48 protein-coding genes, 2 tRNA genes and 1 pseudogene (1 of these 51 running past the window's edge) are annotated in these 57,671 nt (G+C 57.8%); 17 read left to right on the top strand and 34 right to left on the bottom strand.

Annotated features, from left to right (window positions below; genetic code table 11):
* The 15 genes from D0N36_RS15035 to D0N36_RS14965 form a co-directional block, all read right to left on the bottom strand.
* Window positions 1-551 carry part of the coding region annotated (locus tag D0N36_RS15035; protein ID WP_147320929.1) for an oligosaccharide flippase family protein on the bottom strand (this coding region is incomplete at its 3' end). Its footprint begins 490 nt before the window's first position, so 551 of the 1,041 annotated nt are shown.
* A gap of 498 nt (window positions 552-1,049) precedes the next feature.
* Complete coding sequence (locus D0N36_RS15030; protein WP_199798357.1) at window positions 1,050-1,673, bottom strand: acyltransferase; 624 nt, start codon at window positions 1,671-1,673, stop codon at window positions 1,050-1,052.
* Window positions 1,636-2,064 (bottom strand): sugar 3,4-ketoisomerase, encoded by a 429-nt coding sequence (locus D0N36_RS15025; RefSeq protein WP_199798356.1) that lies wholly within the window; start codon window positions 2,062-2,064, stop codon window positions 1,636-1,638. The genes D0N36_RS15030 and D0N36_RS15025 overlap by 38 nt, the downstream gene beginning before the upstream one ends.
* The gene (locus D0N36_RS15020; RefSeq protein WP_116942672.1) at window positions 2,057-3,160 is read right to left on the bottom strand and encodes a DegT/DnrJ/EryC1/StrS family aminotransferase; all 1,104 of its coding nucleotides are present in this window, start codon (window positions 3,158-3,160) and stop codon (window positions 2,057-2,059) included. The genes D0N36_RS15025 and D0N36_RS15020 overlap by 8 nt, the downstream gene beginning before the upstream one ends.
* Window positions 3,161-3,228: 68 nt before the next feature.
* Entirely contained in the window at window positions 3,229-4,338 is a 1,110-nt protein-coding gene (locus tag D0N36_RS15015; protein ID WP_190242698.1) for a glycosyltransferase family 4 protein, read from the bottom strand.
* Window positions 4,339-4,413: 75 nt separating this feature from the next.
* On the bottom strand, window positions 4,414-5,397 hold the full coding sequence (locus D0N36_RS15010) for an NAD-dependent epimerase/dehydratase family protein (protein ID WP_116942664.1): 984 nt from the start codon (window positions 5,395-5,397) through the stop codon (window positions 4,414-4,416).
* Between the two features lie 96 nt (window positions 5,398-5,493).
* Window positions 5,494-6,717 carry a glycosyltransferase family 4 protein gene (locus D0N36_RS15005; protein ID WP_116942663.1) on the bottom strand — a complete coding sequence of 408 codons (1,224 nt, stop codon included), beginning with the start codon at window positions 6,715-6,717 and terminating at the stop codon, window positions 5,494-5,496.
* The gene (locus D0N36_RS15000) at window positions 6,675-7,373 is read right to left on the bottom strand and encodes a glycosyltransferase family protein (RefSeq protein ID WP_262895327.1); all 699 of its coding nucleotides are present in this window, start codon (window positions 7,371-7,373) and stop codon (window positions 6,675-6,677) included. Before D0N36_RS15000 ends, D0N36_RS15005 begins: the two co-directional genes overlap by 43 nt.
* A 190-nt stretch (window positions 7,374-7,563) precedes the next feature.
* Window positions 7,564-8,763, bottom strand: a complete 1,200-nt coding sequence (locus D0N36_RS14995) for a glycosyltransferase family 4 protein (RefSeq protein ID WP_116942661.1) — start codon at window positions 8,761-8,763, stop codon at window positions 7,564-7,566.
* A 79-nt stretch (window positions 8,764-8,842) separates the two neighbouring features.
* A complete protein-coding gene (locus D0N36_RS14990) occupies window positions 8,843-9,964 on the bottom strand; it encodes a glycosyltransferase family 4 protein (protein WP_116942660.1) in 1,122 nt (373 codons plus the stop codon).
* A gap of 294 nt (window positions 9,965-10,258) precedes the next feature.
* Window positions 10,259-11,404, bottom strand: coding sequence for a glycosyltransferase family 4 protein (locus D0N36_RS14985; RefSeq protein ID WP_116942659.1), 1,146 nt, complete (start codon window positions 11,402-11,404; stop codon window positions 10,259-10,261).
* Between the two features lie 72 nt (window positions 11,405-11,476).
* The gene (locus tag D0N36_RS14980; protein WP_116942658.1) at window positions 11,477-13,024 is read right to left on the bottom strand and encodes a glycosyltransferase family protein; all 1,548 of its coding nucleotides are present in this window, start codon (window positions 13,022-13,024) and stop codon (window positions 11,477-11,479) included.
* Complete coding sequence (locus D0N36_RS14975; RefSeq protein ID WP_116942670.1) at window positions 13,021-14,301, bottom strand: ABC transporter ATP-binding protein; 1,281 nt, start codon at window positions 14,299-14,301, stop codon at window positions 13,021-13,023. Before D0N36_RS14975 ends, D0N36_RS14980 begins: the two co-directional genes overlap by 4 nt.
* A 32-nt stretch (window positions 14,302-14,333) precedes the next feature.
* Window positions 14,334-15,242, bottom strand: coding sequence for an ABC transporter permease (locus D0N36_RS14970; protein WP_317191483.1), 909 nt, complete (start codon window positions 15,240-15,242; stop codon window positions 14,334-14,336).
* A gap of 587 nt (window positions 15,243-15,829) precedes the next feature.
* A complete protein-coding gene (locus tag D0N36_RS14965; RefSeq protein WP_116942657.1) occupies window positions 15,830-16,804 on the bottom strand; it encodes a glycosyltransferase family 2 protein in 975 nt (324 codons plus the stop codon).
* 419 nt (window positions 16,805-17,223) lie between these two features.
* Between D0N36_RS14965 and D0N36_RS14960 the strand changes: the two genes are divergently transcribed.
* On the top strand, window positions 17,224-18,747 hold the full coding sequence (locus tag D0N36_RS14960) for a hypothetical protein (protein ID WP_116942656.1): 1,524 nt from the start codon (window positions 17,224-17,226) through the stop codon (window positions 18,745-18,747).
* A gap of 16 nt (window positions 18,748-18,763) precedes the next feature.
* Here D0N36_RS14960 and D0N36_RS14955 read toward each other — a convergent pair whose 3' ends face one another.
* Window positions 18,764-19,486, bottom strand: coding sequence for an IS3 family transposase (locus D0N36_RS14955; protein ID WP_116942655.1), 723 nt, complete (start codon window positions 19,484-19,486; stop codon window positions 18,764-18,766).
* Between the two features lie 169 nt (window positions 19,487-19,655).
* The gene (locus D0N36_RS14950) at window positions 19,656-19,964 is read right to left on the bottom strand and encodes a transposase (protein WP_116942654.1); all 309 of its coding nucleotides are present in this window, start codon (window positions 19,962-19,964) and stop codon (window positions 19,656-19,658) included.
* Window positions 19,965-20,397: 433 nt separating this feature from the next.
* On the opposite strand from D0N36_RS14950, the gene D0N36_RS14945 reads away from it, so the two are divergent.
* On the top strand, window positions 20,398-21,291 hold the full coding sequence (locus tag D0N36_RS14945) for an acyltransferase family protein (RefSeq protein WP_116942652.1): 894 nt from the start codon (window positions 20,398-20,400) through the stop codon (window positions 21,289-21,291).
* A gap of 552 nt (window positions 21,292-21,843) precedes the next feature.
* Here D0N36_RS14945 and D0N36_RS14940 read toward each other — a convergent pair.
* From D0N36_RS14940 to asnB, 5 genes and pseudogenes are all read right to left on the bottom strand, one after another.
* On the bottom strand, window positions 21,844-23,331 hold the full coding sequence (locus tag D0N36_RS14940; RefSeq protein ID WP_242478940.1) for a DUF6056 family protein: 1,488 nt from the start codon (window positions 23,329-23,331) through the stop codon (window positions 21,844-21,846).
* Between the two features lie 107 nt (window positions 23,332-23,438).
* Window positions 23,439-23,879 (bottom strand): sugar 3,4-ketoisomerase, encoded by a 441-nt coding sequence (locus tag D0N36_RS14935; RefSeq protein ID WP_116942650.1) that lies wholly within the window; start codon window positions 23,877-23,879, stop codon window positions 23,439-23,441.
* 18 nt (window positions 23,880-23,897) lie between these two features.
* Window positions 23,898-24,883 (bottom strand): annotated as a pseudogene (locus tag D0N36_RS14930) (UDP-glucuronic acid decarboxylase family protein).
* Between the two features lie 53 nt (window positions 24,884-24,936).
* Entirely contained in the window at window positions 24,937-26,274 is a 1,338-nt protein-coding gene (locus tag D0N36_RS14925; protein ID WP_116942649.1) for a UDP-glucose dehydrogenase family protein, read from the bottom strand.
* A gap of 215 nt (window positions 26,275-26,489) precedes the next feature.
* Window positions 26,490-28,394 (bottom strand): asparagine synthase (glutamine-hydrolyzing), encoded by a 1,905-nt coding sequence (gene asnB / locus D0N36_RS14920; protein ID WP_116942648.1) that lies wholly within the window; start codon window positions 28,392-28,394, stop codon window positions 26,490-26,492.
* Between the two features lie 187 nt (window positions 28,395-28,581).
* Here asnB and D0N36_RS14915 point away from each other — a divergent pair, with 187 nt between their 5' ends.
* Window positions 28,582-29,049 carry an acyl-CoA-binding protein gene (locus D0N36_RS14915; protein ID WP_116942647.1) on the top strand — a complete coding sequence of 156 codons (468 nt, stop codon included), beginning with the start codon at window positions 28,582-28,584 and terminating at the stop codon, window positions 29,047-29,049.
* Between the two features lie 125 nt (window positions 29,050-29,174).
* Here the strand turns inward: D0N36_RS14915 and D0N36_RS14910 are convergent, their stop codons facing one another.
* Window positions 29,175-30,593, bottom strand: coding sequence for an FAD-binding oxidoreductase (locus tag D0N36_RS14910; RefSeq protein ID WP_116942646.1), 1,419 nt, complete (start codon window positions 30,591-30,593; stop codon window positions 29,175-29,177).
* Window positions 30,594-30,636: 43 nt separating this feature from the next.
* Between D0N36_RS14910 and D0N36_RS14905 the strand changes: the two genes are divergently transcribed.
* The 5 genes from D0N36_RS14905 to D0N36_RS14885 all read left to right on the top strand — a co-directional run bounded on the left by D0N36_RS14905 (window position 30,637) and on the right by D0N36_RS14885 (window position 35,219).
* Window positions 30,637-31,317 (top strand): C40 family peptidase, encoded by a 681-nt coding sequence (locus D0N36_RS14905; protein ID WP_242478939.1) that lies wholly within the window; start codon window positions 30,637-30,639, stop codon window positions 31,315-31,317.
* Between the two features lie 271 nt (window positions 31,318-31,588).
* Window positions 31,589-32,875 (top strand): TonB-dependent receptor, encoded by a 1,287-nt coding sequence (locus D0N36_RS14900; RefSeq protein ID WP_190242696.1) that lies wholly within the window; start codon window positions 31,589-31,591, stop codon window positions 32,873-32,875.
* On the top strand, window positions 32,793-34,895 hold the full coding sequence (locus D0N36_RS14895; RefSeq protein ID WP_147320927.1) for a TonB-dependent receptor domain-containing protein: 2,103 nt from the start codon (window positions 32,793-32,795) through the stop codon (window positions 34,893-34,895). Before D0N36_RS14900 ends, D0N36_RS14895 begins: the two co-directional genes overlap by 83 nt.
* 138 nt (window positions 34,896-35,033) lie before the next feature.
* Window positions 35,034-35,107, top strand: a tRNA-Ala gene (locus tag D0N36_RS14890).
* A gap of 38 nt (window positions 35,108-35,145) precedes the next feature.
* Window positions 35,146-35,219, top strand: a tRNA-Ala gene (locus D0N36_RS14885).
* A gap of 161 nt (window positions 35,220-35,380) precedes the next feature.
* Here D0N36_RS14885 and cysK read toward each other — a convergent pair.
* A complete protein-coding gene (gene cysK, locus D0N36_RS14880; protein WP_116942643.1) occupies window positions 35,381-36,301 on the bottom strand; it encodes a cysteine synthase A in 921 nt (306 codons plus the stop codon).
* A gap of 153 nt (window positions 36,302-36,454) precedes the next feature.
* Complete coding sequence (locus tag D0N36_RS14875; protein WP_116942642.1) at window positions 36,455-37,294, bottom strand: serine O-acetyltransferase; 840 nt, start codon at window positions 37,292-37,294, stop codon at window positions 36,455-36,457.
* Window positions 37,295-37,476: 182 nt separating this feature from the next.
* Between D0N36_RS14875 and D0N36_RS14870 the strand changes: the two genes are divergently transcribed.
* Window positions 37,477-37,821, top strand: coding sequence for a cupin domain-containing protein (locus D0N36_RS14870; RefSeq protein WP_116942641.1), 345 nt, complete (start codon window positions 37,477-37,479; stop codon window positions 37,819-37,821).
* Between the two features lie 106 nt (window positions 37,822-37,927).
* Here the strand turns inward: D0N36_RS14870 and D0N36_RS14865 are convergent, their stop codons facing one another.
* Window positions 37,928-39,919 carry a peptidylprolyl isomerase gene (locus D0N36_RS14865; RefSeq protein ID WP_116942640.1) on the bottom strand — a complete coding sequence of 664 codons (1,992 nt, stop codon included), beginning with the start codon at window positions 39,917-39,919 and terminating at the stop codon, window positions 37,928-37,930.
* A 386-nt stretch (window positions 39,920-40,305) separates the two neighbouring features.
* Between D0N36_RS14865 and D0N36_RS14860 the strand changes: the two genes are divergently transcribed.
* The 4 genes from D0N36_RS14860 to D0N36_RS14845 all read left to right on the top strand — a co-directional run bounded on the left by D0N36_RS14860 (window position 40,306) and on the right by D0N36_RS14845 (window position 43,703).
* Window positions 40,306-40,587 (top strand): hypothetical protein, encoded by a 282-nt coding sequence (locus D0N36_RS14860; protein WP_116942639.1) that lies wholly within the window; start codon window positions 40,306-40,308, stop codon window positions 40,585-40,587.
* 23 nt (window positions 40,588-40,610) lie between these two features.
* Complete coding sequence (locus D0N36_RS14855; RefSeq protein WP_116942638.1) at window positions 40,611-42,158, top strand: sensor histidine kinase; 1,548 nt, start codon at window positions 40,611-40,613, stop codon at window positions 42,156-42,158.
* 92 nt (window positions 42,159-42,250) lie between these two features.
* Complete coding sequence (locus D0N36_RS14850; RefSeq protein ID WP_116942637.1) at window positions 42,251-42,682, top strand: response regulator; 432 nt, start codon at window positions 42,251-42,253, stop codon at window positions 42,680-42,682.
* On the top strand, window positions 42,657-43,703 hold the full coding sequence (locus D0N36_RS14845; protein WP_116942636.1) for an adenylate/guanylate cyclase domain-containing protein: 1,047 nt from the start codon (window positions 42,657-42,659) through the stop codon (window positions 43,701-43,703). Before D0N36_RS14850 ends, D0N36_RS14845 begins: the two co-directional genes overlap by 26 nt.
* A gap of 254 nt (window positions 43,704-43,957) precedes the next feature.
* On the opposite strand, the gene D0N36_RS14840 is transcribed toward D0N36_RS14845, so the two are convergent.
* Window positions 43,958-46,570, bottom strand: a complete 2,613-nt coding sequence (locus D0N36_RS14840) for a cyclic nucleotide-binding domain-containing protein (protein WP_242478938.1) — start codon at window positions 46,568-46,570, stop codon at window positions 43,958-43,960.
* A 199-nt stretch (window positions 46,571-46,769) separates the two neighbouring features.
* Here D0N36_RS14840 and D0N36_RS19760 point away from each other — a divergent pair, with 199 nt between their 5' ends.
* Window positions 46,770-46,970 (top strand): hypothetical protein, encoded by a 201-nt coding sequence (locus tag D0N36_RS19760; RefSeq protein ID WP_242478937.1) that lies wholly within the window; start codon window positions 46,770-46,772, stop codon window positions 46,968-46,970.
* A 104-nt stretch (window positions 46,971-47,074) separates the two neighbouring features.
* The gene (locus D0N36_RS19755; RefSeq protein ID WP_242478936.1) at window positions 47,075-47,377 is read left to right on the top strand and encodes a hypothetical protein; all 303 of its coding nucleotides are present in this window, start codon (window positions 47,075-47,077) and stop codon (window positions 47,375-47,377) included.
* Between the two features lie 104 nt (window positions 47,378-47,481).
* Here D0N36_RS19755 and D0N36_RS14830 read toward each other — a convergent pair whose 3' ends face one another.
* The 7 genes from D0N36_RS14830 to D0N36_RS14800 all read right to left on the bottom strand — a co-directional run bounded on the left by D0N36_RS14830 (window position 47,482) and on the right by D0N36_RS14800 (window position 55,110).
* Window positions 47,482-48,546 (bottom strand): glycosyltransferase family protein, encoded by a 1,065-nt coding sequence (locus tag D0N36_RS14830; protein ID WP_116942635.1) that lies wholly within the window; start codon window positions 48,544-48,546, stop codon window positions 47,482-47,484.
* A gap of 106 nt (window positions 48,547-48,652) precedes the next feature.
* Complete coding sequence (locus D0N36_RS14825) at window positions 48,653-49,606, bottom strand: hypothetical protein (RefSeq protein ID WP_116942634.1); 954 nt, start codon at window positions 49,604-49,606, stop codon at window positions 48,653-48,655.
* 118 nt (window positions 49,607-49,724) lie between these two features.
* Window positions 49,725-50,849, bottom strand: a complete 1,125-nt coding sequence (locus D0N36_RS14820) for a fatty acid desaturase family protein (protein WP_116942633.1) — start codon at window positions 50,847-50,849, stop codon at window positions 49,725-49,727.
* A gap of 224 nt (window positions 50,850-51,073) precedes the next feature.
* On the bottom strand, window positions 51,074-51,679 hold the full coding sequence (locus D0N36_RS14815; RefSeq protein ID WP_116942632.1) for a DUF4136 domain-containing protein: 606 nt from the start codon (window positions 51,677-51,679) through the stop codon (window positions 51,074-51,076).
* 161 nt (window positions 51,680-51,840) lie between these two features.
* Window positions 51,841-52,347: a nucleoside deaminase gene (locus tag D0N36_RS14810; protein WP_116942631.1), complete on the bottom strand. Its 507-nt coding sequence runs from the start codon at window positions 52,345-52,347 to the stop codon at window positions 51,841-51,843.
* A gap of 172 nt (window positions 52,348-52,519) precedes the next feature.
* On the bottom strand, window positions 52,520-53,122 hold the full coding sequence (locus D0N36_RS14805) for a hypothetical protein (protein ID WP_147320926.1): 603 nt from the start codon (window positions 53,120-53,122) through the stop codon (window positions 52,520-52,522).
* 122 nt (window positions 53,123-53,244) lie between these two features.
* Window positions 53,245-55,110 (bottom strand): ABC transporter ATP-binding protein, encoded by a 1,866-nt coding sequence (locus D0N36_RS14800; RefSeq protein ID WP_116942667.1) that lies wholly within the window; start codon window positions 55,108-55,110, stop codon window positions 53,245-53,247.
* A gap of 136 nt (window positions 55,111-55,246) precedes the next feature.
* Between D0N36_RS14800 and D0N36_RS14795 the strand changes: the two genes are divergently transcribed.
* Window positions 55,247-56,434 (top strand): thioredoxin family protein, encoded by a 1,188-nt coding sequence (locus D0N36_RS14795; RefSeq protein WP_116942629.1) that lies wholly within the window; start codon window positions 55,247-55,249, stop codon window positions 56,432-56,434.
* A gap of 98 nt (window positions 56,435-56,532) precedes the next feature.
* Window positions 56,533-57,671: hypothetical protein (locus tag D0N36_RS14790; RefSeq protein ID WP_199798355.1), on the top strand; the 1,139-nt coding region annotated here is incomplete at its 3' end.

The following is a 57,671-nucleotide window of genomic DNA, read 5'->3' as shown; positions in this document are numbered from 1 at the left end:
CCCCGCGACAGCAAGAGTAGCGTCAGCCCAGTGGTTAGCAGGTTGACCACAAAAATAGGGGTAGCAATCAGGGTTTGCCGATGATGAGCGAAGAAAATGCCGCCCAGCCCACGTTGCATGAATTGCCCGCCGACCAACAAACTGAGGGTAATAACAATCGGAACAGCGGGGGCCGCCAGTTCCGGACTTAGGTCGTACGCTTTGGGCAGTAACGGGGCCAGCCCAATACCGGCCCCAGCCACTAGTATACCGAAACCGGCTGCTATCAGCACCCCGGTCGACATAATCCGATTAACCATCAGCCGGTTGGCCTCATCATCACCCCGGTGTAGGGCCAGATTGCGGATAACGGCCGACGAGAGACCAAAGTCGAACAGCGCCAGGTAATTCACTATCTGAAAAAAGATAATAGACAAGCCATAGGCGTCCTTATCCAGATATTTCACCATCAGGGGCGTACTGACGATAGACACCAACATGGAAATAATGGTGAATGCCTGCGTCGAGATAGTGCCCCAGAAGGCGGATTTTGTGCGCGAAATTTCAGACATGACAACGGGTAACAACCGGACCTACGTCCGTACTAATGACGCACTAGGCACCGCAGAGCGGGAGACCAATTCCCAACTGCGCATGAGTTAGGAAAGCCCATTTTAAGTGGGTATTTTTTGGCACCTCTTACCTGAAATAAGCTACAGCTTACGGCTACTGTTTAGCGTAGCAATGCTACGCTAAACAGTAGCCGTTCTTCCAGTCCTTTAAAGTACGGCTTGTAATCAGGTAATACGTTTTATTCAATGGCTGGATGCGTAACGTCCCGCATATCCGATTACATTTCTAGGTATAGCGATTTCGGGAACAGTGGGCCTCGTCGTAGAGACGCAACAGTTGGAGTCTCGTCGTTGCTGATGTTGACCGTCAATTACTGTCGTTCAACTACGAGACTCCAACTGTTGCGTCTCTACGACGAGGTATACCGTTTGCGAAACCGCTATAATCTGCATTGTTATTAGGAGCCAATACCAATACTAATGGTGGGATAGTGCATTTTAAACAGATTCCGGAACCAAGCCGTGCGAAGCCTCCCGGTACCGCCGGCCAGTAGTGGCTGACACCCAATACCCCGGTTCCGGAGCTGCTTCCAGCTTCTGGCCCTGTTCATCTATCCAGCCATGCTGCCGAGCCGGATTACCATAAACAAGGGCATAATCCTTGACGTCACGGGTAACGACGGAGGCTATTCCCGTAAGCGCATAACGGCCTATCGTAACGCCAGCTAGAATAGTAGAATTGGCACCCAGTGAGCAGCCATGCTTGAGTAAGGTATACACTATGGGTGCCAACCTATCTTTGCTACGCGGCCTGACATTGTTAGTAAAGACCACGTTGGGCCCAATGAATACGTTGTTTTCTGCCGTGATACCCGTCCACAGATACACACCGCACTTGAGCGTGACATTGTCGCCCAAGATCACCCCATTTTCGACGAAGCAATGGTCACAGATATTACAGTCTGCCCCGATACGCACATTATTCAGTACGTGGACAAAAGCCCAGATAGTGGTACCGTAGCCTATATCGGTAGTATCGACAATGGCACTGGGGTGAACGTAATAGGTAAGCGGGGTGCCGGTATTAAAAGTGGACATGTTGTAATATTTTAAATTCAGCATATTCACGGATATAATCCGCTTCCAGATATTCTTCCGAAGCTAGACACATCAGAACGGCATTCGTGGAAAACGTAATAGCCCCCCAATACAACCGGGGAATATACAGGCCCTGATCTGGTTGATTGAGTGTGAACGTGTATTTATCGCCCCTAATGCCTTCCAGAGTGAGGCCAATCTGGCCATTAACGGCAAATACCACTTGCTTCAGATCATGATGGGCGTGCCCGCCGCGCATAGTATCAGTAGGTACCTGATAAGTCCAGTAAACGCGACGAATGGTGAACGGTAGCTCAGAGTTCTGGGTTACCGTCAAATAGCCAATGGCTTGTGACCCGGTACGAGAAAAATCAAGTAAGCGGGGGATTTCTGAGAACATCAGGACCTCACGCAAAGAACGAATGAATTGCCTGCGCAACCGCGGCAATTTGCTCTTCCTGCATGCCGGGCCACATGGGTAAGCTCAAGCTAGTCGACGCCAGTTCTTCCGCAATTGGGTACTGACCAACAGGTATTTCCAGGGCAGCGTACGCCCCCTGCTGATGAGGAGGCACCGGATAGTGGATGAGGGTGCCAATACCGGCTGCCGTCAGGTGCTGCTGCAATGCGTCGCGCTCAGGGGTACGCACCACGTACAAGTGGTAGACGTGCGTACTACCCTCGGCCACTACGGGTAAGATTATATTGGTAATACCAGCTAATAGCTGATCATATCGGGCCGCAATTTGCTGACGCTGGCGGGTCCAATCTGATAAACGCGGAAGTTTCACGGACAAGACTGCGGCCTGCATTTCGTCCAGTCGAGAGTTATAACCAATAACCTCATTATAGTATTTTTTCTGCGAGCCATAGTTTCGCAGCGTACGCAGGTGCCGGGCTACTTCGGCATCATTGGTCGTAATGGCCCCGGCGTCGCCCAAGGCGCCCAGATTTTTCCCCGGATAAAAACTGGTACCGTTGGCATGACCGAAGCTTCCAGTGAGGCTGCCATCGGCAGCGGCTCCTTGAGCCTGCGCATTATCCTCAATCACAAACAGGTCATGACGACGCGCAATGTCCATAATGGCCGTCATCTCACAGGCCTGTCCATACAGGTGAACCGGCATAATGGCTTTGGTACGCGGCGTGATGGCCGCCTCAATTAGCCGGGGATTCAGGTTGTATGTGGCCGCGTCGGGCTCAACGGGAACGGGCGTGGCACCAACAAATGATACGGCCAGCCAAGTGGCGATGTATGTATTCGAAGGAACGATTACCTCGTCACCGGCACCAATATTCAGGGCGACCAGGGCCAGGTGTAGCGCATCCAGACCATTAGCAACGCCTACGCAGTGCTCTACCCGATTATAAGCCGCGTAAGCGGCCTCGAAATCAGTCACCGACTGCCCCAGCACGTACCACTGGCTATCGTAAACCCGGGCCATAGCCGCTAATACTTCTTCCCGAATGGGATGATGCTGAGGCGAAAAAGAGAGAAAAGGAACTTGCATGAGGAAGGTAAAAGTCAGGGACAAAGGTACAGGAATGTGCAGCTAAACCCGGTAAATGACAAGGTACGTTAGGTAGTGGGCCATAAACCACGCGTGTGCAGCTCCCGCTTTAACTGGAGGGCCCATTGGTCCCAGTTCAACGTTTCTTCGTAGCGCTGACGTGCGGCAACGCGCATCTGCTGGTAAGCTGCTTCATCCTGATACAGGGACTGGATAGTCGTGGCAAAATCCTCCCCCGTTGCACTAAGGGGCAGCATTACGCCGGTCTTACCCTGCTCCACGAAACTGGCAATCCCGCCAACATCGGTCGTTACGACAGGTAAGCCGAAAGAGTTGGCATCGGCAAAGGCAATAGCGGCACACTCGGCCCGCGAAGGCAGAATGAAAAAATCCGCCGTGCGAAACAGAGTATCCAACCGCTGCAGGTCGGCCGCTTCACCCATATTCAGATACGGAATTGTCGTAAACCCCGGGTGCTGGTACTTATGCGCCTCTGCGGCGGGCGGAGCGCAACCCACTACGGTAAGCGTAGCAGGTACGCCTCTTTCATTAAGCGCCACTATGGTATCATAGGCAATAGCCACACCTTTACGCCCCCATTCTCCGCCCATTAGAAACAGCCGACACTCCGCGTTGCGGGGCTTGTCCGCAATTTCGGCATAGTCCGGCGGCGAGGGATAGTTGGCACCAAACGGAATTACTACTACTTTAGCTGGATCGGCCCCATAATCCTGAATAGCCGACTGAGCTGCCCACTCGGACGAATAGCACACCAGAGATGCGTTATCCAGTGCTTTTTTCTCAATGAAATTCAACTCCCGCTTCGATACAGTGAGCAGCCCCATCAGGCCGGCATAAAAATCGATGAGTTGGCCGAGGGTGGAATCCTCGATATAGACAATGGGAACCGTGGTATCGAGGTAGGCAATTTCGGTAAAGGATGCCGGAGCTAGCAGCAAGTCAAATGGCTGCTGCTGCAGGCGGCGCCCAAAAATACGGGCGTAAATTTTCGCCATTACAATGCTCCAAGAGTAATGATAGCGCTTGCGGGTGAGCGGCGTAATAAGGCGGCGGTTGAGGTTGTCGCCGATGCGCAGTGGCCACACCATAGGCACGGGCCCCAGAGCAGTTACCGGCCCGATGTTACGTTCGGCAGCTTTCAAAATGGAGTAATGCACGCCGGACCAAGAGCGCCGGTTATAGGGGTCGGTGCTGGTTACGAAACCAATCCGGGGGGCAGAGGGAAGAGACATTCAGGATACAGAGGAAGAAGGGGCTGCGGCCTGACGAGCAACATACCAAGCCCACGTACGCGACAGGCCATCGGTAATAGACACGGCTGGCTGCCAGCCAGTAGCGGTCGTCAGCTTATGGCAGTCAAGAATATTGGCAGGCACATCAAAGGGCCGTTCTGGAGCAATACGTAGATGCACTGGCACGCCAGTAGCCACAGCCATTGGGGCCAGCATATCCAAGATCTGTCGATTGGTAAGTCCCTGGCCACTACCTAAATTGTATACCTCACCTGGCTCACCCTCCAATAAGGCTGCCACAATGCCGGCCGCCAAGTCCGTGATATACAGGTAGTCGCGGATAGTACCCTGCTCCCCGAAAAGAGTCAGTTCCCGGCCATCTAGCATGGACGCAATGGCCGTGGCAATAAAGCCCTGGCCCGCATACGGGCGTTGGCCTTCTCCGTAGGCATTGGCCGGCCGCACGCATACGATGGGCAACTGGCGGGTTTCAAAATACATATGAGCGTACTTTTCCAAGGCCAGTTTGGTAATGCCATAGGGTGAAAGCGGCTGGGTCCGATGCGTTTCACGAATGGGCTCTATCGCTGTACGGCCATACACAGTCCCGCCGGAGGAAATCCAGACGAACCTGCGCAGATGCGTCATGGTAGCCGCCAATTCAAACAGTCGCACCGTTTCGGGTACATTTACCAAGATATCATTAACCGGATCCTGGAAACTGGTACCGGGGCTGGTAGCATACGCCAGATCAATGACGTCATCGGCCTGCTCGATGGCAGCACGCAGCACCGTCATGCCGGCATCGGGAGCATTATCTAGATAGCGTACTCCGACCGGAAAGCCATCCGGCGAATCGTTGCGGCCTACCACTAACACCTCCCGCCCCTGGGCAACAAGTTCTGCCACTACGGCTCGCCCGATAAAGCCTGCGCCACCAATGACGCAGGTGGTAACTTTAGCGGAAGAGAGTTGATGAGCCATTCGTAAATTATTTGAGATTTTCCGTAGGCACTGATAACATACACTAACAGCGCAAAATTACGTCTTTTCAGTGGTGATGTAGGAGTAACCGGGATTTCAGTCACCAAAATCGGAGTCCACGGCAGGCAAACTGGTAACTGCTGCTTCAATGTGGTGCAGCAGGTCACCGGCGGCATCGGGCATCTGATGTTTCTGCGCATACATGGCGGCCACAACCGCCATGTCCGCCCATTCCGATCGGCAGGACCACGCTCGTTCCATCATCTTCCCGAGGGAATAGACCGAAGCTGTATCAGCAATGAAGCCGGTGATTCCCTCGTGTACCCAGGTCCGTACCAGCCCTACATCGGCCGCTGCGACGGGCCGGCCGCATAGGCATGCTTCTTGGACCACCATGGGCCCCGACTCAATACGGGAGGGGACAACAAGTAGATGCGTATTCTGCCAGACGGTAGCGCTATCACTCACATGCCCATGTAGCGTTACGTGTTCCTGCAAGCCATACAGGGCAATCAACCGGCGCAGATAGACCTCATCGGGGCCCTGCCCATATAGGTTCAGGTGCCAAGCTCGCGGCCGCCAGTTTGGAGCCGCCAGCACTTCCAGCAATACGTCCTGGCCTTTACGATCCACGTCAAAACTACCTACTACAGCCAACTGTACCGGCCCGTTCTCGGGCAATGCCGGGTACGGGATGGGATACTGCTCTGGCAGATGCAACGGATTCTGGACCACCCGAGTATTGAGTAAGGGAGCAGCCAGTTGCCGTCGGAGCACCTGTTGCTGTAGGCACGAAATCATGAGAACCTCCCGAGCCTGCCCAAACAGCTCAATCATGCGCAGCCGCTGAGCTTCATCCTGGCGAACCGGATCGTGGTAGTTATGGCAGATGAGCAGAAAGGGTAGTTCCTGCACCCATTTATGAAGCTGTTTGTGGAAAATCAGATCGTTCCAGCCACCCTGGCTGATGACGACTACATCGGGGGCAAAGCGGCGTAAAGCATCTATCTCAGGCAAACGACTCTGCCGAGGTAAACGCGTAAGCCAGTCAATGGCCCTAAAGCGCAATGTGGGCTCATAGCGCCGTCGAAAATGCGTGCGCGCACCAGCAACAGCCAATTGCTGAATGGGTTTCGCTGGTTGGGGCCAGGCATAGCAGGAAACCATTACATTGTGTCCTTCGCGCAATGCGCGCCCAGCCGTCTGTGACCAGAGAACCTCACTTCCGCCCCATGGAGCGTCATACATAAGGGAAATAAATGCTATGCGCATTACAATCAGGCGACAAATCGTGTTTGAATCAACTGCTTGGCCAGCCATAGGGTATCCCGGTTAAAGGGGGCCAGCAATAAGCACTTAACCAAGTGCTTCGTAACAGTGGAAGCAGCAAAATGCTGCCGTATCAAGAGCCCCGTGAACTCCTGCAAGGCTCGCAATTCGAGCGCCCGGCACTCGTCTTTTGGCACTTTGACCACACCGAAAGGTAGCTGATTCACCCGTTTCCGCTGATATTTCAACGCGTTAACAACCCACTGCGCGTTGATATTTCCCCGGGAATGATGTTCGATGAGTAGGTCAAAGGTAACACATACGCGCAAGCCACTCCGAAAAATCTCCGTGCAATAATCCACATCGTAGAAGTGGAAATCGGTAAAGGTGCGCGCATCAAACGGATGCCGCGCCCAGACCTCCTTCCGCGAGCACATCCACATGCCGTCTATTACCGCCACATCCGTTAGCGTGGCGGCTTCGGGGTTGCGGAGCTCGTGCTCCGTGTGTCCATCGGAAAAAACGTTGAGCACGTTTTCGCGGCAGTAGGGCAACCCGCAGCCCCACCAGGCGGCGGGGGCGGCCAGCTGAAACTGCCCCCCCGTTACCCCCAGCACGCCAATGGTCGCGTCGCGCAGCACGTCCACCACAGTCTGCCCCCAGTCGGCCGTGCGGAAACGGATGTCTTCGTGCATGAAGCACAGCACATCGTAGCGGCCCGGGCCGCGCCCAGGTTGTAGGCCTCGCAAATGCCGTACTGCCCCTGGCTGTTGTCGATGGGCACGATTTCGAAGGGCACGCCAATCGTGGCGGCGGCACTCTGGCTAACCGCCGCCAGTGCCGCCGGGTCGCGGGTGCAGATAATAAGTGAGATCATACGAGTAATCAGCGGTACGGCTAGTCGTTTACTGCTTCAGTTGTAGACGCGGCGAAGGATCCCGCCAGCAGCTCGGCCAGCAGCTGGCTCACCCTGCTGCCGGCCTGCTCCACGCTGTGCCGCTCTCGCAGCTTCCGGGCCGCGTTGTTGCCCAAACGCTGGCGGAGCGGGCGGTCGGCGCGGAGCCCGAGCACGGCGGCGGCCATCAGATCGGAACGCAGGTAGGGCAGAATAACGCCGCAGTCCTGTTCCACGAATTCGGGCATCCCGCCGGCCCGGTCGAAGCACAATACCGGCTTGCCCAGGGCAGCGGCTTCTAGGCACACCAGCGGATAGGGGTCTTCGCGGGAAGTGAGCAGGAATACATCGGCCGCGCTCAGGTAGTCATGCGGGTTGGTTTTGCTGCCCAGAAACTGAACGATACCGGTTAGGCCGGTCCGCTCCACGTCGTGCCGGACCCGCCGCCCCTCTTCGGACTGCAGTTTCCCCCCGGGCCAGATAAAGTACACCCGTTCGCCGCCGGCAGCTACCACGTGCTGGGCTACCTGAATAAACAAATCGGGGGCCTTGCGCCAGTCGATGGTGCCGGCCCCGGCCACCACAAAAGCTTCTGCCGGAATACCCAGCTCCTCCCGCACCTGCTGCCGGGCGAGCGTGAAATCGGCCGCCGCCAGCACCGGCACGAATTCGTGGATGGTGCGGATGCGCGCGGCGGGCACCTGGTAGCTGCGGCGCAGGTTCTCGGCCACGGCTTCCGAAGCCGCCACGAAACAGTCGATGCGCGGACTGAGCTCCGTGAACCGCGCCGCCCCGATGAAGGCATCAATTACCGTGGCCAGCTCGTGCACGTGGCAGACTACCGGGCAATGCAGCGCGGGCTTGAGCAACAGGGCCAGATCGGCCGACACGACGGTGTTGGCATAGATCAGGGCCGGGGCCAACTGATGTAACCGTTCCTGCACGCGCCGCTGATGCCGGGCTTGGTGCTGGCTCACCCGCCGCAGCCGCTGCTGCCAGATGCCGCCCGTGGCCATCGGCGGCTCCCACAAAAGGGTTTCGCCCAACTCCCGGAACTCCGGCTCCATTTCGCCGCCCTCCTGAAGCAGCACCACCAACTGATAAGGCGTATGCTGCTTCAGCCACCGCAACAGGTGCAGCAGCACAATAGGAGCGCCGGTGCGGGAGGCTTGGTGCGAAATAAAAAGAAGGTTCTTACTCATGCTTACTCACTAAACGCGGAAAAAAACAGTTGCTCCGGCAGCATTTTCTCCAGCTGGCAGAGCAGAAATCATGTCCCGTCTACTCTGCTGTCGTAAAATATTTCGCCACGTTCGCATTGAAATAGTCCACTGCATCGGCGGGATATTTGGTGGTTAAGGTATCCGCGGCCTTCTGCCCGAGTTGATGCCAATCCGCCCGACCAGCCCAGGCTCTTTCCAAGGCCTCCGCAATGGAACTGGTTGTCGCGGCGGCGGCAACAAACCCGTTGTAGTTATCCTCGATAAGTTCCGTGGCTCCTCCCACATCCGTTACCACGGCAGTCCGGGCGCAGGCCATTGCCTCAATCAGGGCCAGGGCCTGCCCTTCCATGCGGGAAGGCATTACCAGCAGCTGATTGGCCGCCCAGATAGCCGCTACATCCGCTTGATGACCGTGCAAGCGCACGTTTTGAATTCCTAGACGGGCAATCTGCTGCTCCATTAACAGTGAGTGAGGCCCGGTGCCGTAGATATTAAATTGTACGGGCCGTTCTTTCCATTCCGCACGACCGATAACCTGAAGAAACAGGTCATATCCTTTGTGCCAGCAGTCGAGCCGCCCTACCAAGGCTACCTGGTACACGCCAGCCGGGGGCTGCGTAATAGCAGGTACGCTTTGCGCTATTTTACACGGATTGTAAATAACTTCCGCATTCGACAGCGTGCCACCCAGCATAAAATTTGTCAGGTGCTTGTTGTGTTCCGACACGAAATAGTTGCAAGTCGAACTACGATATGCCTGTTGAATAGTTAGCAATCGGTCATCCGTAAAAGCCCAAAAGAATGATTCGGAGGCTAATTGAGTTATCGTCACGAAGGGTAAGTGCATACTACCCAAAAGCTGCATAACTTCCAACGCCTCGTAATTATTACCCTGGGATACAATCACAAAATCAGGTGCATAGTGCTCAATAAATTGCCGGACTTTCTCTTTGGATTTGAAAATTTTTCTCCATATCCTTTTAGGAAGCCGCGTTGATGAGGCCGAAGCCGGTAGCAACAGTAATTTCTCCCCGGGAACGGCACGCAATTGCGCATGATCGTAAGAAGTAATACTGGCTATTGCACAACCCTGCGCCGAAAACAGGCGAGATGAGCGCGCCCACAACTCCTCACTACCGCTCCAATCCCTGTTCGTTGAAACGTACAACAGCTTGACCATTTCTCAAGAAATTATTTTACAGTTTTTCTTAATTTTAATACAAGTCATACTATTTATTGAATAATTTTCAACTATTTCAGCGTTTACACTTTATTATCCAACTGTATTCCATATCGAAGAATTGCTGTTTCGTGAACTGTGGATATCCTGGCCAGAGACGCATCGGTGCGTCGTCTCGTCCGCACCTTTGATCCGGTACCTTTCCGCGAGCAGGTACAAATATGCGTCGCTACAGCCGGCTGGATATACGATTTTCAAAACCGCTACCTACCACTGGTCGAGCCTGCCGCAATATCAGCGCAAGAATTCTTCGATCACCTCATACATCTGCGGGCCAATGGTGGCGATGGTGTGTTCTGCGCGTACGCGGCGGCGGCCAGTCTGCCCCCGTTGCCGGGCTAGGTCGGGCGTGTTCAGCAATAAGCGGGTCTTCTCGGCCATCTGCTCAACATCCAGGTAAGGCACCACGAAGCCCGCGTCGTCGCGCACGAATTCCGGCATTCCACCCGCGTCAGCGAAGCACACGAGGGGGGTGCCGATCTGGGCCGCTTCCAGGCACACCAGCGGGAAGGGGTCCTCGCGGGAGGTCAGTAGCAGCACATCGAAGGCCTCGTAATAGCCTTTCAGGTCGCTCTTTCCCCCCACGAACATAATCCGGTCCGTCAGGCCGATTAAACGGATATCGCGCACCAGCTCCTTGTAGTGGTAGTCGCTGGGCTTCCCCCCCACCCACACGAAATACGCCTCCGGATCAGCCCGGAGCACGTGCCGGGCCACCTGGATAAACAGATCCGCGCCCTTGCGCCAGATCAGCGACCCAATAGCGCCCACCAGCTTCGCTTCGGCCGGAATGCCGTGCTCGCGCCGGATGTCGTGGGCGGTGCTGGTGCCGCGCACTTCGTTTTCAATGAAGTCATATACTACGCCTACCTGCTCTGCCGGGATGGGGCAGAACGTGGCAAAATACTCCTTCACCGCATAAGAGCCGGGAATAAAGAAATCTACCTGTGCCGTATTTTTCGAAAATTCCTCCTTAGACAAAAAGAAAAACGAATTTTCCAGCTCATGTACATTCATTACCAACGGAATATGCAGGTCTGCTTTCATTTCCACGGCCAGCGACAAAGACACGGCGCTGTTAGCGAATATCATTTCGGGCTTACGGCGCGCAATGCTCCGCACCATCTGCTTGCGACGGTAGTGGGTCATGCGGTCTAGTTTGGCCAAGGCTCTTTCCCGAATCGTTACGGCCGGCTTGCCCTGTTCCAACACGTGCACCTCCGCCAGTTTGGCGAATTCCTCCTCCAGGCCTCCCCCCCACATGAGCAACAATACCACCTCATGATCGGTGTTTTTCCGAATCCAGTTGATAAGATGCAGTTGCGTAAACGGAGCACCGGTTAGGGTAGCTTCATGGCCTATGAAAAGAAGTGTAGCCATTGGGAGTCAGAAAAGAGGAGAAATTAATTAAATTCAAAACACCTTATTGGTAATAAATATAAACACACCTCATTATACTATTCTATCACCAGCAAGTTTAGCCGATTTAAATAAAAACCACATACTATCTTTGAAATCCATTTCATCTATTGAAATCACTTCAATAACGCCCATTGCAAGCAGTTTACATTTTAAATTAAATGATAATCCATATAAATTATATAAAATAATACCTACATTAAATGCAGGCTGCATTCTATATAGATAGATATCATTTTCATTTAAAAAACTCTTCTCTTTTTTCAGCCTTTTAAACTGATGCGTTAGCCGGGGCAGCGTATTATAGAAATCACTCACGTATGCCTGCCAGCTGCTCACGTCATGCAACGCCAGATTGCGCTGTTCGGTCTGCCCCTGGACTTCACGCACATCCGGTTCTTCAACAAGCCGTTGCAGGTCGCGTTGCCATTGCGCCAAGTCGGTGGGATACTGAACCGGGTTTGGATAGTCCGTCAGTTCGTAGCGGTTCAGCAGCGGGGCGTTGTACATGCGCTGTACCGGCTTACCCAACCGGGCGACTTCCAAGTAAGCCGTAAAGGAGGAAAATGGGTAGCCCTCCACATAGACATCACAGGCATTGCGGTACACATCCAACTCCCTCGTGGGCGCTACGAACGTGAGGCGGGGATGCCGGTACGCGCGCGCAATTTCTGTGTCGGGTGCAATACCGACCACGAACATTTTTGCCCGCTCGTCCTGGTCCAGCATGCTGCATATATCCAGGAAGAAATTCCGATCATCAATGGGCTCGTACTTGTAGCTGGCCCCAATCGACAACAGCATCACGTCCTCTTCCTTTATATCCAGCGCAAGCCGGCTAGCCGCGTATCCCTGGGTCGTCAGGCTGCGGGCGGCTACCGGGATGGGTAGCAGGCAGAGCTCGTCTACCTGCCGGTGTAAGCGGTCCGGTGCTATCAGGTTGTCCCGGATTTCCACGAGCACGTCGCAAATACCCGCGCCCAGCCAATAGCGATGGTCGCCGTGGTTCATCACGGCCACGGGCGTGCCGCCATCCGCCGAAAAGGCCAGCGCGGGCAACAGGTCGTTCGGGTGATGGTGAAGAACGACAACATCGTACTGCTCTTTCAGAAGCGCCAGATGCCGGGCCTGCTCCATCGGACTTTCGCCCGCTAACCGAAGCAGTTGCCCCTGCGCCAGTGCCAGGGCGGCCGTGATAAAGTCGGGAACCGGCTCCGCATAGTTCGCCAGCACCAGATCATGGTGATTCCCGGCGTCATTCGTAATCCAGTTTTCAATCAGGCGGGTATGGCCGCCCACTGCATATACGTGGGTAGCGTAATGCAACACCCGCAACTTCTCCCCGACGGCCTTGGGCAGCCGGTCCGGCTGGGTTTGGCAGTTCCCTATTTTCGCGAGCAGCACTTCCAGCCGGCCCTCGGCGTAGAAACCGCAGTAATTGAACGTGGCAAAATCAGCCGCCTTCTGACAAAAGAACAATGCCTTATCCAGCAGATCTTTAGCGTAATAGTAGTCCGCGCAGTCCACCAAAAAGTCGTATGCTTTCCGGTGAAACCTGATTTGCCTGACTTCCTTCCTCATACCTGCACCGCATCGACGAAGGAAACCGCGTACTGAATATCCGGCCGGAGTATTCCCGGCAGAATGCTGTTGTTGCTGCCCAGGCTCTCGTTCAACACCTCGAACTGCAATACATCGTCCGTTGAAAATAACAGGTGGCGCTGGCTCTCCCCAAAAATTAGCTTGAACTGATAGATACCGGCGTTCAGCAGATAGCCCGGCAAGTGCCCTTTCACGGTGTAAGTACCCTGCTGCGAGTCGTTTTGCGTGGTGATGAGGGCTCCGTGGTGGAAGATGGGAATCTCATCCAGGTTGCGCAGCTCGAAGGTGGCGTCGAGGTTGATGCCGGCTTTCTGGTTGAAGAACGTTAGCTCGAATTCCAGGCCTGAGGAAATAGTGAGCAGCTCGCCGCGCAGGGGCTTCACGGCGAACCTGAGCAGGCGGATGTTGTCGTTGCCGGGCGCTTCCGCCAAGGGGCCGGTGTGCTCGAAGTAGGAGTTGGTGTCGCTGGAGTTCTGGTAGTAGTTGACGGCTTCCAGGGCCGAGCCTTCGAAAATGGTACTGCCGTAGCGCATCACCAGGCCCTGGGTGCAGAGCTGCTTGACGGCGGCCATGTTGTGGCTCACGAACAGCACCGTGCGGCCGTCGTTCACGCTCACGTCCTTCATGCGGCCCAGGCACTTCTTCTGGAACTCGGCGTCGCCCACGGCCAACACTTCGTCCACAATCAGGATTTCGGGCTCCAGGAAGGCCGCCACCGCGAAGGCCAGGCGCACGTACATGCCACTGCTGTAGCGCTTCACTGGCGTATCGATGTAGCGCTCCACGCCGGAGAAATCCACAATTTCATCGAATTTGCGCCGGATTTCCTCCTTGGTCATGCCCAGGATGGCCCCGTTGAGGAAGATATTCTCGCGGCCCGTCAGCTCGGGGTGGAAGCCGGTACCCACTTCAAGCAGGGAGGCAATACGCCCGCGCACTTTTACGCGGCCGGTGGTGGGAGCCGTTACTTTGGAGAGGACCTTGAGCAGGGTGGATTTGCCGGCTCCGTTGCGGCCAATAATGCCGAGCACTTCCCCCTGCTTCACTTCAAAATTCACGTCTTTCAGCGACCACACGAAGTCGCTGCTGCCCTTGGTGGTGCGGTCGTTGGTTTCCCCGATTTTGGCAAACGGGTCTTCCTTGCCCCGCAGCCGGGCCCAGGTCCGGCTCAGGTCGCTGCCGAGCGTGCCGGTCCCGATTTCGCCCAGGCGGTAGAGTTTGCCCAGGTTTTCTACTTTAATGGCGACGTCGCTCATACGCTTGGCGGTAAGGGCCAGGTGGCCTGGCACTACACCGTATCGGTGAAGCTTTTTTCTACTTTATTGAAAATGATGGTGCCTACCAGCAGAATAACGGCCGTGGCTAGGGCACTGTAGCCCAGGTAGGCCCAGCTGAAAGAGCCTGAGCCCAGGAAGCCGAAGCGGAACGTTTCCACAATGGCGTTCAGCGGATTAGCCAGAATCAGCCAGCGGAATTTCTCGGGCAGCGCTTCCAGTTTTGCCAGCGGATAAATAACCGGCGTGGCGTACATGAGCAGCTGCACCCCGAAGGCCAGCAGCATGGCCAGGTCGCGGTACTTAGTAGTGAGGGCGCTGAAAATCATGCCCAGCCCGAGGGCCAACAGCCCCATCAGCACCACCAGCACCGGCGTGAGCAGCAGGTACAGGTTCGGGTGCAACGTATCGGTCGTGAGCAGATAATAGGACCAGATAAGTAGAAACAACCCCAGCTGAATGCCGAACCGCACCAGATTAGACAGCACGATGGACAGCGGCATGGTAAGGCGCGGAAAGTACACTTTACCGAAAATGGCCGCATTGGCGGTAAATACTGTGGAAGTAGCCGTCAGGGCCTGGGCGAAGTAGTTCCAGATGGTCACACCCGACAAGTAAAAGGCCAGCGGTGGCACGCCCCCGGTACTCATATTGGCAATGCCGTTGAACACCACCATATAGGTAATGGTCGTGAGCAGGGGCTGAATGAAAAACCAGATGGGGCCGAGAATGGTCTGCTTATAGGTCGAAACGAAGTCGCGGCGCACGAACAGCAACACCAGATCCCGGTAGCGCCATACCTCCTTCAGGCCTAGGTCGAGCAGCCCAACGCGGGGCTCAATGATTTCCGTCCAGTCCTCTTCGGCCGGCGACGCGGAGCTCACCCGGGGGGCCGTCGCGGGCGACGCTTCAATAATTTGCACGATAACCGGTGTTAGGTTCAATAGCCGGGTAGCAACGGCACTTGTTCGCGCGCCGTTCACCCGCAGGCAGCTTTATACCGGCCGCAAAGATAGCTCAATTCAGGTAGAGCTCATACCCAAACCTCGCATCAGCTCCAGGAGCACACTGTAATGGTTTCGCGCATGATGACCCCACCGGTCTGCTGGCCATTGACGGTATCTGACTGGTTGTTACGGAAGCGAATTCCGGGGCACTGGCTGGGCGGTCTTTTCACCCGAACAATAGTCGTGGTGATTGACAGGAGCTGGTTTTTTCTACCGCCAGACGGACATCACCACAAATCAACAGTTTTTCGCAGCCAGGACTTATACAAAAGGAGGCTACGTGCAGGTACCCGCAAAGCTCCCGCTGTTTGGCATACGATTTTGTAGCATTCAAAAATAAATCTCATCGCGAATGCCACAAGAACGCAGGGCGCGTTTTAGCTTCACTATGCCCCAAGGCACCCAATAACCCACTCCGCGCTAGTCGGAGTGGGTTATTTTTTTGGCGGGACGACGCAACGCCGACATGTAGCCCCCCCGCTGCACCAGGTCCTTGCTTCGCGCTACCGTCCGAGTTGCCGATCCTGGGGCTCCGTTACGGCCGGGGTAGGGCCGTACACTTCTTTCACTACGTAGAGCGGGCGGTTGCGGGCCGCATCGAGGCCGCGCCACACGTACTCGCCAATAACGCCCAAAGCCGTCATCTGGAAGGCCGACACGAACAACACGACCACCATCAGCGCCGACCAGCCTTCGGGTTTTTGGCTACCGAACAGGTGGAGCCCAATGATGTAGAGGCCATAGGCAAACGCGCCCAGGCCCAGGCCCAGCCCGAGTACGGAAATCGCCCGGATCGGGAAAAAGGAAAAGGCCAGGATGGAGTCGATGAAGAGCTTCATCTTCTTCTTCAGCGTCCAGCGCGACTTCCCGATTTCGCGCTTGCGGCGCACGTAAGGGATGTTCACGTACGGATAGCCCAGCCAGACCATGAGGTAGAACAGGTTGCTGTTCCGCTCGTGCAGGTGCAGAATGTGCTCGGCCACCTGCCGGTCGAAGAACACGAAGTCGAAGCCGCCATCGGGGATGTTGGGCAGGGCAATTTTCTTCATCAGGGCGTGGAAGGTCTTGGCGAACAGCTGTTGCAGGCCCGTTTCCTCCCGGTCCTGCCGGTTGCCAATGATGAGTTTGAGCCCCTTCTGCCAATAGTCGTACATCTGCACCATCAGCTCCGGCGGATCCTGCATATCCGCCGTAATAATAGCCATGCAGTCACCGGTAGCCTGGGCCATACCGGCCACAATGGCGTTGTAGGAGCCCACATTACTGGCCAGTTCCACTACCCGTACTTTATCGGGATAGGCGGCCCGAAAATCCAGCAGCGCCTTGAGCGTACCATCTTCCGAGCCATCATCCACGAGTATATACTCAAAGCTCAGGTCAGCGGGAAACAGAGCCTCGTTGGCCAGCAATTCGCGGCTAGTAACGGGAATATTATCTTCGTTGAAGTAGCAGGGGATGATAACGGAGAGCTTGGGCATACACGGAAAGCAAGGCAAGAAATATTCGAAAGCCAGCAGGCAAGCCTTCACCGGCACAAAGATGCGGAATCAGCCGTTACCTTTTGCCGGTTAACAAGCTAACGTGGGCAGTTGCTAAACCAAGGTGACTGCTAGAGCAGGTGAAACAGGTACTTGTCCTCGTCCTGCGGTAGCCCAGCCAAAGCACCAGACCAATCATTTTTCCGCCGACACAGCCTTGTTTTTTCCCGTGGAGTACCGGCGAAATGGCGTAATTTGCGCATCATTTTATCTGTGACCACCCGGATAATTTAATGGCGGTTGTCATTGGCCCTATTTACCGGCCGGAGCTTCCTTGCTCATCCTCCTCTTCACCACGCCCGCCCCTTAACTAGGCAGCAAACACAGCCTTCCTAATATCAACGCCAGCAGTTAACTATATGCTTCAGAATCTGTACCATAATCCTAAGGCTTTTTTTGCGCTATTTATACTGGCCGTTACCACGTTCTACTGGGTATTTCCGGATATCATGCCGTTTCATCAGGGCTTTGCCTTTGAGGGGTATACTATCTATAAGCCGATGGCCAAGGATGTGCATGAATACCTCATTGCCCACCGCATGAACAGCTATAGTATTCAGCGCATTTTTCCCTATGTACTACTACACTTTACCTTTAAGGTATTCGGAATTGCTTTTTCCGACTTCAACATGATTTTATTCTTCCAGGTTTTTCAACTTGGCATAGCTCTCATCATTATTTATACCTGGGACAAGCTGGCAAAATACTTGGAAATTGGCTTGCCAGGGCAATGGATTGGCTATCTGAGCATGCTAATCAACTTTGCTACCCTCAAGCTCGATTTTTATGTCCCATTTACCTACGACCGACTAGCTATGGCTTCCGGCCTGATTAGCTTCTACTGTTACCTTACGAATCGGCCGCTTGGCTTATTTATCAACGCGGTAGTCGCCCTCACCATCTGGCCGACGGCCTTACTTTTCAATTTGCTCATGCTGCTGGTGCCGGCCACCGAACCCGTTCCAGCAACCCATAACCCCTGGCTGAGCCGGATTTGGGCAGCGGGTATCGCCAGCGCGGTGTGTGGCCTATTCGTTCTGGTCATCTACGTCAAGCACATCCCCGGTTCGCTCTACATGGCCCCCGCGGTCCGGCCGCTACTCCCGTTGAGCATTCTGCTTATCGGGGCTTACCTGGCCTACACCCAAACGACGCTGGCGCAAACGGTTTTTCCGGGCTGGCAGGAAATTATTCCCCGGGTGAGGCACCTGCTACGGCCCCGCCTCAGCTGGCTGTACGCGCTGGGCCTTGTGGGGGCGTATGTTTTGCTGACCCGCTACCTCGGTGACCCGACTCATCCGTATCTCACTCCCCAGCAGTTTGCCATCAACCTCACCTACGGGGCTTTACAGCGGCCGGCGCAGTCGTTGGTGTTTCACGTGCTGTACTACGGCTTGCCCTTCCTCTTCATCGCGCTATTCTGGCGACGTACGCTCCAGGCGGTTACGCGGCTGGGTCTGGGCACAGGGCTACTGTTAATGGCCGTCCTGATTCAGGCGGTAAACAACGAAACCCGGCAAATGGCTAACGTGGTTCCACTGTTAACCATTCTCGCCGCGCTGGTAGCCGATGGCCTTACCCCGCGCCCGAAAGCAGTGGCTGTTACGGCCATACTAGCGGCTTTATTTTCTAAAGCCTGGGTAGTTTCCCTCAACTACTTTGATCCCAACTACGGTAAGCCCGGCGACATATATCCCATGCTGAATTTTGAGCAGGGCAACTTCTTAAAATGGCCGCAACAAGCTTATTTTATGAACCTTGGCCCTTGGACGGCTACGCCCTATCTGGTTATACAAGCGGTGGCCGTAGTACTTGCTTTCGGAGTAATTTATTGGCTATGGCAGCCAAGAGCCAAGGCTGACACTACGTTCACTACTAGGTAAGTGTGAGGTGGTCCGATTACGCTGGACAGTTTAGGGCACTAATTTGAAGAAACTGTTGGTGAGCGTGATACGGCGTCTGGTAGTCAATACTGGAGTGCAAACGCTCGTGATTGTAGTAGTCAAAATAGTCGGCGACGCTGGTCTGCGCGTCAGCCAAGTCCGCAAAAACGGGCCACTCACGAAGTTCAAGCATCTCCGTTTTGAGGCGCGACCATAAGCTTTCGGCCTGTGCGTTGTCGTAGCAGTCGCCGCGGCGGCTCTGCGAGCGCACCGCTTGGTAGTTGTGGAGCAGCCGTCGGTAGGCGTTGCCGCAGTACTGCCCGCCCCGGTCGGAGTGTACCAGCAAGCCGGGCGCGGGCGGTTGCGCCCAAAAAGCGCGTTGTAAGGCTTTGGTGACAAGTTCTTCGGGCATTGTACTCATCACGTGCCAGCCCACCACCTGCTTGCTGACCACGTCCTGGTACGCGCACAAATAGGCCCAGTCGCCGTTAGCCAGCGGCAGATACGTGATGTCGCTGACCCAGACGTGGTTCGCCTGGGTTGGCTTGGGCTGGTCCAGCAGCCGGTTGGGGGCGCAACGCAGGCCGTGGGTGGAGTCGGTCGTGCGCGGGGTGAAGTCCTTGGGTTGCAGCGCGTGCAGGCCCCGGCGACGCATGGCCGCCCGCACGGTGACGACCGACGCGGTAGCCCTTGCGGCGCAAAGCGACCTGCAGTCGGCGCGTGCCGTAGCGGCGCTCATGGCGGCCAAACACCTTGACTAGCACCGTTTCCCAAGCGGGCGGGCCTTGTGCCAGCGCGTGTTGGTGCGTCTGTTGCCACGCGTAGTACCCGCTAGCCGGTACTGCCAGCACCTAGCAGAGCAGCCGAATGGGATAAGGCGTGCTGCGTCTCGATGAAGCGGTAACGGCTCATGGGGTGTCGGTCACCGAGAAGATGGCAATGGCTTTTTTTAAAATTTCTAGCTCCTGCGCCTGTCGCCGGTTGGTGGCCCGCAACTGGCGCAGCTCAGCCGCCGTGGCCGGGTCCAGTTCGGCGCCCCGGGCAGCGGCCACCGGGGTGAGCGCCTCTTTCTGCCATTTGTAGATGCGTTTGGGGTCAATATTGAGCGCACGAGCAGCGGCCTGCGTCGAGCGGCTTTGCTCGGCCAGGCGCAAGGCTTCGGCACGGAAGGCGGCGTCGTAGCGCCGACGTTTGCTAGGTTGGGGACTGTCTTTCATGACATTGGAAAGATAAGACCCTATTCTGTCCAGATTTATCCGACCACCTCAGAGGTGCCTTCTGTCGCTTGATAATCAAGGGAAAGTTCATTGGGCAGGAATTTTATGCGCTTATAGCCCCCTATCTTTGCCACTCGCAAATAAAATTGGGATCAACATATGCTAACAAAAATACCACAGGTCGAGGTAGTCAGCGATAACAAGATATATCTTGGTGCATTAACAGGTATCAGAGCCATTGCGGCTTACATGGTGTTTTTTCATCATTTCAATATTTTCAAGAATAGCGCGAGTCCTGTTGGAGCCTTTTTTGAGCAGCTATGCGAGGAGTGGCACATAGGGGTAACTATATTTTTCGTGCTGTCAGGCTTGTTGATAAGCTTACGTTACTTCGAAAAAAGTTGAGCTAACACTTAACTGGGCCGGTCGCTATATGCGCAATCGTATTGCCAGAATCTATCCGCTCTACTTTCTGCTTACCTGCTTGACCATACTGGCTACCAGTCTAAGCCCTGACTTGGGGCTGATGCCGGAGTGGCACACGTTTAGCAACCCAGAACGCGGTGTGTTAACTTTTCTGAATCTTAGCTTTCTGCGAGGGTTTTTTTCTAGTTTTAAGTTCTCAGGTGTAAGTCAGGGATGGTCTTTGACGGTGGAAGAGAGCTTTTATTTGATTGCTCCTTTTCTATTAGTGGGCCTTAAGTACCGTAAATATCTGATCTGGGCTTATGCGCCGGCCTTTATTCTAGCAGGGCTTATGCTAGTGAAAATATTTGCTCCATTACACCTTTTTGGGCTATTTGGGTCAAATGACTTTATGTTCAATTATACCTTTTTTGGCCGATCCACAGAGTTTATAATTGGGATTGCTCTTGGTTTGCTGGTCAAGACCCAGTTAGCGAATAATTACAGTGTCAATAATGTGAAGTGGACGCTTGCCGGAATATGTTGGGTAGTAGCCAGTACATTAGCATTGGTGTTTCTAGACTCGCCACTTGATTTTGATAATGGCAATTTGAATCCGATAGGCATTGCCGTAAACAACGTGGCGCTACCGATAGGAATAGCGATGCTTTTCTATGGCCTAATATTCGAGCACAGTTTCGTGCGCAAGATCCTGGAATCTCCATTTATGGATGTAATGGGGAAAAGCTCCTACGCTTTTTATTTAGTGCATTTAGGAGTATTTAATTCGTTGATTATTAAATACGTGTCAGATAATATTGCGGTAAAATTTGTGCTACTAAATATACTTGCTTATCTATTGTACAAATTTGTTGAGCACCCTCTGCACAAAAGGGTGGCTTGGCGTCGAAGAGATATGTAAGGCAATAATCTACAAGCGCTGTTGGCGGGGCTTGTAGATTATTGCCGGCTCAGCGTGCCGGCAGCTTTGCATCGAACAATGTCCAAATCGATGCTCTGAGGTGGTCTAGTTAAGCAGGACAGAATTGGGTGATATATTGGGGTAATCTACTTAAGCGGGAAAAAATTGGGGGTTATATTTCTTCTAACAGCAAGACTTACGGACTTACCATTTTCCAGCCCCGGAGGGGCAATACATCGGTGGCAAACCTTTGCTCCTTCCTGCTAAAAGCCCCCGCAGGGCGACACGAATCGGTTAACGGCCGGTGTCCCCCCGCGGGGGCTTCGCTTTTCTTTTCCCCCTCTACTACCAACATTCCACCCCTCCGGGGCTGGAATCCGTCGAGGGCGCAAGTCCTGTTGATTCGTATAATCGTGGGTGACAGCGCACTATCATTAGCTATCGAACGCCTTAACACGCTCATCAACAACCTCTTCTGCCCACCCTCCTGAACTGTCCAGCCTAACCGGACCGCTTCAAGTGCTCACCCGAATGCGTAACATCGGTTATTCCTTACCGGGCTCTGGTGCTATCAGCAGGCAGCACTGGTTCGTGAGCAATCTGAATAGAATCAAGCTGAAAATAATCCGCGTAATAGCGGTTCTTCTCGTCGGCGGAATGCGTGGTAATATCTGTTCCGGCGAGCATGAGAATGGAATATCTGTTCTCAATGGTAACTGAATCGACCCGTACATTCAGGTTGCCTGCTTTTTTCTGCTCGTCGATATAGGCGTAGCGCTGGGTCATGTGTGCATCGTATTTCCGGGCGTTCAGCACCAGCTCCAACACGGCGGGTAACGTCGTCATTCGGAGCAGAAGGACCACGGCAAATACATAAACGGCTCCCTGTACCAGCGGAGCCGGCAATTGGGGCAGCGCGAATTTTTGCTGGTACATCCAGTTCACGGTTGCCTGCATAGTCACCACCCAGCTTACCATTAGGAAAAAGACGATGGAGTTTACCGTTCTGGGCGGAGTGTAGGAAGCAAATATCCACCAGAACGGAAAATAACACAGGCAGACAATGGCAAATATCACTATCAGCGAAATTACCGGATGCACTCTTAGAAAGGAGGACTGTTCTTTGGCCGCTATTTTATTGGCCCAAGGCATCCAGATGATGGTAATCAAAAACAAGCTGGTCCAGACCTTATAAGAAGTGAGCAATTCCAACGCGGAAAAAACGGAGCGGGGAATTGAGTACACTACACTGTGGGCGTGCACGTCATGCAGGGCGTCCATCCGCACGAAATTGCCCGGGGCAATCAAGGACAGCAGGGCGGCGAAAAGCGCAATCAGCCCGAGCATCAGCCACCAGCGCCAAGCGCGGTTGCGCTGGTAAATACTAGCTAAAAAGCATACGCCAATCGTTCCGCCCATTTGAACCAATACTACTTCGTTGGTAGCGGCAGCCGCTATAACAAAGAGAATATTTAAAATAATCAGGATAGCCTTTCGCTTGCCAGCCTCGGACGTCAGAACCTGGTAGCTCGTAACAAAAACTGCTACCAGTAATATGTTGCCAATTTGGTATACCGCGGCCCCGGTATACCAAAAAAAGCCTTGAAATATATCGGGCATGGCATACAGATAAATCAGCAAAAATCCTGCTGACAGCCATACCATATTACTTTTTTTCTCATTGACATTGTTCGGATTCAGCCATTTAAATAAAATATAAAATGCCCATACTATAATCATCATAAACAATAACGGAGTAAACCTGAACCCAAAAATCCATCGATAACTCATTGGATTACCCAACGTAAGTAATAACGATGAAAAATATCGGCCGGTCCAGCCATTATATAGGACTTTTTGAATACCCCAAGACCCATATTTTATGGTTTTCGCGGCATCTCCAAAGTCATCATAAACCGGATGATTATAGAAGCTAAGAATAACAAAAGGCAAGAGTCCTAATAAAATACATAATTTTATAATTAATTTTAAATTTTTATTAGACAATAAAAAATAAGAATCTTTTTGTATCGCAGACATTGCAGACTTTTGTTAGTCAAAAAAATGCCAATAGGCATAATTTTTGGTTTTTTAAGAAAATAGTGCGGAAGCTAACTTGGCAATGATGCTCCCGCGAAGAGTAGCTGCTATTGGCCCTGCTGTGGTTCTTGCTGCGGATCCTGCACCTCTCCCCAGATGCGGCGGAAGTCCTCATACTTCCGGATGTAGTCCTGCTCATCATAGGGCGTAGAGGCAAATACCAGTTGCACCGCCGTATGCGAATATTGCATCGTGTGCCAAGCATTGGCCGGCACGAATAATCCCACGTGGGGCGAGTCCAGGACGAAGTTCTGGATTTCCCCATCCGGCATCTCAGTGGTCACGATAATACGGCCGGCCACTGCAATCAGGATCTGCTCCGTTACGTGGTGAGCATGCCGCCCGCGCACGATGCTTTCGGGCGTGAAATACGTCCAGAAAGTACGGGCAACAGGAAACGGCAGCGTTTTTCCCGCTTCACCAACCGAGATGTACCCGATAGCTGGATCACCAAGTTTGGGAAAGGTTATTAGGTAAGGGGTTTTCATTGAGGATGCCATAGTGCGCTAGAAACTACGCGGGGTATTGTTCACCTTACCGGCGGTTACTTCGGTGATATGCTCCTTGAAATATTCCAGCGTCCGGCGCAGGCCTTCGGCGCGGTCTACCTTCGGGACCCAGCTCAGGATTTCACGGGCCTTGGTGATGTCGGGCTTGCGCTTCATGGGGTCGTTCTGGGGCAGTTCCTGGAACGTAGGCTGGAACTCCACCCCCATCAGGTTGGCAATTTCTTCGCCGAACTCCTTGATGGTAATTTCGTCGGGGTTGCCGATGTTCACGGGCAGGGCGTAATTACTCAGCAACAGGCGGTAGATGCCTTCCACCAAATCGTCCACGTAGCAGAAAGAACGCGTCTGGGAACCGTCGCCAAATACGGTCAGGTTTTCGCCGCGCAACGCTTGGCTCAGGAAGGCAGGCAACACGCGGCCGTCGTTGAGGCGCATGCGCGGGCCGTAGGTGTTGAATATGCGAACAATGCGGGTTTCCAGGCCGTGGTGGTTGTGGTAGGCCATCGTAATGGCTTCCTGGAAGCGCTTGGCCTCGTCGTAGCAGCCGCGGGGCCCTACGGGGTTCACATTGCCAAAGTACTCCTCCACCTGCGGGTGATTTCGGGGTCGCCGTACACTTCCGAGGTGCTGGCAATCAGCATTCGCGCACCCTTCACTCGGGCCAGGCCCAGCAGGTTATGGGTACCCAGCGAACCGACTTTCAGGGTTTGAATGGGGATTTTAAGGTAGTCGATGGGCGAGGCCGGCGAGGCGAAGTGCAGGATGTAGTCCAGCTTACCGGGCACGAACACGAATTTCGACACATCGGCGTGGTGGAACTCGAAGTGCTCGTTGCCAAACAGGTGCTCAATGTTAGCCAGGTCGCCGGTAATGAGGTTGTCCATGGCAATGACATGGTAGCCTTCGGCCAGAAACCGGTCGCAGAGGTGGGAGCCCAGAAAGCCGGCTCCGCCGGTGATTAATACGCGTTTTTTATCAGACATACAAAGAAGTTCTAAAGGAAGAGCAGGTAGCCGAATGGATACCGCCAGATAATCTAAGCCGGCTCCTGATGGCCGGTCCGGATGCCGATGCAATGGTAGGCGAACCCGGCTTGCTCCAGTTCCTGCTTGTCGTAGATGTTGCGACCGTCGAAGATAACCTTCTGCTTCATCAAGCGGCTTACTACAGTGAAGTTGGGCACCCGGAACTCGGGCCACTCGGTCACGATAAGCAGGGCGTCGGCGTCAATCAGGGCCTCCATCTGGTCGTCGGCGTAGGTAATCCGGTCGCCGAGCGAGTGTTTGGCTTCCTCTACTGCTACCGGATCATATGCCGAAACCGTGCAGCCTTCGGCCAGTAGCTTTTCGATGATGACCAACGAGGGAGCCTCGCGCATATCGTCGGTTTTAGGCTTGAACGACAGGCCCCAGATGGCCATCTTCTTGCCCTTCAATTCACCGCTGAAGTGTTTTTTTACCTTGTTGAATAGCACTTCCTTCTGACCCTCGTTCACGCTTTCCACGGCCTGCAGCACCTGCATCTGATAGCCGTTTTCCTCAGCCGTTTTGATGAGCGCCTTGACGTCTTTGGGGAAGCAGGAGCCGCCGTAGCCAATGCCGGGATAGATAAACTTGGGGCCTATGCGGGCGTCGGAACCGATGCCGCGGCGTACCATGTTCACATCGGCACCCATGATTTCGCATAGGTTGGCAATGTCATTCATAAACGAAATCTTGGTGGCCAGCATGGAGTTGGCCGCATACTTCGTCATTTCGGCCGACGGAATATCCATGAAGATAATCGGGTGGCCATTAAGCAGGAAAGGCTTGTAAAGACGGTTCATCACTTCCTCGGCCCGCTCGGAGGCCACGCCTACCACAATGCGGTCGGGCTTGAGGAAGTCGTCGATGGCAGCGCCCTCTTTTAGGAATTCAGGATTGGAGGCTACGTCGAAGTCAATCTGGGCACCACGTTTTTCGAGCGCCTGCTCGATTTCGCGGCGCACCTTGGCGGCCGTGCCCACCGGCACCGTGCTCTTGGTCACGACAACGCCGTAGGAGTTCATATGCTCGCCGATGCCGCGGGCCACAGCCAGCACATACTTCAGATCAGCGGATCCATCCTCGCCGGGAGGGGTACCCACCGCAATAAAGGCCACGTCGCAGTCTTTGATAGCCGCGCCCAAGTCGGTACTGAAGTGCAGGCGTCCGGCATCCACGTTGCGGGTCACCATCTCCTCCAGCCCGGGCTCGTAGATGGGTAGAATGCCTTGGCGCAGGTTGTCGATTTTGCGCTGGTCGATATCGATGCACGTGACGTCGATGCCGACTTCGGCAAAGCAAGTGCCCGTTACCAGGCCCACATAGCCGGTGCCTACAACTGCAATTTTCATATAATTAGATTCGTTTGAACGAAATTTTCCTGTGAAGGACGCAAAGTTATGCTATTGCTCCTAGCTCTATTTGACAGTACAATAAATTGCTCGGAAGCAGTTGCGCCAACTCATTCTTCCTTGCGGGGATGCAGGTCAAACCGATAGAGACTATACTTATTTGGTATAGTACTCAAATCAGTTTCGCGGATTTCAGCGTTAGTAGCGCAGCCAGCCTACGCCATCCATTTCTTCCACCACCATTGGAACACGATGAGGGCCCAGATACGAGCATGCACGTCGCCGGGGCTGTTGGAGAAGAGTTGCTTCTTTAGTTGCTGTACCGCTTCCACGGCGAAAATACCCTGGGCCTCGATGAAGCCGTCGGAGAGTAGGTCGTCCTCGATGAGAGGACGCAGCTCGCCGCGAAACCACTTGAGCAGCGGCACCTCAAAGCCTTTTTTGGGGCGCTTATAGAGTTCTTCGGGCAGCATGGGCCGGAAGGCGTCCTGCACGATTCTCTTCTTCATGTTTACGTCAATCTTGCTGCTTACGGGCAGCGAGAAGGCGAAGCGCACCACATTGGGGTCGAGGAAGGGCGGGCGAACTTCCAGGGAGTTGGCCATGCTCATCATATCCACCTTGGCGAGCATGTCGTAGGGCAACACCATCGTCGTGTCGGTGAGCAACACCTCGTTCAGGTCGCCATCGGTATGCAGGCCCTCCAGCAGGTCGCGTCGGCGACGCTCATTCAGCTTTTTACCGATTTTCCGGCGCGAGGCGGGGCTCAACAGCTGGCGGGCGTCAGTCTCCGAGGCAAAAGAAGCCCAGTCCCAGTAGCGGTTTTTAGGGCCACTGAGCATGCCGCGCGAGAAGCGCTGAAACTGCCGCACCTTGTTACCCAGAAAGGAATTGCGCGACTTGGGCAGCACGTTCCAAAGCATATCGAGGCCAGCCACGGCTTCCGCCTTGAGGCCACCCTGCCGCACCTGAAACTCGCCCATGTGCTTGTTATAGCCCGCAAACAACTCGTCGGCACCGTCGCCGCTCAGCGCCACGGTGGCCTTCTCGCGGGTGCGCTTGCTGAGGATGTACACGGCCAGCGCCGAGGAATCGGCAAAAGGCTCGTCGAGGTAATTCAGCACATCGAAGATGTGGTCGTAGAGGTCCTGGTTGCGGAGCGAGAAAACCGTGTGGTTGGTTTTGTAGCGCTCGGCCACCAGCTTGGCGTACTTGGTTTCGTCGAAGAAGGGCTCATCGGCGAAGCCGATGCTGAACGTGTTCAAGTGGGGCGTGTGGCGGGTGGCCAGCGCTACTACCACGCTCGAGTCGATGCCGCCGCTCAAAAAGGCACCGATGGGCACGTCGGCCACAAGGCGGCGGGCGGTGGCGTCATCGAGCAGCTCTACCAGCTTAGCTTGCTGCTGCTCGTAGGTCGCCTTGTTCTTCTCTACCTTTTTGGGGTCGTACGGAATCTTGTACCACTGCTTACGCACTACTTTGCCCTCCTTGATGAACAGGTAATGGCCAGGCAGCACCTTCTTCACGCCCTTGAAAATAGTGGCCGGACCGGGGATGTAGTTGAGCTGCAGGTAGTGGTTCAGCGAAGTGAAATCGAGCTTGCGCGGAATGCCCAGCGCCAGCAACGACTTCATTTCGGAGGCGAACAGCAGCTTGTCCTCGTCGCGGTACACGAGCAGGGGCTTCTCGCCCATCCGGTCGCGGGCCACGAACAGCGAGTTCTCCTCCTTATCGTAAATGGCGAAGGCGAAAAAGCCATTGAGCTTTTTCAGGAAGCTGCGCCCCTCGGCCATGTACAGGTGCAGGATTACTTCGGTATCAGTCTGCGAGTGGAAGGTGTGGCCTTTCTTCAGAAGCTGCTGCCGTAACTCCCGGAAGTTGAAGATTTCGCCATTGAAGGCAATGGTATAGCGGCCCGAATCGTCAGTCATGGGCTGGTTGCCATCGGCCGACAAATCGAGGATGGCCAGGCGCCGAAAGCCCAGGCCGCAACCGTCGTAGATAAAGTGGCCCTGCGAGTCGGGCCCGCGGCTGACGATGGCGTCGGTTGAGGCGTGCAGGGCGGTTAGCGCACTACGGCCAGCCTCAGTAAAAGCGAATACTCCGGAAATTCCACACATATGGCTGGCAAAAGTACGAACTATTGCGACGTAGGTTGGCAAAAAACTGTGCTGCTCATCTGTAACCAAAGCCGAGCCGGGCTAGTACAACCCTCACTGCCGGGCCGCCGCCGGATGCTAAATGCCTTGTCGGCTCCCGCTGCTCGCCACCTCCTAACTTACTTCACCTTTCTTCTACCCTCCGAATATGAGCCTTCAGCAAGATTTTGACGCCGCTGCCCAGCGTATTGACACACTGCCCGGCGAAATGGCCGCCGCGCACATGACCGAACTTTACGGCCTTTACAAGCAGGCCACCGATGGCGACCACGATGCCAAACGGGATGAAGTAGGCGACGAAACGCCCGATAACCCCAACGGCCCCGGAGGCCTCTCGCAGGGCCAGTGGGATGCCTGGAGCAAGTACAAAGGCATGTCGCACGAAGAAGCCAAGCAGCAGTACATCAGCCGGGCCGACGAACTTACCCAGCACTATCAGCAGGAAAAGTCTCAGTCAGCCGCCAACCAGCCGCTAGGCGCGCCCGGCACGGCCGAAGCCAGCCCCACGGCCCAAGCCCAGCAGCAGGCCGGTCAGTCGCAAATGGGTGGCCTGAAGGGCGACCTTAAGGACGGCACACCTTATGGCGGTGAGGACGAGCTGAAGAACGCCCAGTAAACCAAGCAGTTGATCTGATTTTACAGAATTTGCTGCCCGTTAAAAAGAGAAAGCCACCTCATCTGATAGGGTGGCTTTCTCTTTTTAACGGGTAACAAATTCCGTGAAATACGCTTAAATCCGTGCTAATCCGTGGTCCAGATTTTGCCGGGGTTCATGATGCCATGCGGGTCGAATACCTGCTTGATGCCGCGCATAAGATCCAGGTTTGCTTTCTGGAGCGCAATGCCGATGTAGCCTTTCTGCACCAACCCGATGCCGTGCTCGCCCGAAATAGTGCCGCCGAGCTTCACGCAGAGCTCGAAGATTTCGGTGATGGGCTGGCGCAGGCCCACGTTCCACATCTCGTCGTCGAGGTCACCGCGGATGATGTTGACGTGCAGGTTACCGTCGCCGGCATGGCCGTAGCACACGCTCTTGAAACCGTAGCGGCGGCCAATTTCCTTCACGCCCCTGAGCAGCGTGGCCAGTTCAGCACGCGGCACTACGGTATCTTCCTCCTTATATACTGAGTTGTAGCGCACCGCATTGCCGATGTTGCGGCGGATTTTCCAGAGCTCGTCCTTCTGGGTGGCGTTGTCGGCCAGCAGAATCTCGCCCACATCGTAGCGTTCCAGCACTTCATACACCTGCTCGGCTTCCTTGTAGAGCTGGTCAATATCCTGGCCATCGAGTTCGATGAGCAGGTGAGCGGTAATGTCCTCGGTTAGCGTAAGGGGAATCTGGAGGTAGTCGCTGGACCAGGCAATGGCCTCGCGCTCCATGAACTCCATACCCGAAGGGATGATGCCGGCCCGGAACACGGCCGCCACGGCTTCGGCTGCCTGGGCCTCCTGCCGGAAGGGCACCAGCATCAGGATATTGTGCCTGGGGAAGGGCAGCAGCCGGAACACTGCTTTGGTGATGATGCCCAGCGTACCCTCGGAGCCCACCATAAGCTGGGTGAGGTTGTAGCCGGTGGAATTTTTGAGCGTGTTGGCGGCCGTCCAGATGATGTCGCCGGTGGGCAGCACTACCTGCAGGTTAAGCACGTAGTCGCGGGTGGTGCCGTATTTCACGGCTTTGGGGCCGCCGCTGCTGTGGGCCAGGTTGCCGCCCAGAAAGCAGCTGCCCTTGCTGGCCGGGTCGGGTGGATAAAACAGTCCGACCGCTTTCACCGCGTTCTGAAATACCTCGTTGATAACGCCCGGCTCGACGGTGGCCTGCAGGTTACGCTCATCAATTTCGATGATTTTGTTCAGCCGCTCGGTACTCAGCACCAGGCCCTGATGGAGCGGTAGCGCCCCGCCGCTCAGGCCCGTGCCTGCCCCACGAGCCGTTACCGGAATATGGTGCTCGTGGCAGAGGCGCACAATTTGGCTGACCTCGTTGGCGTTAGCGGGCTTTACCACTACGTCGGGGGCATAGTGCAGGTCTTCGGTATGGTCGCGGCCGTAGCCGGCGTACTCGGCGGCTTCGGTGCGCTGGGCAGTAAACACGTAAGCCGAGCCGACAATTTCTTCAAAATGAGCCACTAAGGCCGGAGTCAGCACCTGGAAGTTCATGAGCGAGCGAGGGAAAGTGAAGTGGGCGCGTATCTTTGCCCCAATGCAAGAATACAGTACGAAGGTAAGTTATTCGGACTGGTGGCGGCAATGGGCGCTTCCGGTTTTAGTGCTACTGGCGTTGAGTGCGCTGCCGGGTTGCAACGCCGGCAAGGTAAACTACAACAACGGCCGTTACCACTCGGCGCGCGATATGGCGCGCATAAAGGCTTCCGAGCGGGCCCGCGGCCGCGGCCGGGCACCGGTTACAGTGAAGACCAAATCGAAAACAGCGGCCGGCCGCACCAAGATTGTATCGCGCCGGCCTGGTGCCGCTCCTATCGCGGCCAACGTATCCAGGCCCATTGCCGAGGTAATCGAAACGGCCCGCTCGTACCAGGGCGTACCTTATAAGTACGGTGGCACCACCCGCCTGGGCATGGACTGCTCGGGGCTGTTGCACGAGTCGTTTGCGGCTATTGATGTCAACATCCCCCGCTCAAGCAACGAGCAGGCCATGTGGGGCGCCCCCGTGAAACCTCAGGAGCTGCAGCCCGGCGACTTAGTGTTTTTTGGCGCTTCGCCGGGTAGCAATACTATTACCCATGTAGGGATGGTAACCGTGGCGACGCCTGAGAGTGTGCAGTTTATCCACTCTTCCAGCTCGCTGGGTGTTATCGAGAATGCGCTGGAAACAGATTATTACCTGAGCCGATTTATTAAGGCCGTAAGGCCCAGGTTATGAAATCAACCAGTTACCTTTGCGGCCATTAAGCCTTCCGGAACTTACGCTCTGCGTCTTGGCTACAGGTTTGAATAAGGCAAACATCACACTTCCGTAACATGTACCGGCCTTTGAGGCCTTACCTTTGCGGAAGCTTTTTACTTTTTTTCAAAAGCCCCTTTTTCACCCATTTCCCTCTTCTATGAGACGCCACCTTTACGCTTCAGTAGCGCTGGTTCCGATGGCACTCTTGTCGGCGCACATGAGCTGGGCACAGGTTTCCACTTCGGCTATGACCGGTATCGTTACCGACAAAACCGGAGAGGGACTACCTGGTGCCACGGTTATTGCCGTGCATACGCCTACCAACACGCAGTACGTGGCGCCCACCAACTCGGATGGCCGCTTCAACATTCAGGGCATGCGGGTAGGCGGGCCTTATACCGTCCGGATTACGTTTGTCGGCTATCAGGATGTAACGCGTGAAAACCTGTTCCTGACCCTGGGCCAGAGCTTCCGGCTCGACGTGAACCTGAGCGAAACCAGCACCCAGCTGGGCGAAGTAGTGGTGGCCGGCAAGCGCAACTCGCTTATCAACTCCGACCAGCAGGGTTCGGTAACGGCCGTGCAGCGCGAGCAGATTGAGCGCCTGCCTTCCATTACCCGTAGCCTCAACGATTTTACCCGCCTCACGCCCCAGGCCAACGGCAACTCCATTGGGGGTGGCAACAACCGCCAGAACAACTTTACAGTTGACGGCTCCGACTTCAACAACAACTTCGGTATTGGCGGCAACCTGCCCGCTGGCGGCTCGCCCCTCTCGCTCGATGCCATCGACCAGCTGGTGGTAAGCGTAACGCCTTACGACGTACGCCAGGCCGGCTTTATCGGCGCGGCCATCAACGCCGTAACCCGCTCGGGTACCAACGATTTCAGCGGTTCGGCCTATAGCTACTACCGCAACGAAAGCTTTATCGGCGACAAAGTGGGCAATGAGCGGGTTCCGATTCAGGACTCCCGCTTCTACCAGTACGGCTTCCGTTTGGGTGGCCCCATCATCAAGGACAAGCTCTTCTTCTTCGCCAACGCCGAAATTGAGGAGAACCGCACGCCCGGCCAGAACCGGACCGTGAGCAGCCCAGAAAATCCCTTTGGCCAGGGCAACAACAACGTAGTGCGGCCTAAAGGTCAGGAGCTCGATGACATAAGCAAGTACCTGAGTGAGCGTTTCGGCTATTCTACGGGCGGCTATTCGGGTTACGACTTCCTGAGCCCCCGCACTAAGTACCTGGCGCGCATCGACTGGAACATAAACTCCCGCAACCGCTTCAACGTTCGCTATAGCCAGACGGAGGGCAAATCACCTTCCTTCCCAAGCGGCTCGTCGAGCCCACTCGTCAATTTTCCTTTTGGCGCGGGTCGTAACGACCTGAATGCGTTGCCCTTCCGCAATGCAGGCTACTTCCAGGAGTCTAACTTCTATTCGGCCGCGCGAATTGAACTCGACCCTCGGCTCGAACATGACCAACACGCTGCGGGGTACCTACACCAAGCAGAACGACCCGCGCAGCTCTACTAGCACTGTGTTTCCTTTCGTCGACATCCTGAAGGACGAAACGCCTTTCACGTCTTTCGGCTATGAGCCCTTCTCGCTGGGCAACCTGCGCGACGTGGAAATCTACTCGGTGCGCGACGACTTCTCGCTGCTGCGCGGCCGCCACAACATCACGTTGGGTGCGCAGGCCGATTACAGCATCACCAAAAACGGTTTCCAGCGCTTTGCCGCCAGCTACTACCGCTTCAACTCGTTCGAAGACTTCCAGGTAGCCAGCAACCCTGCCTCTACTCCGGCCCAGCTGTTTGCCTCGCGGCCGACTGATTTTGCCTATACGTACTCGCTCGCTCCCAATTTCGAGCAGGCTTTCCCGTCCTTTAAGTTCGGCCAGTATTCGGCCTACCTGCAGGACGAGTACTCGTTCGCCGATAATTTCAAGGTACTGTTCGGCCTGCGTGCTGACTACGTAACTTACCCTGAGAAGCTGAAGCCACACCCCCTCATCGAGCCGTTGACCTTCGCCGGTGGCCAGAAGATTGACGTATCGAACCTGCCCAAGTCGAGCATCCTGTTTTCGCCCCGCATTGGCTTCAACTGGGATGTAAAAGGCGACCGGACAGTGCAGCTACGCGGTGGTAGCGGTATCTTCACAGGCCGCGTGCCTTACGTTTGGATTGTAAGCCAGGCCGGCGACGCCGGTTTGCTGCAGGTAACGCGTACTTTCTCGGGTAATGCTATCAGCGCGCCCGATCCGGCTAACCCCGGTGCCTACACCAGCCAGCTGCCCGGCGGCTACCGTGGCTTCAACGAAAGCCCTGGTTTCTACCGCCCCGAAACAGTACCGGTGGCCGGCACGGTTATTCCAAGCGTAATCACGGCTGTGTCCGAGGACTTCCGTTTCCCGCAGACCTGGAAGACCAGCATGGCCATGGACGTGCAGCTGCCCGGTGGGCTGGTTGGCTCGTTGGAGGGTATCTACAACAAGGACCTGAACACGGCGGTTTTCCGCAATGTCAACCTGGTTGATGGCGTGAACCTGAACGTGCGCAATTACCCCGACAACCGGCTGATCTACCCTTCGGCCAACAACCAGAAGTTCATCAACCCCATCAACGGGGCTGGCCAGGCAGTAGCCAATGGCGCTGCCGGCGGCGGCGTGTTCAACACCATTGTACTCGACAACGCCAGCAAAGGCTATTACTGGTCGGTAACGGCCAAGCTGGAGCGCCAGTTTGCCAGCGGCATTTACGCCTCGGTAGGTTACACCCGCTCCGATGCGCGTAACCTGTTCGATGGCGGCGGCGACCAGCCTCTCTCGGCCTGGCAGCAGACGCCGACCGTGAACGGTGCCAACAACCTTTCGCTCAGCTACGCCAGCTACGTAGTGCCCGACCGTGTAATTGCTTCGCTTTCTTACAAGAAGGAATACATCGGCCACTTGGCTACCACCATATCGGTGTTCTACGAAGGCAGCCAGCAGGGCCGCTTCTCCTACCTGTACTCGCGCGACTTCAACCGTGACGGCGCTAATGCCGACTTGATTTACATCCCGCGCAATGCATCGGAAATCACCTTCGTTCCCCAGACGGTGGGTTCGGGTGCTGAGGCCCGCACCTTTACCCCTCAGGAGCAGAGCGACCTGTTCTTCGCGTATGTTGATCAGGACAAGTACCTGAGCAAGCGCCGTGGTCAGTATGCCGAGCGTAACGGCGCCCTGCTGCCGTGGCGCAACCAGTTCGACGTCAAGCTTCTCCAGGACCTGTTCGTTGATTTGGGCAGCAAGCGCAATACGCTGCAGCTTAGCCTCGATATCTTCAACGTAGGCAACCTGCTCAGCAAGGACTGGGGTATCATTAAAACGACCAACGCCAGCTCCGTGTTGGTGCCTACCAACGAAGCCTCGCTGGCAGCCAATGGCACGACCCAGCCTACCTTCCGCCTGCAGCTCGACCGCGGCGGCCTGGTGCGCGAAACGTTCCGCGACAACGTGGGCGTAGCCTCTACCTACTACATGCAGGTTGGCCTTCGCTACATCTTCAACTAAGCGAACCACTTAGCATTCTGAAAACGGGCTGGCAGCGTTGCCAGCCCGTTTTTTTTTGCGCTCTGCCTTGCAGAATCAAAAAGAGCGCGTACTTTTGCCTCACCAAAACGCAACCGGCAGCTTGGTACAGTACTACGAGGGGGATTAGCTCAGTTGGCTAGAGCGCTTGCATGGCATGCAAGAGGTCATCGGTTCGACTCCGATATTCTCCACTCCCGTTTTGCAGTCGGCAAAAACGTGTACTACCTCCGGGGGATTAGCTCAGTTGGCTAGAGCGCTTGCATGGCATGCAAGAGGTCATCGGTTCGACTCCGATATTCTCCACGGACCACGGATCAGCGCGATTTTTTTTCGGATTTCGCGGATTCTGTGAACAACTAAAAAGGCCACCTCAACTGAGGTGGCCTTTTTGCTTTTGGGCTGGGCGGGTTTGTCAACATCCGTGAGCCCAAGGACAGCAGAGGTAAGTCCGTGTTAATCCGGAGTTAGGAAAACAGGCCTTCTACCGACAGATACCGCTCGCCGGTGTCGTAGCAGAAGGTGAGCACGCGACTGTTCTGGGGCATATCGGCCAGTTTTTGAGCCACGGCGGCCAGCGAGGCGCCGGAGGAGATGCCGATGAAGATACCCTCCTCGCGGGCGGCGCGGCGGGTCATATCGGCGGCGGCTTGCTGGCTGACGAGCACGGTGCCGTCGAGCAGGTCGGTATGCAGGTTTTCGGGAATGAAGCCCGCCCCTACTCCCTGAATAGGGTGCGGACCGGGTGCGCCGCCGCTGATGACGGGCGAAAGCTCGGGCTCGACGGCAAACACCTGCAAATCCGGAAACTTCGGCTTGAGCACCTCGGCTACGCCCGTGAGGTGGCCGCCGGTACCTACGCCCGTTATGTAATAGTCGAAGCCCTCGGGCGCATCGGCCAGAATTTCGCGGGCCGTATGTTCGACGTGGGCCTTGATGTTGGCCGGGTTGTCGAACTGCATGGGCATCCAGGCGTTGGGGTCGGCGGCTACCAGCTCCTGGGCCCGCGCAATGGCGCCCTTCATGCCCTTTTCGCGGGGCGTGAGTTCAAGAGACGCCCCATAGGCGGCCATGAGCCGGCGGCGCTCGATGCTCATACTCTCGGGCATTACAAGCGTCACCTTATAGCCCTTCACGGCGCCTACCATAGCCAGGCCCACACCGGTGTTGCCCGAAGTTGGCTCGATGATAACGCTGCCGGGTTTCAGGATGCCGCTTTTTTCAGCCTCCTCAATCATGCTCAGGGCAATGCGGTCTTTGATGCTGCCGCCGGGGTTGGCGCGTTCCAGCTTCATCCAGACCTCCACATCGGGACGGTCGGCGAACAGGCGGTTGAGGCGTAGCAGCGGCGTGTTGCCGATAGTGTCGAGAATGGTATTGGCTTTCATTTTTTGGAAAGTTAGGAGTTAAAAGTGGGAGGTGAGAGAAGGAACGTCATTCTGAGCCTGCCGAAGAATCTCTACCGTGATGGTAATCATGTCGCCCGCAACGAAGCGGTAGAGATTCTTCGGCAAGCTCAGAATGACGTTCTCTCTCACTTCTCAAATAGAAAACAGGATGTCCCCGGCCGGGTCTTCGGTGCGGGTGACGTGGATTTGGGCTTTATGGTAAACACGCGAGTGTGAGGGGACGCTCTCGGTAAGCCAGACGTTGCCGCCAATAATGCTGTGGCGGCCAACGGTAGTACTGCCGCCCAGAATAGTAGCTCCGGCATAGATTACTACGTCGTCTTCGATGGTGGGGTGGCGCTTGATGCCCTCCAGGTGCTTTCCCACGCTCAGGGCCCCGAGCGTAACGCCCTGGAAAATCTTCACCCGCGCCCCAATAAGGCAGGTTTCGCCGATAACTAGACCCGTACCGTGGTCGATGCAAAAAGAGGGACCGATGCTGGCGCCGGGATGGATATCGATGCCGGTGCGCTGGTGGGCATACTCGCTGAGCAGGCGCGGCACCCGTGGCACCCCGCGCCGGTGCAGGCCGTGGGCAAAGCGGTGGAGCGCCGTGGCGTAGAAACCCGGATAGGTGGTAATGACTTCAGCCAGATCCTGGGCGGCCGGGTCGGCGGCCACAATGGCCTCGGCGTCGAGTAGCAGCGTTTGGCGCAGGGCCGGCAGCGCGGCCATGGAGGCTACCGCGAACTGGGTGGCCTCGGCAGGCGTGGCTACGGCCCGTAGCAGCTCGGCCAGGTCGTTCTGGAGCAGGCGCAGCGTGGCGGCCAGCGCGTCGGTGTTGGGCAGAGGGCGCGGGGCGCGCTCCGGAAACAACAGCGCCAGCAGCCGATCGGCCAGCTGGCAGAAGGCGGCACCGGGCAGCGGAGCCGCCGTGGCCTGGTGGGCCAGCGCCAACCGGGCAAGAAAATCGGGGTCGTAGGGAGGAGCCATGCAGGGAGTTGACAACTGGTTGGCAGCCGCAGCTCGGCGGCAGCATCCGGGAGGGAAGTAACCACTGGCCGGAGCCGAAGGTTTGGCCCCCCACCCGATGCGGCAAGCAGCAACCTCAGGGTTGCGGGCTGCGTTAGCGGAGAAGTAAACTAAACTCCCACACTTTCTATTCAACGCATATCATGGCTGATACCACCATCACCAAAGTAGATTCGCAACACTCGCCCAAAGGTCCCGATGGCGAAAAGTACCTGGCTTCGGGCGTTCATGTTTCTATGCGCATGTGGGAAAATGAACAGCCCGGCGAGCCGAAAGAGTCTTCGGCCAGTGCTTACGAAACGGTGGGCTACGTGCTGAAAGGTCGTGCCGAGCTGCATATGGAAGGCCAGATGGTCGTTCTGGAGCCCGGCAACTCGTGGGTGGTCCCAAAAGGTGCCTCGCATACCTACAAGATTCTCGAGGCCTTTTCGGCCGTAGAGGCCACCACCCCCCCCGCCCAGGCCCACGGCCGCGACGACAACAAATAGCTGTTAGCTGTTAGCTGTTAGCTGTTAGCTGAAAAAAACGTAAACCCCACCCTGGCAGCTGCTAGGGTGGGGTTTTTAGTATGACGCTCCCTGGAAAACAAACTAATTATTTCAACAGCTCTACCTTATCAATCCGGTCGCCAATTTCGAGGCGGCTTACCACATCCATGCCCTCAACAACCTGGGCGAAAATGGTGTAGCGGCCGTCGAGGTGCGGTGTGGGGGCGTGCGTGATGAACCATTGGCAGCTTTCAGTGTCTTTGCCGGCCGAAGCCAGGCCCACGGCACCTTCACCGTAGTGCAGGTCGGCGAATTCGGAACGCAGGTTGTAGTCGGTACTGCCCCAGCCGTCGCCGCGGGGGCAGCCGCCCTGGGCCACGAAGTTGGGTACTACTCTATGGAAGTTCTTTCCATCGTAAAAGCCTTCGCGGATAAGCTGCACGAAGCTGGCTACCGAGCCGGGCGCTTCGTTCACGAGCAGGCGCAACACTACGTTACCCTTACTGGTACGCACCACCGCCCGCGGCGCGGCCGGCAGCGCCATCACTACATCCCACAGAATCGGGTGGCTGGCGGCCTGGGCCACCGGTACGGGCGTAGGCTTCACGCCGCGTAGGTAGTCAACGGTTTGCTGCAACGACTGCAAAGCCTCCAGGTCGCGGGGCAGCACCAGCTTGGCGCGGGCATCCAGCAGAAAATCGGGATTGGGCAGCAGGGGGCGCAGGTTCAGCTTAGGGTCGCGGATGGCTTCGGCGGCCAGCCCCAGCTGGGCCACGTCGCCGCCAAGCACCGCCTGGCGGAGCACCAGCGCGAAATCGGGTTGGCGGGCGGCCGGGAAGTCGGGCAGCCGGCGCTGGGCCACCAGCGCCTCCATGCCGTAGGTACCCACCACCAGCGAGTGGCCGGGCGCGAAGGTGGCCTCACGCACAAAGTCGAAAGCGGCCGGATCTTCGCCCAGCGCTTTCAGCAGGTAGCCCCGCTCATAAGCGTCGGTTGAAGCAGTAAAACGCTCCTGCACGGCCCGGCGGATAGCTTCGCGGCCGGGGCCAGGTTGGCGCAGGGCCGCGGCCAGCAGCGTGGCCCGCACCCGCCACTGGGGCAGCGCCTGGGCTTTTTCGAGCAGTGTCGGGCCGGGCTCGTTGGTGGCGTGGGCCAGGAAAAATTCGGCAGCCGCAAGGGCCACCTGGGCATTTTCGTCGGTCAGCGCCGCCCAGGCCGCTTCCTTCACCGGAGCATACATGGGGCCCGACATAGCCCGCAACGCGCTCAGACGCACCCGGTAGTCGGGGTCGCGGCGGGCCAGGGCAGCCAGGGCAGCAGGCACGGTGGGCTCGGTGGCGGCTTTGGCCAGGGCCTGGGCTGCGCCCGCCCGCACGGCATAATGCCGGTCTTGGCGGGCGGTGGCGGTGAGGGCGGCGACGTAGGGCGCCAGGTTGAGGCCGCGGGTGCGCGCCAGGGCGTTGGCGGCAGCCAGCCGGGCGCTGGTAGTATTGGGGGCCGCCAGCAGCTGCATCAGCCGGGCCACAGTAGCTTCCGAAGTAAGACCCCGCAGTCCGGCGCGGTACAGGCCCCAGGCCTGGCCGCTGAGCGCGGCCGTATCGGTGGCCAGGGCGGGCGGCAGGCGCGTGAGGGCAGCCAGCCCGGCGCGACTGGTACAACGGCCCAGGGCCTCCAGCACGTAGCGGCGAGCCGTAGCGTCGGTTTCGTGGGGCAGCTGCTGATAGAGGCCGGTTTCAGCCGTCGAGTCGGCCGTCTGGCCCAGGGCATAGGCGGCCAGCTGGCGTACCCGCGGCTCGGCATCTTCCTGCAGCAGCAGCAGCAGGCGGGGCGTGGCAGCTTTGTCCTGCACCGAAGCCAGGGCCTCGGCCGCCGCCTGGCGGTAGCGGGATTCGGCGTGGCCCAGATAGGGCAGCAAGGCCGCCGTGCGGCGCTCATCCTGCAGGGTGGCAATACGGCGCAGCGCGCTGTCGAGGGCGAACTGATTGGCCGCGACGGCGGGCGCAGCAGCGGAGGCAACAGGGCGGGGGGCGCAGGCGGGCAGCAGGCCGGCGGCCATTGCCACGGCGGCCGTGGCCCGGCAAAGAGCAGAGTAGGTCATGGTCGGCCCAAGATAGATACTTCGGCCCCGAAGGCAACCCCGGCCGCCCGAAAAGCATCTGCGGCTACAGCCGGCGCACTTTTGATTGGTGCCGACAGCTCCGACTGGAAACACCCGTACCGCAGAGGCTTGCCGGTAGCTGGTGCGATATGCCCGGGCTGCCGGACTGCAACGGTTTGCTTTCAAACACTCCCCTGCGGTGCCCAACGCCTGCCGGGGTTGCGGTGAAAGCAGGTCGATAAGCCAGGGCGCGCATCTTCGGGCGGCAGTAAGTGGCGAAATCCATTTATCGTCGCATCTTTACAACCATTCCGCTGCTATCCGCTATGCCTGTTGTTCGCATACTTCTGGTATTATTTTCCGGACTGTTACTTGCTGCACCAACCGTGCAGGCACAGCAAACGACCGGCGCTGGTTCGATTGAAAGTAAATCGGTGGTCAGCCCTCCAACCCGGCGCGAACGGGTACTTACGCTCCATCTACCGCTGCCGCCGCTGCTGGCCCGCCTGGGCGAGGCCGCCGGCTTGCTCGAAGGTCCGCCAAAAAAAAACCGCCGTAATGCGGCCGCCGTGCCCACTCCGGCCAACCCTGTGCTGGTACTCACGCTGCCCCTGCCGAAAATCTTCAGCACTCAGGTGGCCGATGCCCCGGCCCCGGCCGCTCCCTGACGTCGTCCTTCAACCCGTTTCCGATGGCCCTGTATCAGCCCGATACCATCCGCATCCGTAGCAAGTTCTACAGTAACGACATCGTGGTTACCCGGCAGGACAGCGCCAACGCCACGGTTTCGCTTAGCCCCACCAAACCGGATCAGGATTCGACCTACAAGCTGAGGCAGAACGTGGAGAAGGGAGTGACCAACTCAGGCATCAACGTCCTGTTTCTGGTTGCTATCAGCATTCCGCTGGTGCGGGGCATGGGCCGTTTCATAAACATCAAGGAGCGGCTACCCGCGTGGGGCACGCTTTACGCCCGGTTTTGGATACTGGGCGTGGCCTACTATCTGGGGATGATGGCCCTAGACCTGCAGCACACGAAGGCCGACGATTTTTATGTGCTGCTCGTGCTTGGCCTTATGATAGCCGTGTTGGCATTGGTGCGCGACTATCGTCCGGCCCGGACGCTGCTACTAGGGTTGGTGCCCCTGGCAGTAACAAAGGGGGGCGAGCTGCTGCTACACGCTGTAGCTCCCGCCACCCTGGACTTCTACCACGAAGGATTCAGCTCGGCCCAGGGATTCAGCGTGCTGTGGCTGATTGTTTTCTCCTTTGTGGCGCGCAGCCACAAGCGCCAGGCCGAGGCCGAGCGGTTGGAGCGCGAGGCTGCCGCCCTCGAAAAGCGGCGTATCGAGGCCCAGAATGCTATTTTGGAGCAGATGGTGGCCGAGCGCACCACCTCGCTCACCCGCCAAACAGGGGAGCTGCGCGAAACCCTGGAGGAGCTGCGCATTACGCAGGACCAGCTCATCCAGAGCGAGAAGATGGCCAGCCTGGGCGAGCTGACGGCCGGCATTGCCCACGAAATCCAGAACCCACTCAACTTCGTCACCAACTTCGCCGACGTGAGCGGTGAGCTATTAGATGAACTGGAAGAAGAGCAGCAGCGCCCCACGCGCGACCTGGCGCTGGAAAGCGAGCTGCTGAACAATCTGCGCCAGAACCTGACCAAGATTACGCACCACGGGCATCGGGCGGCCAGCATCGTACGCGGCATGCTCGAACACAGCCGCGCCAGCACCGGCGAGCGAATGCCCACCGACCTCAACCAGCTCGCCGACGAATACCTGCGCCTCGCCTACCACGGCCTGCGCGCCAAAAACAAAAGCTTCAACGCCACGCTGCGCACCGACCTGGCCCCCGACCTTCCCCTGGTCGAGGCCGTTGGGCCCGATGTGGGCCGGGTGCTGCTCAACCTGTTCACCAACGCCTTCTACGCCGTGCAGCAACGCCGCGAACAGCTGCCCGATGCCGACGCCTACGTGCCCACCGTGAGCGTGAGCACCCGCGCCCTGCCCGAGGGCGGTGTGGAAATCCGGGTGCGCGACAACGGCACGGGTATTCCCGAGGCGGCCCGCCAGAAAATCTTTCAGCCCTTCTTCACCACCAAGCCCGCCGGCGAGGGCACGGGCCTGGGCCTCTCGCTCAGCTACGACATCATCACCAAGGGGCACAACGGCACGCTCAGCCTCGAAACCGAAGAAGGAAAGGGCACCGAATTTATCATCGAGCTGCCCGGCTGAATTTTTTAGTTGCTTGTGGGTTACTGACCGTTATTAGGGAAGAACGGCCGAAAGCCCGCCAAACAATTGCCAACTGCTATATCTTTACTCACATGAATATTTTGGTAGTAGACGATGAGCTGGATGTCCGGGCACTATTTGAGCAGCGGTTCCGGCGCGAGATTCGAGGCGGGCAGATGCGGTTTGCGTTTGCCCACTCGGGCGAGGAGGCGCTCGACTACCTGCACCAGCACGCTTCGGAAGTAGTACTGATTCTGTCCGACATCAACATGCCCGGCATGAGCGGACTGGAGCTGCTGGGCCGCATCCGGCAGGAGTACCCGGCCCCACCCCCGCCCGCCCCGCCCCGGGTAATGATGCTGACGGCCTACGCCGACGAGGCCAGCCGCCGGCAGGCGCTGGAGATGGGCGCCAGCGACTTTCTGACCAAGCCCGTCGATTTTATCGCTCTCAAGCAGAAATTGCTGCAACTTGCCGCCCAAGACGACGACCACGCCTATGAAAACGAAAATTCTGGTAGTTGATGATGAGGCCGATCTGGAGCTGCTCATCAAGCAGAAATTCCGGCGTAAGATCCGGGAGAACGTGTACGAGTTCGTGTTTGCCCACGATGGCCAGCAGGCCCTTGATACGCTGGGCGAACAAGCCGATTTCGACATCATCCTGTCCGACATAAATATGCCGGTGATGGACGGGTTGACGCTGCTCGGACGTCTGCCCGAGGTCAGTCCGGTCATCAAAACGGTGATGGTATCGGCCTACGGCGACATGCACAACATCCGCACGGCCATGAACCACGGGGCCTTCGATTTCGTGACCAAGCCCGTCGATTTTCAGGACCTGGAGCTGACCATCGACAAAACTGCTCTGCACGTACAGCAGCTGCGCCAAACGTTGCGCGCTATCCAGGAAAACAATATCCTACGCATGTACGTGGATGAAACCGTGCTCAATTTCGTGGGCCGGCCCGAGTTCAAGAACACGCTCATGGCCTCCGAAACGGTGCAGGCCACGGTGGTGTTTATCGACATCTGCGGCTTCACTTCGCTTTCAGAAGTACTGCCCCCCACCGATATCGTAACGATGCTCAACCGCTACTTCGACCAGATGGTGAAGGAGATTATTGCGCAGGGCGGCTACATCGATAAGTTTATGGGCGATGCCGTAATGGCCGTCTTCCGCAACGAATTCCACCTCGACCGGGCCGTGGATGCGGCCCTGGCTGCCCGCGCAGCCGTGCAGGCCAACCACGACACGCTGCCCGACGGCAAGCCTTACCAGCCGCTGGTAAGCATCGGCATCAACACCGGTGAAATGGTGTCGGGCAACATCGGCTCGGCCTCGCTCAAGCGCCTCGACTACACCGTTATCGGCGACAACGTGAACGTGAGCCAGCGCCTGCAATCTGCCGCTCAGCCCGGCCAGATTGTCGTCACCCAGTCCACCTACGAGCAGCTGAAAGAGTCGTTCCAGTGCCGCCCCCTGCAGGAGGTTGCCCTCAAGAACAAGGCCGAGCCGGTGATGATTTACGAGGTTGTGGCGTAGGCAGAACTGCTCCCATGCGAAGGTCGGTCGGAGTAATCCGCAAGCGAAAGCCCCCAACGCCCATATGGGCGTTGGGGGCTTTGCGCCTAAAGAAAGCTTCGGCCATTGCTCGCACAGGTTAATGCGGCCCGGCGCAGAGAGTATCGTATCTGCAGGTGCACATCATATTGCACCCGAACTTGCTTCGTTCTGCCTTCTTAGGCGCTGGCAGAGCACGCGCAGAATGTTGCGTAGCACCTCGGGCCGCTCCTCCATCACATCGTAAAAATCTCCTGATCGAGGCGGAAGGCCAGCGTGGGAGCCAAGGCACGGGCGGTGGCAGAACGAGGCTCAGCATCGAGCAGGGCCAGCTCGCCGAAGAAGTCGCCCGGGCCGAAGGTGGCCAGCTGACGAGCCCCGGTGAAAATGCCGACTTCGCCCTCGTGCACGATAAACAGGGAATTGCCTAGGTCGCCCTGGGCAAAAATCTGTTGGCCGGCTGCCAGTGGCACCTCCTGCATGATGGGCACAATGGCGCTGAGCACATTGGGCGGTGTGGCCGCAAAAAGAGCAGTGCGTTGCAGCACGGCCACCCGGTCGGCGGCAGAAACGTGAGCGGCAGTAGCGGCGTGGTTCATGAGCAGATCGGCTAAAGCGGGTGATTTGGTGAGGGCAGCCTGGTAGGCGGCGGGGCGGTTTACGGCCCAGTTCATCAGCGCGAGCAGGGCGCTTTCGCGCACTAGTAGGCTGGCCGAGGCGAGGTGCGGCTGTAGCAGCACGAAACGGGTGTGCGCGGGTGGCAGCTGGCGTAGCGCCAAGCTCACGGTCCAGTCGGTAAACATGGTTTCGCCGCGCTCCACTACGGCTTCCGGCAGCCGGGCAAAGGTGGTCGGGGCACCGGGCAGCAGCCGGTCGAAGCGGGCCGCTTTAGCCACGGGCGAGCCCACTTCAAGCAGGGTCTGCAGGGCCTGGTAAGTAGGCCGGTCGATGAGGTTGTCGAGAATTTCGAGGGCATTGGCCTGCCGTTCGCGGGTGGCCTGGGCCACATGGCGCTGAGCGTCGCGGATGGGCTGGGGCGGGTACAGCTGCTGCAGCAACCCGAACAGCCGCTGCTCTACCCGCTTCAGCTCGTAGCCGAGGGCGTGGTGCAACGGGCCGGCACCGACCCCCGCCTGGCCGTGCAGCAGCTGCTGAGCCAGCCGCAACTCCTGGCCCAGCAGCTCGCGGAATACAGGCGCATCGGCTGGGTTGGAGGGGTGGTAGCGCAGGGCGCGCAGGGCAGCTTCGCGGCAGGCAAGGGCAGGCTGGCGGGCCAGCTGCACCAGCGCCCGATGGCTGGCCGCACCCGGCAACTGCCCGCAGATATAGGCCACACGCCGCATAACAGCTTCCTCGGCCACCCCCGACTGCAACAAAGCGCAGAGTGCGGGCAGGGCCGTTGTGCCCAGCGCCAGCAGCTGGCTGGTGGCGGCAGAACGGCTTTTTTTATTGGCCAGGGCCGCTACCAGCGCGGCTACTTCGGCTTCGTTGGCGGTGGGGCGGTTTAAGGCGGCGGGAGTGTTGGCGGCCGTCAGCGGGTCAGGTTCGGGGAGGTCGGCCTCGCCAAACCGGCGGCCCACGGCGTGGCTCAGCTCGGCCAGGTAGTGGCCGTAGGTACGATAGAGCAGCAGGGCGGCCCCCGCAATCAGCAGCAGCATCCAGCTAATCTGCCAGCCGAGGCCGGCGGGCAGGGCCAGCAGCAGCAGGGCGCCCAGGCCCAGGCCCAGCGGCTCGTACACGCCCTTGGCCAGTGTGTGGGCCTGCAGCCGCTCGGGGGCCGGCAGCGGCTGGAACAGCACCAGGAACACCGGATCGAAAAAGGCCCGCCGCAGCACTTCCTGCACCAGAAACAGTCCGCATAGGTACAATAGCAGTCCGGCCTGGCCCAGCTCGTTGCGCACCCCGAACAGGGCCAGCCCGGCCAGCAGCACCAGCGGCAGCGCCAGCAGTACCGGCCTTGGCCCCAGCCGGTCGAGGGCCCGGCCGGTTACCGCCAGCTTCAGCAGCATAGCCACCAGGTAGGTCAGGGCCAGCACCGTACCCACGTAGCGCATCACCTGGGCCTGATCGTGAAACTGCTCCTTTACATGGATGAAAAAGACGTACTCGATGCCCGTAGTGACGGCTGCCAGCAGCAGCATACTCAGGCACATGGTGCCCACCAGCCGGCTGCTGCCCAGCCAGCGTTGCAGGGGGGTGGCTACGGCTTTGGGGCGGGCGGCGCGGGCAGCCGAGCGCACTTCTACCTGGTGGCTGCGGCCGGTAGCCTGCACTACCAGCAGCGCGCCCGCATAGGCCCCAAAGGCCAGCAGCAGCAGCCACAGCAGCTCGGCATGATGATGCACCAACACGGCCAGTACGGCCCCCAGGGCCTTGGCCGGCATATCGCCCGAACTGATGACGCTGAACAGCCGCCGCCCCTGCCGCACATCAAACACCACCGCCGACACACCCCAGAATTCGAGGTTGGTGAGCAGGTAGATAACGCGGTAGCCGGCCATAATAGCCACTGCCGCCGCCACCGAGCGGCCAAAGGCCACCAGCACCCCAATTACGGCCATCAGCACAACTACCGCCAGCAGCACCCGCACCGCTACCTTCTGCAGGCCTAGGTGGTGCTCGTAGTGCGCGTACACCTGCCCGGCCCCCAGCATGGCCAGCGCCGAGGCCGCGTAGGCCAGTGGCAAACTGGTTTCAGGATGGTTTTCGAGCAGAATAACATTGGCCGCCACGTACACCAGAATGGTACCAATGCCGAGCAGGAAGTTGTGCAGAAAGAACAGCCCCACCGAGCGGCCTTCCTCGGGCCGGATTCCTAGTAGCTGCTGCCAGCGGGCGAGAAAAGTCATTTTTGGGAAACCATTAGCTTTTAGCTGGTAGCTGTCGGCAGCAAATTACAGCTTGCACAGGGCAAACTACAAGGAAACTGCTGCACAAAGCGGCAGGGCGCAAATTCTTCGGGCGAACCTCTTACCTTACTGCCCGAAAGCTGCCGCGTATTCCCTGCCAGCTATCCGCTAAGAGTCAGCAGCTACCAGCTCCCCGCCAATGGATTGCCTCCGCGCCGAAACGTACGTGCTCAACCAGTTGCGCCGGAACCTCTCCCCTTCCCTGCTCTACCACGGCCTGCACCACACGCTCGACGTAGTGCAGCAGGCCGGGTCGTTGGCCCGGGCGAGGGCATTACCGATACCGGGGAGCTGGCCCTGCTGCGCACGGCAGCATATTATCATGATGCCGGCTTCCTGACGACCTACCAGGGACACGAGGCGGCCGGCTGTGCGCTGGCCCGGCAAGTATTGCCCGGCTTTGGTTATGCGGAGCCGCAGATTGAGCTGATCTGCCAGCTTATTATGGCTACCCAGATGCCGCAGTGCCCCGGCGACTCGCACCTGGCCCAGATTCTGTGCGATGCCGACCTGGATTATCTTGGCCGACCTGCCGACTTCTGGCCCGTCAGCCAGACGCTGTTCGAGGAGCTGACTGCCCGGGGCCTCGTGGCTGACGAAGCTGCCTGGCTGGAGCTGCAGGTTCACTTTCTGGGCACCCACCACTACTGGACCCGCACGGCTATTGCCCGCCGCGAAGCCGCCAAGCAGGAGCGCTTGGAAGAAGTGAAAGAGCGGTTGGAGAGTTTGGGAAACAGCACGATGTAGGGGCGGGGCTTGTCCCCGCCCGCCGTTGAACGACTACCGCCGCAGGCATTTGATGATGGCGTGGTTACGCATCGTTCGGCGGCGGGCGGGGGCAAGCCCCACCCCTACATCGTGCTGATATCCGCCAGCACCTTTTCCAATGCCGTAAACAGCTCCTGGTTGCCGTACTGCTCGTAGGTCTGCAGGGCCGCTTCAAAGCCCGATAAATCGTAGAAAAAGGCCCGGAGATTATCGGGGGTGATGGTGGCAAAGTGGCGGCCGTAGCCGAGCTTCTCTACCTGCGCGGCATTGAGGAACTGCTCGAACTGCGCCGGAATGGGCACCGCGCAGATGGGCTTGCGCAGGTAAACGGCCTCACTGATCAGCGAAAAGCCCCCGTTTGTAAACACGGCCCGGGCACTGGCCAGATCGGCCAGGAACCCGGCCTCACTGAAGGCGCGCAGCTGCACGTTGCCGTGGGTTTCCTCGCGGTTGAAGCCGTACACCCGAAATTCCTGGTTGGGCAGCTGCTGCAGTTGGGCCACCAGATTTTGCTGGGTGGTAGCCGACTGGTATACCAGCACATGGCGGCCACGGGTAGGGGTCAGCGCCAGTACCTCGGGCCGCAGAATGGGCGGAACCAATGTGGTGCGCTCCTTGCGCAGTGGCAGCCGAAAAAACGTGCTGATCAGATAGTGCTGGCTGCGTGGCAGCTTGGCCTGCACAAGGCGTCGGGCCAGCGCCAAGTTGCCCCGCTCGGCGGCCGGCACCGCCACATCCAGCACTGCCCGATTGATTATCTGCATGTTATCGATGCTGATAACCGGCAGGCCTTTCCACTGCGCGTAGTAGTAGCTGAACGACTCGAAGTCGGAAATCACCACCTCGGGCTCGAAGTCGCGCAACAGCTCGCGGTACTTCCCGAAGTTAACGCGCAGGCTTTCCGGGGCCGAGCGCAGCGTAAGGGCCGCCGTCCGCGACTTCGACACCGTTATGTTCTTATAGGCCAGGTGGAAGCCTTTTATCTCGTGCACCCCGCCGCCCGGAAAGGCCGCCGCCAGCAGCTGGTAGGCCCGTGAGCTGCTTACTACCCGCACCTCGTGGCCCTGGCCGAGCAGGTACCCGATAACTACTTTGCTGCGGGTGGCGTGCCCCAGCCCTTCGCCGGGCACTCCGTACAGAATTTTCATGGACGGAAGAGCTGATTGAATGTAAAAATCATTCCTTGCGGGGTCATTAAAACGTCATTCAGAGCATATTGCGCTCTGAATGACGTTTGCTTAGCTTACAGCCCAGTTACCGCCGCGAGAAGCCCGGAATACGGAACTGCAGGCCCAGGCTCGGAATAAAGGTGAGGCCGCTGAGCTTGGTGGTTTGGTTGTTGAGCAGCCGGTATTCGCCGTAGTTCTGGTAGTAGACCGATAGCGCCGGAATGACGTAGGCGTAGCGGTAGCCGAGTTTGGCATTAAAGAATATCCCGTACGAGCCAAAATTCTGGCGCACCGTGGGCAGCTCGGGCACCTTGCCCGTCACGAACTGGCTGCCCGGCCCATTGAACAGGCTGCCCGGCGTGAGACCGTAGCGCAGGAACGTGTGGGCGTACACCACACCGTAGGAAATGGCCCCGATTTCCTCCTCCGCGCCCAACGACTGGCTAAACACCAGCGGCACAATAAGGTCATGGCGCGAGGCCCGGAAGCCGAGCAGCGCGTTTATATCGTCGAAAAAAGGAATGCTGGGCAGCTTGGTGCGCTGGGTGGCGTACTGCAACCCGATGCTGGCGTAGGTGACGCCGGCTTGGCGGGTACCGGGGTTTTCGACCGTACCTACCGGCCCCAGAAACTGGTACATGGCATCGAAAACGTGCGAGCCGAAGGCGTACTTGTAGCCCACATCAAGCCGGTCGATAACGCCGTAGCGCAGGTACAGGTCCGACGAAGGCCGCACCGGGTCGAGGGCGAAGGCAATGGCGGCCACCTGCAGCTTCTCGATGGTCTGGTTGTAGCGCACCGTGTCGTTGGCGGCCTTCTGGGCCAGCTCGCGGGCGGCCGATTTGAGGGTAGAGCCTGCCTTGCTGATGGTTTCGGTGGGCGCATTGAAAGCCAGGTTGCCGCCTACCCGAAACTCGCCCCGGGGCGTTACTTTGCCGGTGCTCACAATGGCACGCGGCGCGGTGCAGCCAACGGCCAGCAGGCCGGCGCTACCCGCCAGCAACCCGGCGGCCCAGCGCCGGGAGAAAATAGTCTTCATAGAGTGGCGCATAAAAAGTACGTTCATTCGGTGGGCCAAAACCGGGCCGAAGGTACTTTTTATTGCGCAGAGCGGAAGCCCGGCCTCCAATACTGCCCGGACGCTTCGGGCAGGCCAGCTACGCTGCTACCTGCGCCTGCGGGGCCTGCTGCGCCGTGGCCCAGGCCTCAGCTCCAAACTGCCGCAGCACCCGGTGGTGCGACTGCAGCGCGCCCACAAACGTGGGGTTTTCCAGGTAGGGCAGATCGAACTCATGAGCCGTTTCGCGCACAATGCGGGCCAGCGCCGGGTAATGAATGTGGCAGACCTTCGGGAACAGGTGGTGCTCGATCTGGCGGTTGAGGCCGCCGCACAGGAAGCTGGCCAGCCGGCTGTCGGGCGAGAAGTTTGCGGTGGTACGCAGCTGGTGCACGGCCCAGGCCTCACGCATGTCGTTCTGCTCGTCGGGCAGCGGGAAAGCCGTGCCCTCTACTACATGGGCCAACTGAAACACGAGGCCCAGCACCAGCCCTTCCACGAAGTGCATCAGCACAAAGCCCAGTGCCCACTGCCACCACGTAATATCGAGCACCAGCAGTGGCACCACAATAAACAGCACGTAGTAAACGGCCTTGTAAAAGAACAGGTTGAAATACTCGCGGCGCGGATGATTGGCCACCTGCTGCCCGATTTTGGGCTGGAAGAACTTCACGTAATCTTTGCGCAGTACCCACGAGAGCGAAGCCAGCCCATAGAGCAAAAACGCATACCAGTGCTGATACCGCTGAATGCGGCGTACCGGCTCGCTGGCATCGAGCCGCACCAGACCGGGCGCTACCTCGATGTCTTCGTCGTGGCCGGCAATATTGGTGTAGGTATGGTGCACCACGTTGTGGGTGATGTTCCACACGTAAGGGCTGGCCCCGATCAGGTTAAAAATCAGCCCCAGACCCTTGTTCACGCGCTTATTGGCCGAAAACGAGCCGTGCAGCGCATCGTGGCACACATTGAAGCCAATAAAGGCGCAGATGGACCCGAGCAACGCCGCCAGCCCAGCCATAACAGGCACGCTGAACTGGTTGGAGATGATCAGCCCGTAGGTGAGCACGAAGGAACCCAGGAAAAAGATGGTTTTGGCCCACATAGCCCCGTTGGCGTGGCGCGAGAGGTTTTTGTCGCGGAAATAGGCGTCGGCCCGCTCACGAACCGTGGCAAAAAACGTAGAACGCTGGACGTTGGTAAACCGAAGGGGCTTGGTGGTCATGCGGCGTTGGTGCTGTGGAACAACAGCAGAGCTACTCTGCTACAAAGGTAAAAATGGGTGGCCGCCGATTGGCAGGCTAGCACGAAGGTAGCGCTATTGCCCCAACCAAATGGCCGGCAGCAACCGCCTTGTTCTGCTATTCAGGCGCTGGATTGATGCCGGCGGCTGAACTGAGCGTTAAACTGCGAAGGGTGGCGTTTGGTTCGGCGGCCAGGGCCGGGGCCCTAGTCTTCGTCGGAGTCAGCTGGACTCTGGCCATTTAAATAACCAGCCGTAAAAACGTGATACTGGTCGAAAATGGAGCGTACCGAGCGGCGCAGCACCACCTCACCCCGCGGACCGGGCGGCACGCTCACGCCCGAGGCGTAGCCGTTCCAGATGGCCTTGTTCGAGCGGTTGTCGATGAGCGTAACGAGTAGTGTGCCTTCCGAGAGCAGCAACCGGACCGGCTGGTAGCCTTTGCGGGAATCTTTGGGGGTGTCCTCGTCCTCGGCATCACCGTTTTTCACCCACTTGGTAAAATCGTCCTGAGAGTAGCCCCGGAAGCGCATATCACCTTCGAACAGATGAAAGTTTATCAATAGATCGGGGCGGCGGCGGGCCAAGCGGTAGCCCTGCACTTTGAGGCGGGTACGAATGGCGTCGCGCACAGCCTCACCCAGCCGGCTGGTATCGGAGTTAAGGCCGTCGCCGCTCACAAACTCGTAGGTGCGGTAACGCCGGAACTGCCCGGAATAACTGTAGTCGGATTCGACACGGGCCTCCTGTGACATCAGGCAACCCGACAGCAGCATACTCGCGCCGCCTAGTAAAGTAATCGTCCAGTTCATAAGCGCGTGGAAATTGGTGAGTCGTGCTTACTAAACTACGAAACCCAACGCGCTTATCGATTGACTATCAGTCGAAAAAGCCCTTATTTTTTTACTTTATCCGGCCTCATCTGCTCCAGGACGGCCCCAAGACGGCCACAGGCGGCCAGAGAGCCGAATACTTATCCGCCGGAGCGGGCGTGGCGGCGCAGCTGCAGCGCCCTAATCTGCTCCAGCAACTCGCCGCTGCCGGGGCCGCGCACCTCCGCCCCTACTATCAGCTCCTGCACCGGCAGAAACGTAATGGGCGCAGCCGGCGCACCCGCTTCTTTAAGCCACTGTTGCAGCTGTTGAGCGGAGCTGAGGTACACAATAGCCCCCAGGCCCAGCCAGCCGTGGGCGGCGGCGCACATGGGGCAGTGCTCGCCGCTGGTGTACACCGTGGCCCCCTTCCGCTCCTCAGCCGACAGGTTTTCGCCGGCCCAACGCACCAACTCAATTTCAGGGTGAGCCAGGTTGTTGAGCTCGTTCACCCGGTTGCGGGCGGTGGCCAGCACCTCACCGTTGTCACCCACCAGCACCGAGCCAAAAGGCTCGTCACCGGCCGCTAGGGCCTCTTCGGCCAGCTTCAGGCAGTGGCGCAGGTGGGGCAGGTCATTGTCGGTGAGAGGCTGGGGGGTGGTGGGCATAGCTACTAGATTAAATGGCACGGATAGCTTGTGCTAACGCCATACGCGAGGTGGCCGGGGACGTTTTAACAGCGCTTCGTTTTGCTTTATTTTTCCGTTAGCGCAGCAATGATTGCTAATTCATTAGATAGATAGTTAGCGTAAGAAGGTGCCCTTCGGTTCTTACAATGTCTTATTGGACGGCTCCCTGGTTGTTCTTATAAAAGTTAATATAATCGAACATTTCACCAACTGAATGACTCAAGTTTACAAGCGGATGTCTATGGATTTTATTATCAGTGGTAAATACTATGAGCCAGGCTTCTCCGAATCGGCTACTATCCTTCGTCATGAGCAAAATTTCCACAACTTTCGGCCATTTCACTGGCTTTTTATTAACCCGTATATGACTGCTATTTATTTCAAGTCTTCTGGTAAAGACGTTCTTGACGATAAACCTTATAAATAGTGTTATTAAAATTAAAAATCCTGTAGCAACCAGGCGGTGAATATCCCCCATAATTAAAAGTAGCATAACGGATGCTGCGTAAAATGCCACTCCAAGGGGAATACAAGCTATAGCCTTAAGCAACCATGCTGTTTTTATGGTAATGCCAGCTGTATAGTCGACTTCTTTGCGCGTCTTCTTGAAATCTTTAGCGAAAAAGAAGCGGGGCTCATGCCAGAAAATTCCATCTAATATGCCCTTCTTGGTTTGCTCACGCGCCATGAACTCATGCACTATACTCATGTTTTCTGCTAGATATGAATAATTATCTGGCTTCAAAGCAGCCAAATAACCAATAAGTTTAAGCGCTATTTAAATTCTACTTCAATGGGCAGCAGCAATTTTAATGCTCCTTCGTGAAAAACGTACCATGCTGCGCAAAATATTCCTACGACGATTGTGCGAACCGCTTACCGATACCCGGCCGCCTGCAGCTTGAACAACTCGGCGTAGCGGCCACCGTTGGCCAGCAGCTCCTCGTGGCTACCAATTTCCTGGAACTGGCCGTTTTCGATAACCAGGATGCGGTCGGCCATGCGGACGGTGCTGAAACGGTGGCTGATGAGGACGGCGGTTTTGCCCAGCGTCAGGTCCTTGAAGCGCTGGAATACCTCGTACTCGGCGCGGGCGTCGAGGGCAGCGGTGGGCTCGTCGAGAATCAGGAGCTGGGCGTCGCGCATGTAGGCGCGGCCGAGCGCTATTTTCTGCCACTCGCCCCCGCTCAGGTCCACGCCGCCGTTGAAGCGGCGGCCAATCATCTGGTCGTAGCCAGCGGGCAGCTTGGCAATAACCGAATCGGCCAGGCTTTGAGCGGCGGCCTGCTCGATGCGGGGGCGGTTGTGCTGCTGCTCGATGCGGCCTACGGCCAGGTTCTGGCCGGCCGGCAGCTGGAAGCGCACGAAGTCCTGGAAAATCACCCCGATTTCCTGGCGCAGCTCCCGCGGGTCATACTCGCGCAGGTCGTAGCCGTCGAGCAGAATGCGGCCCTCGGTGGGGTCGTAGAGGCGCGAGAGCAGCTTAACCATCGTGGTTTTGCCGGCCCCGTTTTCGCCCACCAGCGCCAGCTTTTCGCCGGCCTGCAAGCGGAAGTTGAGGTGGCGCAACGCCCATTTTTCGGCGTTGCGGTACTGGAAGCCCACGTTTTCAAATGTGAAGCCCTCGCGGATAGGATTGGGAAAAGGCCGCACCGGCTGGCTTTCGTCACGGCGGATGCGGGGCTCCAGCCGGAAGAAGTCGAAGAAATCCTGCAGGTACAGCGCACCCTCGGCCACCGAGCTGAACCGACTCAATATCCCTTCGAGCAGGCCCCGCATGCGGGCAAACGAGCCGGCCAGAAACGTGAGCTGACCAATGCTGACGGCCCCGGCCACGGCCTGCATAATGATGTAGACGTAGGCCGCGTAGTAGCCCGCCGCGCCCACCGCCGCGAAGAACGTGCCCCAGCCAGCCCGTTTCACCACCAGCGCCTTATTCTTGGCGTAGAAATCATCGGACAACGTCCGGAACCGATCCGTGAGAAAGGTCGAAAGGCCGAAAATCTTAACCTCCTTGGCCGTGTCGTCGGAGGCGCCGGTCTGGCGCAGGTAGTCCAGCTCGCGGCGCTCGGGCGTCCAGCCGTGCACCAGCGAGTAGCTGCGCTCGTTGAAGTGCGACTCGCCCAGAAAGGCCGGCACCACCGCCACCAGCAGCAACACCAGCAGCCAGGGGTTGAACGCCACCAGCCCCACAGCCAGAAAACCCATCGTAATGGCATCCTGGGCCTGGCTGAGCACCTGCGACATGAGCACGGTACGGGAAAGCGTCTGGCGGCGGGCCCGCTCCAGTTTATCGTAGAAAGTGCTGTCCTCGAACTGGTCCAAGTCCAGCTCGGCAGCGTGCTCCATCAGGCGAATGGAGGTCTGGTTGGCGAACAGGTCGCCGAGCAGCGAGTCGAGCAACGCCACGCCGCGGCCCAGGGCATCGGACAGGATAGCCAGGCCGAACTCCAGGGCCACCAGCGTGAGTATCGGCGTCAGCTCGCGGGCATCGGCCGGCTGCTTGGTCAGGCCGATGATGGAGTCGAGGATGAGCTGGGCGATGTAGAGCATGGCCACCGGCAGAGCCGCCCGCAGCAGGCGCAGCGCCACGTTGCCCAGCGTCAGGGCCGGGCTGGTCTGCCAAATCAGGCGAAGGAAAGCCGGCAGGTTTTTAAGGGCCGAAAACCGCTCCCGCACCGAAAGGGCGGGCTTGCCATCGGCACGGGGCTTTTTAGCGAAAAAGGAATCAGAAGGAGCCATAGGCCCCTTGTACGGCACACTTCGGGCCGGGGTGCCCAGGCGGCCGTTTTGGCAGGTTTGGTTCGGGAAATAGGCTATCTTACGGCCGTTATTTACGGCGTCGGCAGTTGCCAGCGGCGACTTTAGACCCTTGATTATGAAACGGATGATTACGCTGGCGCTGCTGTGCCTGCTTGGCCTCGTGGCCCGGGCTCAAACCGCAACCTTGGCCTTCGAGCTGACCTCGTGGAACGCCGCGTTGGAGAAGGCCCGGCAGACTCACCGGCCCATCTTCGTGTACGCTTACGCTCCGGGATGCCACTTCTGCAAGGAGATGGAAAACAGCACTTTCCAGGACCCCACGGCCACCGCCTATTACAACGGCACTTTCGTAGCGTTTAAGGTAGATATAGAGGCGGATACCGCGTTTGCGCGCCGCTACGACATTATCTCGTATCCAACTTACCTCTACCTTGATGCAGCGGGCAACCTGCTGTATCGCAGCGGTGGGTACAAGAAAGCACCCGACTTTGTGGCCGAGGGCCGGGCCGCATTTGATCCTCAAACGGCGTTTTATAGCTTGCAACAGCAGTATCAGAGTTGTAGCCGCACGCCCGACTTGCTCTACCGCTACTCGCAAGCGCTGAATTTTCCCAGCCAGCAGAACCCACAGCCGCAAGTGGTAGCCGAATACCTGGCCACGCAATCGGCGGAGCAGCTACGTAGCGAGCAAAACCTGCGGTATATCTTCAAATATTCCACCCCGCAGACCGACCAGTATTTCCTGGCTCACCAGGCGGATTTTACGCCCTGGTTTTCGGCCGAGGAGCGGCAGTATAAAGCCGACCGCATGATCATAAACCAGGCATCTGATTTAGGTGAAAAATCTAATGCGCAAGGTCTGCAGCAGCTGCGGCAACTCATCAAAACCAACTTCGCCGATACTGCGCGCGCTAACAGCCTCGCCACCATCAACTTTCTGGAAGGTCGCCGGGATTGGGTGCGCTACGCCCGCTCCACGCGCCGCTACAGCCAGCTGCCCGCCCCCGATACGTATACGCTCAGCAAAACCGCCACCTACGTGTACCACTTCGCCAAGGAGCAGGGCGCGGCGCAGCAGCAGGAGGCCATTGTGGCCGCACTGGACGTAATGCCAGTGCTACTGAAGCAGCAGCGCAACTACGAGACCCTATTGCTGTACGCCAAGCTGCTGCAGCAGGCCCAGCGTCAGGCACCAGCCAAGGCTGCGGCGCAGGCGGCCTTGCAGCAGGCAAAACTGCAGAACGAGTCGGACGAAGATGCGCGAGAGCTGCTGCAGGCCATTGATGCCGGGGCGAAAAAGTAGGCCCCCGATAGATCTGGTTGGCAGTTGATAGCAGCAGCGGCAGAAGGTCCGGCGTTGCGTCGCGTACTTTTACCGTTCTCGTCGCCGTTGCTTCCCCTATGCTCCACCGCCTCACCTTCGCCCCCTTCGCCAATGCCGCTGCCGCCACTTGGTTTGCGGATTTGGGCGACGCGCTGGAAGCTGACGGCACAACCGGGCTGCTGCTGGCGAATCTGGCGGTTTCCGAAGACCAGATGCTGCCCGCCGTGGCTGTACTGCCAGGCCGGGTGGTCGTGCTGCAACCGGCCGCCGCGCTGGGCGGCACCACGACCCGGCAGCAGCAGACGGCGCTGGCGGCTTGGATGGGTACCTGGCCCGAACTGCCGCCGGTGCCCGCCACGGCCATTACGGGTTTTACCATCGGGGCTGTTTCGGCCAACACGGCCACTGACTGGCCCACCACAACGTTTGCAGCACTGCCTCAGAACTTGCGGGAGTTGTCGGCAGTGCTGCCGGTGTCCGCGGCCGTGCTGGAGAACTGGGCGGCCAGTCTCATCGAAGACGAAGAAGAGGAGGAAACTTACCCGACAGCTTTCTGGGAGCAGAAAGCCCGGCAGCTGTGGAACTGGCTCGGGGCCGCCGACGTGCCCGCCGACCCACCTTACGGCACCGCCCCGGCGCCGTCGGTACCACCCACCGATGCGGCAGCCGAGCAGCAGCGGTTGGAGCAGTTGCGGCAGCAGCTTTTTGCCGAGCTGGAGCAGCAGCGCCTGCAGATGGAAGCCCGCGAAGCCAGCCGCGAGCAAAGCATTGCCCAACTTCAGCAGCAGTTGGCCGCCACGCCTTCGGCTGCTGCCGAAGTCACCGCCCTGCAGGCCCGCCTAGCCGCCGAAACGCAGGAGAAAAACGCGCTGGCCGCAGCCATTACCGCTTCTCGCCAGGAAGCGGAAATCCGCAACCGCGAGCTGGAGGCCCGCATGCAGCAGCTGGGCCGGCAGATGGAGCAGCTCCGGACCCGCCCCGCCGCCGAAACTGTGGCGGCTGCCGCGCCAGTTGCCATTGCACCTGCCGCTGCCGCCCCGGGAACTGCGCCAGCTCCGTCGGAGCCGGCCGCTAAACCGCGGGCGGGAGTGATAGGCACTCAGGAAAGTATTCATCAGCATGGCCGGGGCCAGCAGATTTATGTCGAACACGAACTCGAAGTGCTCGTTGGGCTGCTCGCCCAGGTAGCCGATTTCGCCCAGCACGGCAGCGTTGT

The sequence above is a fragment of the Hymenobacter lapidiphilus genome (genome assembly GCF_003417065.2).
Classification (GTDB): Bacteria; Bacteroidota; Bacteroidia; order Cytophagales; family Hymenobacteraceae; genus Hymenobacter.
The sequence above is the reverse complement of the archived record's forward strand: the minus strand, read 5'-3'. Positions and strand labels throughout refer to the sequence as shown.

Coding starts and splice junctions, on each gene's coding strand:
- D0N36_RS14815 (WP_116942632.1), bottom strand. CDS start 51,679: ATGAACTGGACGATTACTTTACTAGGCGGCGCGAGTATGCTGCTGTCG.
- D0N36_RS14980 (WP_116942658.1), bottom strand. CDS start 13,024: ATGAGGAAGGAAGTCAGGCAAATCAGGTTTCACCGGAAAGCATACGAC.
- D0N36_RS15030 (WP_199798357.1), bottom strand. CDS start 1,673: ATGCTGAATTTAAAATATTACAACATGTCCACTTTTAATACCGGCACC.
- D0N36_RS14795 (WP_116942629.1), top strand. CDS start 55,247: ATGAAACGGATGATTACGCTGGCGCTGCTGTGCCTGCTTGGCCTCGTG.
- D0N36_RS14960 (WP_116942656.1), top strand. CDS start 17,224: ATGCTTCAGAATCTGTACCATAATCCTAAGGCTTTTTTTGCGCTATTT.
- D0N36_RS14950 (WP_116942654.1), bottom strand. CDS start 19,964: ATGAAAGACAGTCCCCAACCTAGCAAACGTCGGCGCTACGACGCCGCC.
- D0N36_RS14870 (WP_116942641.1), top strand. CDS start 37,477: ATGGCTGATACCACCATCACCAAAGTAGATTCGCAACACTCGCCCAAA.
- D0N36_RS14820 (WP_116942633.1), bottom strand. CDS start 50,849: ATGACCACCAAGCCCCTTCGGTTTACCAACGTCCAGCGTTCTACGTTT.
- D0N36_RS14990 (WP_116942660.1), bottom strand. CDS start 9,964: ATGGTCAAGCTGTTGTACGTTTCAACGAACAGGGATTGGAGCGGTAGT.
- D0N36_RS14845 (WP_116942636.1), top strand. CDS start 42,657: ATGAAAACGAAAATTCTGGTAGTTGATGATGAGGCCGATCTGGAGCTG.
- D0N36_RS14905 (WP_242478939.1), top strand. CDS start 30,637: ATGCAAGAATACAGTACGAAGGTAAGTTATTCGGACTGGTGGCGGCAA.
- D0N36_RS14800 (WP_116942667.1), bottom strand. CDS start 55,110: ATGGCTCCTTCTGATTCCTTTTTCGCTAAAAAGCCCCGTGCCGATGGC.
- D0N36_RS14955 (WP_116942655.1), bottom strand. CDS start 19,486: ATGAGCGCCGCTACGGCACGCGCCGACTGCAGGTCGCTTTGCGCCGCA.
- asnB (WP_116942648.1), bottom strand. CDS start 28,394: ATGTGTGGAATTTCCGGAGTATTCGCTTTTACTGAGGCTGGCCGTAGT.
- D0N36_RS14900 (WP_190242696.1), top strand. CDS start 31,589: ATGACCGGTATCGTTACCGACAAAACCGGAGAGGGACTACCTGGTGCC.
- D0N36_RS15005 (WP_116942663.1), bottom strand. CDS start 6,717: ATGGCTGGCCAAGCAGTTGATTCAAACACGATTTGTCGCCTGATTGTA.
- D0N36_RS14910 (WP_116942646.1), bottom strand. CDS start 30,593: ATGAACTTCCAGGTGCTGACTCCGGCCTTAGTGGCTCATTTTGAAGAA.
- D0N36_RS19755 (WP_242478936.1), top strand. CDS start 47,075: ATGGCTACCCAGATGCCGCAGTGCCCCGGCGACTCGCACCTGGCCCAG.
- D0N36_RS14935 (WP_116942650.1), bottom strand. CDS start 23,879: ATGAAAACCCCTTACCTAATAACCTTTCCCAAACTTGGTGATCCAGCT.
- D0N36_RS14810 (WP_116942631.1), bottom strand. CDS start 52,347: ATGCCCACCACCCCCCAGCCTCTCACCGACAATGACCTGCCCCACCTG.
- D0N36_RS14915 (WP_116942647.1), top strand. CDS start 28,582: ATGAGCCTTCAGCAAGATTTTGACGCCGCTGCCCAGCGTATTGACACA.
- D0N36_RS14840 (WP_242478938.1), bottom strand. CDS start 46,570: ATGACTTTTCTCGCCCGCTGGCAGCAGCTACTAGGAATCCGGCCCGAG.
- D0N36_RS14945 (WP_116942652.1), top strand. CDS start 20,398: ATGCGCAATCGTATTGCCAGAATCTATCCGCTCTACTTTCTGCTTACC.
- D0N36_RS14925 (WP_116942649.1), bottom strand. CDS start 26,274: ATGAAAATTGCAGTTGTAGGCACCGGCTATGTGGGCCTGGTAACGGGC.
- D0N36_RS14995 (WP_116942661.1), bottom strand. CDS start 8,763: ATGAGTAAGAACCTTCTTTTTATTTCGCACCAAGCCTCCCGCACCGGC.
- D0N36_RS14855 (WP_116942638.1), top strand. CDS start 40,611: ATGGCCCTGTATCAGCCCGATACCATCCGCATCCGTAGCAAGTTCTAC.
- D0N36_RS15010 (WP_116942664.1), bottom strand. CDS start 5,397: ATGGCTCATCAACTCTCTTCCGCTAAAGTTACCACCTGCGTCATTGGT.
- D0N36_RS14965 (WP_116942657.1), bottom strand. CDS start 16,804: ATGCCCAAGCTCTCCGTTATCATCCCCTGCTACTTCAACGAAGATAAT.
- D0N36_RS14825 (WP_116942634.1), bottom strand. CDS start 49,606: ATGAAGACTATTTTCTCCCGGCGCTGGGCCGCCGGGTTGCTGGCGGGT.
- D0N36_RS19760 (WP_242478937.1), top strand. CDS start 46,770: ATGGATTGCCTCCGCGCCGAAACGTACGTGCTCAACCAGTTGCGCCGG.
- D0N36_RS14875 (WP_116942642.1), bottom strand. CDS start 37,294: ATGGCTCCTCCCTACGACCCCGATTTTCTTGCCCGGTTGGCGCTGGCC.
- D0N36_RS14985 (WP_116942659.1), bottom strand. CDS start 11,404: ATGGCTACACTTCTTTTCATAGGCCATGAAGCTACCCTAACCGGTGCT.
- D0N36_RS14830 (WP_116942635.1), bottom strand. CDS start 48,546: ATGAAAATTCTGTACGGAGTGCCCGGCGAAGGGCTGGGGCACGCCACC.
- D0N36_RS14850 (WP_116942637.1), top strand. CDS start 42,251: ATGAATATTTTGGTAGTAGACGATGAGCTGGATGTCCGGGCACTATTT.
- D0N36_RS14975 (WP_116942670.1), bottom strand. CDS start 14,301: ATGAGCGACGTCGCCATTAAAGTAGAAAACCTGGGCAAACTCTACCGC.
- D0N36_RS15020 (WP_116942672.1), bottom strand. CDS start 3,160: ATGCAAGTTCCTTTTCTCTCTTTTTCGCCTCAGCATCATCCCATTCGG.
- D0N36_RS14940 (WP_242478940.1), bottom strand. CDS start 23,331: ATGTCTGCGATACAAAAAGATTCTTATTTTTTATTGTCTAATAAAAAT.
- cysK (WP_116942643.1), bottom strand. CDS start 36,301: ATGAAAGCCAATACCATTCTCGACACTATCGGCAACACGCCGCTGCTA.
- D0N36_RS14865 (WP_116942640.1), bottom strand. CDS start 39,919: ATGACCTACTCTGCTCTTTGCCGGGCCACGGCCGCCGTGGCAATGGCC.